The organism is Aureimonas sp. Leaf454 (genome assembly GCF_001424685.1).
In the GTDB taxonomy this organism is placed as follows: domain Bacteria; phylum Pseudomonadota; class Alphaproteobacteria; order Rhizobiales; family Rhizobiaceae; genus Plantimonas.
The window spans coordinates 1-55326 of record NZ_LMQT01000019.1 but is presented as its reverse complement, the minus strand read 5'-3'; the positions used below and the strand labels follow the sequence as shown (position 1 = coordinate 55326).

General features: G+C 64.8%; 63 protein-coding genes and 2 tRNA genes (1 of these 65 only partly in view). 14 read left to right on the top strand and 51 right to left on the bottom strand.

Features of this window, described 5'->3' with window-relative positions; translation table 11 throughout:
- From ASG43_RS11735 to hflX, 7 genes are all read left to right on the top strand, one after another.
- Positions 1–793, top strand: the 3' portion of a protein-coding gene (locus tag ASG43_RS11735) for a nitrogen regulation protein NR(II) (RefSeq protein ID WP_056504899.1). It extends 347 nt beyond the left edge of the window; the window shows 793 of its 1140 coding nt (coding positions 348–1140); its start codon lies beyond the left edge, outside the window; its stop codon occupies positions 791–793.
- Between the two features lie 12 nt (positions 794–805).
- A complete protein-coding gene (gene ntrC / locus ASG43_RS11730; protein ID WP_056504897.1) occupies positions 806–2251 on the top strand; it encodes a nitrogen regulation protein NR(I) in 1446 nt (481 codons plus the stop codon).
- A gap of 86 nt (positions 2252–2337) precedes the next feature.
- The gene (locus ASG43_RS11725) at positions 2338–4554 is read left to right on the top strand and encodes a PAS domain-containing sensor histidine kinase (RefSeq protein ID WP_056504895.1); all 2217 of its coding nucleotides are present in this window, start codon (positions 2338–2340) and stop codon (positions 4552–4554) included.
- On the top strand, positions 4554–5918 hold the full coding sequence (locus tag ASG43_RS11720; RefSeq protein ID WP_056504890.1) for a sigma-54 dependent transcriptional regulator: 1365 nt from the start codon (positions 4554–4556) through the stop codon (positions 5916–5918). Before ASG43_RS11725 ends, ASG43_RS11720 begins: the two co-directional genes overlap by 1 nt.
- Before the next feature lie 145 nt (positions 5919–6063).
- Positions 6064–7326: an arsenic transporter gene (locus tag ASG43_RS11715; protein WP_056504888.1), complete on the top strand. Its 1263-nt coding sequence runs from the start codon at positions 6064–6066 to the stop codon at positions 7324–7326.
- Positions 7327–7547: 221 nt separating this feature from the next.
- Positions 7548–7796 (top strand): RNA chaperone Hfq, encoded by a 249-nt coding sequence (gene hfq, locus ASG43_RS11710; RefSeq protein WP_056504883.1) that lies wholly within the window; start codon positions 7548–7550, stop codon positions 7794–7796.
- Positions 7797–9179 carry a GTPase HflX gene (gene hflX / locus ASG43_RS11705; protein ID WP_244488077.1) on the top strand — a complete coding sequence of 461 codons (1383 nt, stop codon included), beginning with the start codon at positions 7797–7799 and terminating at the stop codon, positions 9177–9179.
- A gap of 27 nt (positions 9180–9206) precedes the next feature.
- On the opposite strand, the gene mazG is transcribed toward hflX, so the two are convergent.
- The 8 genes from mazG to ASG43_RS23730 form a co-directional block, all read right to left on the bottom strand.
- A complete protein-coding gene (mazG, locus tag ASG43_RS11700; RefSeq protein ID WP_056505793.1) occupies positions 9207–10046 on the bottom strand; it encodes a nucleoside triphosphate pyrophosphohydrolase in 840 nt (279 codons plus the stop codon).
- 779 nt (positions 10047–10825) lie between these two features.
- Complete coding sequence (locus tag ASG43_RS11695; protein ID WP_056504878.1) at positions 10826–11635, bottom strand: MBL fold metallo-hydrolase; 810 nt, start codon at positions 11633–11635, stop codon at positions 10826–10828.
- The gene (locus ASG43_RS11690) at positions 11632–12447 is read right to left on the bottom strand and encodes a TatD family hydrolase (protein ID WP_244488076.1); all 816 of its coding nucleotides are present in this window, start codon (positions 12445–12447) and stop codon (positions 11632–11634) included. Before ASG43_RS11690 ends, ASG43_RS11695 begins: the two co-directional genes overlap by 4 nt.
- Positions 12444–13994 carry a methionine--tRNA ligase gene (metG, locus tag ASG43_RS11685; RefSeq protein ID WP_056504875.1) on the bottom strand — a complete coding sequence of 517 codons (1551 nt, stop codon included), beginning with the start codon at positions 13992–13994 and terminating at the stop codon, positions 12444–12446. Before metG ends, ASG43_RS11690 begins: the two co-directional genes overlap by 4 nt.
- Positions 13995–14091: 97 nt before the next feature.
- Positions 14092–15105, bottom strand: coding sequence for a DNA polymerase III subunit delta' (locus ASG43_RS11680; protein WP_056504872.1), 1014 nt, complete (start codon positions 15103–15105; stop codon positions 14092–14094).
- Entirely contained in the window at positions 15102–15794 is a 693-nt protein-coding gene (tmk, locus tag ASG43_RS11675) for a dTMP kinase (protein ID WP_056504869.1), read from the bottom strand. The genes ASG43_RS11680 and tmk overlap by 4 nt, the downstream gene beginning before the upstream one ends.
- A 25-nt stretch (positions 15795–15819) precedes the next feature.
- Positions 15820–17058, bottom strand: coding sequence for a D-alanyl-D-alanine carboxypeptidase family protein (locus tag ASG43_RS11670; RefSeq protein ID WP_244488075.1), 1239 nt, complete (start codon positions 17056–17058; stop codon positions 15820–15822).
- A 96-nt stretch (positions 17059–17154) separates the two neighbouring features.
- Positions 17155–18357 carry a septal ring lytic transglycosylase RlpA family protein gene (locus ASG43_RS23730; RefSeq protein ID WP_280137207.1) on the bottom strand — a complete coding sequence of 401 codons (1203 nt, stop codon included), beginning with the start codon at positions 18355–18357 and terminating at the stop codon, positions 17155–17157.
- Between the two features lie 482 nt (positions 18358–18839).
- Here ASG43_RS23730 and ASG43_RS11660 point away from each other — a divergent pair.
- Positions 18840–18929, top strand: a tRNA-Ser gene (locus tag ASG43_RS11660).
- A 168-nt stretch (positions 18930–19097) separates the two neighbouring features.
- Here ASG43_RS11660 and ASG43_RS11655 read toward each other — a convergent pair.
- The 3 genes from ASG43_RS11655 to ASG43_RS11645 all read right to left on the bottom strand — a co-directional run bounded on the left by ASG43_RS11655 (position 19098) and on the right by ASG43_RS11645 (position 21958).
- Entirely contained in the window at positions 19098–20513 is a 1416-nt protein-coding gene (locus tag ASG43_RS11655) for an APC family permease (protein WP_056504860.1), read from the bottom strand.
- A gap of 177 nt (positions 20514–20690) precedes the next feature.
- Positions 20691–21047 (bottom strand): MarR family transcriptional regulator, encoded by a 357-nt coding sequence (locus tag ASG43_RS23725; RefSeq protein ID WP_056504857.1) that lies wholly within the window; start codon positions 21045–21047, stop codon positions 20691–20693.
- Positions 21048–21873: 826 nt separating this feature from the next.
- Positions 21874–21958 (bottom strand) — tRNA-Leu (locus ASG43_RS11645).
- Positions 21959–22099: 141 nt separating this feature from the next.
- On the opposite strand from ASG43_RS11645, the gene lipB reads away from it, so the two are divergent.
- Entirely contained in the window at positions 22100–22837 is a 738-nt protein-coding gene (lipB, locus tag ASG43_RS11640; RefSeq protein ID WP_056504855.1) for a lipoyl(octanoyl) transferase LipB, read from the top strand.
- A 15-nt stretch (positions 22838–22852) separates the two neighbouring features.
- Here lipB and ASG43_RS11635 read toward each other — a convergent pair whose 3' ends face one another.
- The gene (locus tag ASG43_RS11635; protein ID WP_056504851.1) at positions 22853–24844 is read right to left on the bottom strand and encodes an acetyl/propionyl/methylcrotonyl-CoA carboxylase subunit alpha; all 1992 of its coding nucleotides are present in this window, start codon (positions 24842–24844) and stop codon (positions 22853–22855) included.
- 158 nt (positions 24845–25002) lie between these two features.
- Here ASG43_RS11635 and ASG43_RS11630 point away from each other — a divergent pair, with 158 nt between their 5' ends.
- On the top strand, positions 25003–26115 hold the full coding sequence (locus ASG43_RS11630; RefSeq protein ID WP_056504848.1) for an S-(hydroxymethyl)glutathione dehydrogenase/class III alcohol dehydrogenase: 1113 nt from the start codon (positions 25003–25005) through the stop codon (positions 26113–26115).
- 11 nt (positions 26116–26126) lie between these two features.
- Positions 26127–26960, top strand: a complete 834-nt coding sequence (fghA, locus tag ASG43_RS11625; RefSeq protein ID WP_056504845.1) for an S-formylglutathione hydrolase — start codon at positions 26127–26129, stop codon at positions 26958–26960.
- 22 nt (positions 26961–26982) lie between these two features.
- On the opposite strand, the gene ASG43_RS11620 is transcribed toward fghA, so the two are convergent.
- Entirely contained in the window at positions 26983–27873 is an 891-nt protein-coding gene (locus ASG43_RS11620) for a DMT family transporter (RefSeq protein WP_210168277.1), read from the bottom strand.
- Positions 27874–28058: 185 nt separating this feature from the next.
- Here ASG43_RS11620 and ASG43_RS11615 point away from each other — a divergent pair, with 185 nt between their 5' ends.
- The 3 genes from ASG43_RS11615 (at position 28059) to ASG43_RS11605 (ending at position 30255) form a co-directional block, all read left to right on the top strand.
- The gene (locus ASG43_RS11615; RefSeq protein WP_244488073.1) at positions 28059–28538 is read left to right on the top strand and encodes a YaiI/YqxD family protein; all 480 of its coding nucleotides are present in this window, start codon (positions 28059–28061) and stop codon (positions 28536–28538) included.
- Positions 28539–28651: 113 nt separating this feature from the next.
- Positions 28652–29470 (top strand): cytochrome b/b6 domain-containing protein, encoded by an 819-nt coding sequence (locus ASG43_RS11610; protein ID WP_082490883.1) that lies wholly within the window; start codon positions 28652–28654, stop codon positions 29468–29470.
- Positions 29470–30255 (top strand): molybdopterin-dependent oxidoreductase, encoded by a 786-nt coding sequence (locus ASG43_RS11605; protein WP_056504833.1) that lies wholly within the window; start codon positions 29470–29472, stop codon positions 30253–30255. The genes ASG43_RS11610 and ASG43_RS11605 overlap by 1 nt, the downstream gene beginning before the upstream one ends.
- Before the next feature lie 160 nt (positions 30256–30415).
- Here the strand turns inward: ASG43_RS11605 and ASG43_RS11600 are convergent, their stop codons facing one another.
- The 38 genes from ASG43_RS11600 to tuf form a co-directional block, all read right to left on the bottom strand.
- Positions 30416–31948 carry an acyl-CoA carboxylase subunit beta gene (locus ASG43_RS11600; RefSeq protein ID WP_056504831.1) on the bottom strand — a complete coding sequence of 511 codons (1533 nt, stop codon included), beginning with the start codon at positions 31946–31948 and terminating at the stop codon, positions 30416–30418.
- The gene (locus ASG43_RS11595; protein WP_056504829.1) at positions 31945–32685 is read right to left on the bottom strand and encodes an ATP12 family protein; all 741 of its coding nucleotides are present in this window, start codon (positions 32683–32685) and stop codon (positions 31945–31947) included. The genes ASG43_RS11600 and ASG43_RS11595 overlap by 4 nt, the downstream gene beginning before the upstream one ends.
- Positions 32682–33389 carry an HAD-IA family hydrolase gene (locus ASG43_RS11590; RefSeq protein ID WP_056504827.1) on the bottom strand — a complete coding sequence of 236 codons (708 nt, stop codon included), beginning with the start codon at positions 33387–33389 and terminating at the stop codon, positions 32682–32684. Before ASG43_RS11590 ends, ASG43_RS11595 begins: the two co-directional genes overlap by 4 nt.
- Complete coding sequence (locus ASG43_RS11585; RefSeq protein ID WP_056504824.1) at positions 33389–34375, bottom strand: RluA family pseudouridine synthase; 987 nt, start codon at positions 34373–34375, stop codon at positions 33389–33391. The genes ASG43_RS11590 and ASG43_RS11585 overlap by 1 nt, the downstream gene beginning before the upstream one ends.
- 82 nt (positions 34376–34457) lie before the next feature.
- Entirely contained in the window at positions 34458–34838 is a 381-nt protein-coding gene (gene crcB / locus ASG43_RS11580) for a fluoride efflux transporter CrcB (protein ID WP_348271077.1), read from the bottom strand.
- Entirely contained in the window at positions 34835–36154 is a 1320-nt protein-coding gene (locus tag ASG43_RS11575) for a replication-associated recombination protein A (protein WP_156386696.1), read from the bottom strand. Before ASG43_RS11575 ends, crcB begins: the two co-directional genes overlap by 4 nt.
- A 41-nt stretch (positions 36155–36195) precedes the next feature.
- A complete protein-coding gene (locus ASG43_RS11570) occupies positions 36196–37665 on the bottom strand; it encodes a DegQ family serine endoprotease (protein WP_056504818.1) in 1470 nt (489 codons plus the stop codon).
- A gap of 134 nt (positions 37666–37799) precedes the next feature.
- Positions 37800–37979, bottom strand: a complete 180-nt coding sequence (locus ASG43_RS11565) for a hypothetical protein (protein WP_056504816.1) — start codon at positions 37977–37979, stop codon at positions 37800–37802.
- 192 nt (positions 37980–38171) lie between these two features.
- A complete protein-coding gene (locus ASG43_RS11560) occupies positions 38172–39221 on the bottom strand; it encodes an NAD-dependent epimerase/dehydratase family protein (RefSeq protein ID WP_056504812.1) in 1050 nt (349 codons plus the stop codon).
- A gap of 135 nt (positions 39222–39356) precedes the next feature.
- Entirely contained in the window at positions 39357–39779 is a 423-nt protein-coding gene (gene rplQ / locus ASG43_RS11555; RefSeq protein ID WP_056504808.1) for a 50S ribosomal protein L17, read from the bottom strand.
- Between the two features lie 174 nt (positions 39780–39953).
- Complete coding sequence (locus ASG43_RS11550; RefSeq protein ID WP_056504806.1) at positions 39954–40973, bottom strand: DNA-directed RNA polymerase subunit alpha; 1020 nt, start codon at positions 40971–40973, stop codon at positions 39954–39956.
- Positions 40974–41115: 142 nt separating this feature from the next.
- Positions 41116–41502 carry a 30S ribosomal protein S11 gene (rpsK, locus tag ASG43_RS11545; protein ID WP_056504803.1) on the bottom strand — a complete coding sequence of 129 codons (387 nt, stop codon included), beginning with the start codon at positions 41500–41502 and terminating at the stop codon, positions 41116–41118.
- Positions 41503–41607: 105 nt separating this feature from the next.
- A complete protein-coding gene (rpsM, locus tag ASG43_RS11540; protein ID WP_056504800.1) occupies positions 41608–41976 on the bottom strand; it encodes a 30S ribosomal protein S13 in 369 nt (122 codons plus the stop codon).
- Positions 41977–42179: 203 nt separating this feature from the next.
- Positions 42180–42824, bottom strand: a complete 645-nt coding sequence (locus tag ASG43_RS11535; RefSeq protein WP_056504797.1) for an adenylate kinase — start codon at positions 42822–42824, stop codon at positions 42180–42182.
- Entirely contained in the window at positions 42821–44164 is a 1344-nt protein-coding gene (gene secY, locus ASG43_RS11530; RefSeq protein WP_056504795.1) for a preprotein translocase subunit SecY, read from the bottom strand. Before secY ends, ASG43_RS11535 begins: the two co-directional genes overlap by 4 nt.
- 195 nt (positions 44165–44359) lie before the next feature.
- Positions 44360–44848, bottom strand: coding sequence for a 50S ribosomal protein L15 (rplO, locus tag ASG43_RS11525; RefSeq protein ID WP_056504792.1), 489 nt, complete (start codon positions 44846–44848; stop codon positions 44360–44362).
- A 25-nt stretch (positions 44849–44873) separates the two neighbouring features.
- On the bottom strand, positions 44874–45077 hold the full coding sequence (rpmD, locus tag ASG43_RS11520) for a 50S ribosomal protein L30 (RefSeq protein ID WP_056504789.1): 204 nt from the start codon (positions 45075–45077) through the stop codon (positions 44874–44876).
- 57 nt (positions 45078–45134) lie between these two features.
- Positions 45135–45695, bottom strand: a complete 561-nt coding sequence (rpsE, locus tag ASG43_RS11515; protein ID WP_056504786.1) for a 30S ribosomal protein S5 — start codon at positions 45693–45695, stop codon at positions 45135–45137.
- Positions 45696–45758: 63 nt separating this feature from the next.
- Positions 45759–46121: a 50S ribosomal protein L18 gene (gene rplR / locus ASG43_RS11510; protein ID WP_056504783.1), complete on the bottom strand. Its 363-nt coding sequence runs from the start codon at positions 46119–46121 to the stop codon at positions 45759–45761.
- Positions 46122–46130: 9 nt separating this feature from the next.
- Entirely contained in the window at positions 46131–46664 is a 534-nt protein-coding gene (rplF, locus tag ASG43_RS11505) for a 50S ribosomal protein L6 (RefSeq protein ID WP_056504779.1), read from the bottom strand.
- A gap of 44 nt (positions 46665–46708) precedes the next feature.
- Positions 46709–47107, bottom strand: coding sequence for a 30S ribosomal protein S8 (rpsH, locus tag ASG43_RS11500; protein ID WP_056504778.1), 399 nt, complete (start codon positions 47105–47107; stop codon positions 46709–46711).
- Positions 47108–47119: 12 nt separating this feature from the next.
- The gene (rpsN, locus tag ASG43_RS11495; RefSeq protein ID WP_056504775.1) at positions 47120–47425 is read right to left on the bottom strand and encodes a 30S ribosomal protein S14; all 306 of its coding nucleotides are present in this window, start codon (positions 47423–47425) and stop codon (positions 47120–47122) included.
- A gap of 26 nt (positions 47426–47451) precedes the next feature.
- Positions 47452–48009, bottom strand: a complete 558-nt coding sequence (gene rplE, locus ASG43_RS11490) for a 50S ribosomal protein L5 (RefSeq protein WP_056504772.1) — start codon at positions 48007–48009, stop codon at positions 47452–47454.
- A complete protein-coding gene (gene rplX, locus ASG43_RS11485) occupies positions 48002–48325 on the bottom strand; it encodes a 50S ribosomal protein L24 (RefSeq protein WP_056504768.1) in 324 nt (107 codons plus the stop codon). The genes rplE and rplX overlap by 8 nt, the downstream gene beginning before the upstream one ends.
- 11 nt (positions 48326–48336) lie before the next feature.
- Positions 48337–48705 (bottom strand): 50S ribosomal protein L14, encoded by a 369-nt coding sequence (gene rplN / locus ASG43_RS11480; protein ID WP_056504767.1) that lies wholly within the window; start codon positions 48703–48705, stop codon positions 48337–48339.
- Positions 48706–48767: 62 nt separating this feature from the next.
- Positions 48768–49013: a 30S ribosomal protein S17 gene (gene rpsQ, locus ASG43_RS11475; protein WP_056504764.1), complete on the bottom strand. Its 246-nt coding sequence runs from the start codon at positions 49011–49013 to the stop codon at positions 48768–48770.
- An 11-nt stretch (positions 49014–49024) separates the two neighbouring features.
- On the bottom strand, positions 49025–49225 hold the full coding sequence (rpmC, locus tag ASG43_RS11470; RefSeq protein ID WP_056504761.1) for a 50S ribosomal protein L29: 201 nt from the start codon (positions 49223–49225) through the stop codon (positions 49025–49027).
- Between the two features lie 12 nt (positions 49226–49237).
- Entirely contained in the window at positions 49238–49651 is a 414-nt protein-coding gene (rplP, locus tag ASG43_RS11465; protein WP_056504758.1) for a 50S ribosomal protein L16, read from the bottom strand.
- Positions 49652–49676: 25 nt separating this feature from the next.
- Positions 49677–50384, bottom strand: coding sequence for a 30S ribosomal protein S3 (gene rpsC / locus ASG43_RS11460; RefSeq protein WP_056504754.1), 708 nt, complete (start codon positions 50382–50384; stop codon positions 49677–49679).
- Positions 50384–50773, bottom strand: a complete 390-nt coding sequence (rplV, locus tag ASG43_RS11455) for a 50S ribosomal protein L22 (RefSeq protein ID WP_056504751.1) — start codon at positions 50771–50773, stop codon at positions 50384–50386. Before rplV ends, rpsC begins: the two co-directional genes overlap by 1 nt.
- Before the next feature lie 2 nt (positions 50774–50775).
- Positions 50776–51054, bottom strand: a complete 279-nt coding sequence (rpsS, locus tag ASG43_RS11450; protein WP_056504748.1) for a 30S ribosomal protein S19 — start codon at positions 51052–51054, stop codon at positions 50776–50778.
- Between the two features lie 14 nt (positions 51055–51068).
- Positions 51069–51905, bottom strand: a complete 837-nt coding sequence (rplB, locus tag ASG43_RS11445) for a 50S ribosomal protein L2 (protein ID WP_056504745.1) — start codon at positions 51903–51905, stop codon at positions 51069–51071.
- 21 nt (positions 51906–51926) lie between these two features.
- On the bottom strand, positions 51927–52220 hold the full coding sequence (locus ASG43_RS11440; protein ID WP_056504742.1) for a 50S ribosomal protein L23: 294 nt from the start codon (positions 52218–52220) through the stop codon (positions 51927–51929).
- Positions 52217–52837, bottom strand: coding sequence for a 50S ribosomal protein L4 (gene rplD, locus ASG43_RS11435; protein ID WP_056504736.1), 621 nt, complete (start codon positions 52835–52837; stop codon positions 52217–52219). The genes ASG43_RS11440 and rplD overlap by 4 nt, the downstream gene beginning before the upstream one ends.
- The gene (rplC, locus tag ASG43_RS11430) at positions 52837–53553 is read right to left on the bottom strand and encodes a 50S ribosomal protein L3 (RefSeq protein ID WP_056504733.1); all 717 of its coding nucleotides are present in this window, start codon (positions 53551–53553) and stop codon (positions 52837–52839) included. Before rplC ends, rplD begins: the two co-directional genes overlap by 1 nt.
- Before the next feature lie 28 nt (positions 53554–53581).
- A complete protein-coding gene (gene rpsJ / locus ASG43_RS11425; protein ID WP_007066362.1) occupies positions 53582–53890 on the bottom strand; it encodes a 30S ribosomal protein S10 in 309 nt (102 codons plus the stop codon).
- A gap of 161 nt (positions 53891–54051) precedes the next feature.
- Complete coding sequence (locus ASG43_RS22195) at positions 54052–54147, bottom strand: hypothetical protein (RefSeq protein WP_348271081.1); 96 nt, start codon at positions 54145–54147, stop codon at positions 54052–54054.
- Positions 54148–54150: 3 nt separating this feature from the next.
- On the bottom strand, positions 54151–55326 hold a 1176-nt coding region (tuf, locus tag ASG43_RS11420), incomplete at its 5' end, for an elongation factor Tu (RefSeq protein ID WP_056504730.1).

Below are 55326 nucleotides of genomic sequence, written 5' to 3'. Positions count from 1 at the left end.
GATCCAGCTGAGGTCGATCGCCGACAAGATGGACCGGCAATTGACGCACCGTTCCGCGGCCCGGTCCGTGACCGGGCTGGCCGCGATGCTCGCGCACGAGATCCGCAATCCCTTGTCCGGCATCAAGGGCGCGGCGCAGCTGCTGGAGACGAATGCGACGGACGACGACCGCTCCTTGACGCGCCTCATCCAGGAGGAGAGCGACCGGATCGTGAAGCTCGTCGACCGGATGGAGATCTTCTCCGACCAGCGGCCGATCGAGCGCTCCGGGGTCAACATCCACTCGGTTCTCGAGCACGTGAAGACACTGGCGCGAAGCGGCTTTGCGCGGGGCGTCAGGATCAGTGAGATCTACGATCCCTCTCTTCCCCCGGTTTTCGCCAATCGCGATCAGCTGGTTCAGGTGTTCCTGAACCTCGTGAAGAACGCGAGCGAGGCGATCGCCGGGCAGGAAGACGGCGAGATCAAGCTCTCGACGGCGTTCCGTCCCGGCGTCCGCCTGTCCGTGCCGGGGACGAAGCAACGCATGACCCTGCCGCTCGAATTCATCGTCGAGGACAACGGGCCCGGCGTGCCGGAGGACATCCGTCAGCACATCTTCGATCCCTTCGTCACGACCAAGCCCAGCGGATCGGGCCTCGGTCTGGCCCTCGTCGCCAAGATCATCGGGGATCATGGCGGCGTCATCGAATGCGATTCGCAGCCGGGTCACACCGTCTTCCGCGTGCTCATGCCCGCTTGGCGCGAGGGAATGGAGCCGCGCGCCGGCTCCAATGCCTCGCTCGACCGGTAAAGGACTGAACCGATGGCCGCCGCACAAATTCTGGTCGCCGACGACGACGCCGCGATCCGCACCGTCATCTCGCAAGCTCTGATGCGCGCCGGCTACGAGGTCCGCGTGACGTCCAACGTCGCCACCCTCTGGCGCTGGATCTCGGCCGGCGAGGGCGATCTCGTCATCACCGACGTGCTGATGCCGGACGGCAATGCCTTCGACGTCCTTCCCAAGATCAAGAACAGCCGTCCGGAACTCCCGGTCGTCGTGATGAGCGCGCAGAACACGTTCATGACCGCGATCAAGGCGTCGGAGAAGGGGGCCTACGACTACATTCCAAAGCCCTTCGACCTCACGGAGCTCGTCTCGATCGTGCGTCGGGCGCTGGCCGAGCCGAAGGCCCAGGCGCAGAACGCGATCGACGACGGTCAGGACAACATGCCGCTCGTCGGGCGCTCACCCGCGATGCAGGATATCTACCGGGCGCTGGCCCGGATGATGCAAACCGATCTCACCGTCACGATCACCGGAGAATCCGGTACCGGCAAGGAGCTCGTGGCGCGCGCCTTGCACGATTACGGCCGCCGTCGAAAAGGGCCCTTCGTCGCGATCAACATGGCGGCCATCCCCCGCGACCTCATCGAGAGCGAGCTGTTCGGCCATGAGAAGGGCGCCTTCACCGGTGCCCAGAGCCGCTCCAGCGGCCGATTCGAACAGGCCGAGGGCGGCACGCTCTTCCTCGACGAGATCGGCGACATGCCGATGGAGGCCCAGACCCGGCTCCTGCGCGTGCTTCAACAGGGTGAGTACACCGTCGTCGGCGGTCGCACGCCGATCGCGACGGACGTCCGGATCGTGTCGGCGACGAACAAGGACCTCCGCCAGCTGATTGGACGCGGTCTTTTTCGGGAGGACCTCTTCTACCGCCTGAACGTCGTGCCGCTCCGGCTGCCGCCGCTGCGCGAACGGATCGAGGATCTACCCGATCTCGCCCGCCACTTCTTCGCCGAGGTTCAAAAGGAAGGGTTGCCCCGCAAGACGCTGAGCCAGGGCGCGCTCGACGTGATGCGCCGCTACTCTTGGCCGGGCAATGTCCGCGAGCTGGAGAATCTCGTCCGCCGCCTGTCCGCGCTCTACCCACAGGACGAAATTTCCGCCGAACTCGTCGAGCACGAGCTTTCCAACGAATATTCCCGCGTTCTCGACGGCGAACCCGATCACAACCGGCCGATCGATCTCAGCGCGGCCGTCGAGCGATATCTCTCCGAGTATTTCGCATCTTTTTCCGACGACCTGCCGCCGCCCGGGCTGCATGGCCGGATCCTTCGAGAGGTCGAATATCCCCTCATCGCTGCGGCTCTCGCGGCGACGCGGGGCAATCAGGTGAAGGCGGCCGATCTTCTCGGCGTCAACCGCAACACGTTGCGCAAGAAGATCCGTGATCTCGACATATCGGTCGTCCGGTCCATTCGCTAAACTTGGTTTTATTTTCTCATCTCGTTGCATTTTGAACACAAAGCGTTGCAATCTCGCAACGAAGCGATGCCGTTCGAAGTGACTCGATGAGCTTGAACCTGACCTCCTCCGACGCGATGCCGGACCAGATCCTGCGACCCGAACGTCGCAGGTTCATGCTCGTGCCCGGCGTCATCGCGGTCGTCAGTGCCCTGGTGACGGGTGCGGTCTCCTTCGTGGTTCTCATGGGGCTGACCCCGATCGACCCCACGGAGACCGTGGTGACGATCGCGACGGTGGTCAACGGCGCGCTGGTCCTCGTGCTGTGCGGCCTGATCTTCTTCGAGGTGGCGCGCATGGCGCGCGCGCGCCGGCAGGGCAAGGCCGCCTCCCGGCTTCACGTTCGCATCGTCGTCCTCTTCGCCATCGTCGCTGCGCTGCCGGCCCTCCTCGTCGCGGTGGTTGCCGGCATCACGCTCGATCTCGGACTCGATCGCTGGTTCGAGATTCGCACGCGCGCGATCGTCGATTCCTCGGTCAGCGTCGCCCGCGCCTACGTCAACGAGAACGCCCGGAACCTTCAGGGTTCGACCTCGTCCATGGCCTACGATCTCGACTCGCAGCGCCGTCTTTTCGATCTCGACCGCACCGGCTTCGAGCAGCTGGTGACCGAACAGGCGAGGGGGCGGTCTTTGCTGGGCGCGCAGCTCCTGCGGATGGACGGATCGCCGATCATGCGAGCGGACATCGCCGTCGACAAGCCGCTGCCCGCGCCTCCCGAGGATGCGCTGAAGCAGGCCAAAGCCGGCAATCTCGTTTTCATCCCGCCGGGCATCACCAATCTCGTCGGCGCGATCGTCAAGCTGCGGGCGCTCGGCGACATCTATCTCTACACCGTTCGCGTGGTCGATCCCGAAGTGATCTCCGCCCTTCGCCTGATGGAGGAGCGCACGGCGGAATATCGCAGCCTGCAGAACAACCGGATCGGCACGCAGATCGCGTTCGCACTGCTGTATCTCGGCATCACGCTCATCGTGCTCCTGTCGGCGATCTGGACTGGCATCGGCGTGGCCGATCGGCTCGTGCGTCCGATTCGCCTCCTGATCTCGGCTGCCGACGAGGTCAGCGCGGGAAATCTCGCGGTCTCCGTTCCGGTCCGCAACTCCGATGGAGACGTCGGCTCGCTCTCCAACACGTTCAACAACATGATCCGCCAGCTGGCCTCCCAGCGCGGCGAGCTCCTGAGCGCCAAGGACGTCATCGACGAGCGGCGGCGCTTCACCGAGGCGGTGCTTTCGGGGGTCACGGTCGGCGTGATAGGCGTCGAGGGCGACGGGACGATCTCGATGCTGAATCCCTCGGCCGAGCGTATCCTCGCCATCTCCGCGCAGACCGCGGTCGGTCACAATCTACACGATCTCTTCCCGCTGATCGCCGGCATCCACCGCGCCGCCGGCCAGTCGCGACGGGCCGAGTACCAGGAGGAAATCAAGCTGCGCACCCGTGAGCGGGAACGGGTTCTCGCGGTCCGCGTGACCTCGGAGGATGGCGACGACGGCCAGTCCAGCGTCGTCACGATCGACGACATCACCGACCTCGTCGACGCGCAGCGCTCCTCCGCCTGGGCTGACGTCGCCCGGCGCATCGCGCACGAAATCAAGAATCCGCTGACCCCGATCCAGTTGTCGGCCGAGCGCATCCGGCGGCGTTACGGAAAGATGATCGAGGGCGACCGGGAGGTCTTCGACCGCTGTGTCGACACGATCATCCGCCAGGTGTCCGACATCGGTCGGATGGTCGACGAGTTTTCGACCTTCGCGCGGATGCCCAAGCCGAAGATGGAGACGCGGGATCTGCGCGAGGCCCTCAAGGAAGCCGTGTTCATGCGGGAGATGGGCGACCACGGGATTGCCTTCACCGCCGATTTCGGCGACGTCCCGCTCTCCGGCGACTTCGACATCCGCCTCCTCAGCCAGGCCTTCGGCAATCTCGTCAAGAATGCCGTGGAGTCGCTGGAGACGTCCGATGTGGCCGCCCCACGCATCCAGCTGACGGCGCGTCAGGCGGGCACCCATCATCTGGTGGAAATTCTGGACAATGGCCGCGGTTTTCCGAGGGAAGATCGAGATCGGCTTCTGGAGCCCTACATGACGACGCGAGAGAAGGGCACCGGCCTCGGTCTCGCGATCGTCCGCAAGATCATCGAGGAGCATGGCGGTTCGATCGAACTCGACGACGCACCCGGGCAAGCCCAGGGTGCTCTCGTCCGCGTTCGTCTGCCGGCAGTCCCCGATCGCCCGACCCATGAAAGGACTGATGACTGATGGCGTCCGATATCCTGATCGTCGATGACGAAGCCGATATCCGCGAGCTGGTCGCTGGCATCCTGGAGGATGAGGGTCACGAAACGCGCATCGCCGCGAATTCGGACGCCGCGCTCCAGTCGATTGCCGATCGCGTACCCCGTCTCGTGTTCCTCGACATCTGGCTGCAGGGCAGCCGCCTCGACGGGCTCGATCTTCTCGAAGCGATCAAGACCCAGCATCCCGAAGTGCCGGTCGTCATGATCTCCGGTCACGGAAACATCGAGACCGCCGTCTCCGCAATCCGGCGGGGCGCCTACGACTACATCGAGAAACCGTTCAAGGCCGACCGGCTCATCCTCGTCGCCGAGCGGGCGCTGGAGACGTCCAAGCTGAAGCGGGAGGTCTCCGACCTTCGACGCCGTTCGGCCGACTTCGCCGAACTGATCGGTCGTTCGCATCCGATGAACCAGTTGCGCACGACGATCGAGCGCGTCGCTCCGACCAACAGCCGCGTCATGATTCTCGGGCCCTCCGGCTCGGGCAAGGAGATGGTGGCGCGGGCGATCCATGCCGGCTCGGCGCGCGCCAAGGGGCCGTTCGTCGCGCTGAACGCGGCCGCGATCACGCCCGAACGCATGGAGGTCGAGCTGTTCGGCACGGAGACGCCGCCAGGCGTCGAGCGCAAGGTCGGCGCCTTCGAGGAGGCACATGGCGGCGTTCTCTTCCTCGACGAGGTCGGGGACATGCCGCGGGAGACGCAGAACAAGATTCTGCGGGTCCTCACCGAGCAGACCTTCGAGCGGGTGGGCGGCACGAAGCGCGTCAAGGTCGACGTGCGCATCCTGTCCTCGACGGCTCAGAACCTCGAATCCATGATCGTCGATGGCCTGTTCCGCGAGGACCTGTTTCACCGTCTGTCCGTGGTGCCGATCTCGGTGCCGCCCCTGTCGGAGCGCCGCAGCGACATTCCGCTGCTGATCGAAGCCTTCATGAACCAGATCGGCGAGCAGACCGGCATCAAGCCCCGCGAGATCAGCCCCGAGGCCATGGCGGTGCTCCAGTCGAGCGACTGGCCGGGCAACATCCGCCAGCTGCGCAACAATGTCGAACGGCTGATGATCCTGTCGCGCGAGGGGGACGCAGGCGCGCCCATCTCCGCCGACATGTTGCCCCATGAGGTCGGCGACATGTTGCCGAGGACGCCGAGCCAGTCCGACGGACGCATTCTGGCGCTGCCGCTGCGCGACGCCCGCGAGGTGTTCGAGAAGGAATATCTCATGGCGCAGATCAACCGGTTCGGCGGCAACATCTCGCGCACCGCCGAGTTCGTCGGAATGGAACGCTCCGCGCTCCACCGTAAGCTGAAGTCGCTCGGCATCTGACGCGGACGAGCTTTGCCCTAAACGCTCACGGAACATCTGAGGGCCTGTTTCGTTATCGGCGGCCTGCCTCTCCGCTCGGTCGGTAAAAAGACGGAATCAGCGCGGATGAACGGACGCGGAGTGGTGCCGGAATGACGGTTCGTTGATGCAGTTCGGCGCTTCCATGGGCATCTGGCTCGTGTCCGGTGCCGCCGTTTCCGGCGTCATTTTCCGTCCGTTTGGTCTTCCCGAATGGATCTTCGCCGTCACCGGAGCCCTGGCTTTGGTCTTGATCGGCCTCTTGCCGCTGCCCGAGGTCTGGGCGGGCATTGCGTCTGGCACGGATGTGTACCTCTTTCTCGCCGGCATGATGGTTCTGGCGGAGATCGCGAGGCGGGAAGGGCTCTTCACCTATCTCGCCGCTTTCGCCGCGCGCTCCGCCCGGGGATCGCCAACCCGGCTCTTTACCCTCGTCTATCTCGTGGGAACGCTGGTGACGGTGTTCCTGTCCAACGACGCCACAGCCGTCGTCCTGACGCCGGCCGTCGCGGCGATCGCGCGGGCTGCGGACGTGCGCAACCCCATTCCCTACCTCCTGATCTGTGCCTTCGTGGCCAACGCCGCGTCTTTCGTTCTCCCCATTTCCAACCCCGCCAATCTCGTGGTGTTCGGATCGGACCTGCCGCCGCTCCTGGAGTGGCTGCAGCGGTTCGCTCTCGCGTCGGTCCTGTCGATCCTCGCCACCTATTTCGTCCTGCGCTGGACGCAGAGAGACGATCTCCGGGGATCGACGCGCCTGGATATCGCCATTCCCGTCTTGTCGCGGGGCGGACGGATCGCCGCGGCCGGCGTGGTGATCGCGGCGCTCGTCCTCCTCGTCGCTTCGGCATCGGGTCGTGAACTCGGCTGGCCGACGGCGATCGCGGGTTTTGCGACGCTGGCCGCGGTGCTCCTCGTCGAGCGGTCGAACCCGTTCGCCGCGATCAAGGCCGTTTCGTGGGATACGCTCGTCCTCGTCGCGGGCCTGTTCGTCATCGTGCGCGCGCTGGAACTGAGCGGCCTCGAACGCCTGCTCGTCGCTGCACTGGAAACCTTCGCCGCCGCCGCGCCGGATCTCGCGACCCTCGGCACGGGAGCACTCGCCGCCTTCGGCACGAACGTCACGAACAACCTGCCCCTCGGCCTCATCGCAGGTTCGGTCGTCGCAGGCGCAACCGTGCCGCAGACGGTCGTCGACGCGATCCTCGTCGGCATCGACATCGGACCCAACCTTTCCGTCACCGGGTCACTCGCGACGATCCTCTGGCTGACCGCCCTTCGACGTGAAGGTCTGACCTTCGGCGCCATCCGATTCCTGAAGCTGGGATGTCTGGTGATGCCGCCGGCGCTTCTTCTGGCGCTCGGCGCCATTCTGCTGCAGCCCTGGTAGCCCGGCGGAAGATCGATCCGTCGCCCCGATATTGCCGCTGGGGAGGAGAAAGTGGTATTCGACGCCACCGGGCGGGATTGACCTTCGACAGATCTTGAAGACCGCGCCGTCCGGCACCTCGGCGCAGGCCCATATCGGCTTGCGAAGGCTGCAACACATGCGAAATGACCGTCGGGCGACGGTCGATTTCGCCAAGAACGCGAAAAGACGAAGGACCGGATATGGCCGAGCGCGCACAGAACCTGCAGGATCTCTTTCTCAACACCGTCCGCAAGCAAAAGATCTCGTTGACCATCTTCCTCGTCAACGGCGTGAAGCTGACCGGCGTCGTCACATCGTTCGACAATTTTTGCGTCTTGCTCCGTCGCGACGGACATTCGCAGCTTGTCTACAAGCATGCCATCTCTACCATTATGCCCTCGCAGCCCGTGCACATGTACGAAGGCGTCGACGAGACCGGGACCAACTGATTGACTGAATTCGACGAGACGAGACCGCGCGGGCCGATCGAGCACAAACCGGTCGCCACGCGGGCAGGGGTCTTCGTACCGGTGCTGCGCGAACACGAATCGCGGGACGAGGCCGGCACGGCGGTCGTGCGCCGGGGCGACGAACAACGGCTCGAAGAAGCGCTCGGCCTCGCCGCCGCGATCGACCTCGAGATCGTCGCGAGCGGCGTCATCCAGGTGTCCAAGGCCAAGCCCGCCACCTTGATCGGCTCGGGCAAGGTCGAAGAGATGAAAGGCGTGGTCGCGGCCGAGGAGATCGGCCTCGTGATCTTCGATCATCCTCTGACCCCCGTGCAGCAGCGCAATCTCGAAAAGGAACTCGGCGCGAAGGTGCTCGATCGCACGGGTCTCATCCTCGAGATCTTCGGTCGACGCGCCCGCACGAAGGAGGGCCGACTCCAGGTCGATCTCGCCCACCTGAACTATCAGAAGGGGCGGCTCGTCCGCTCCTGGACCCACCTGGAACGCCAGCGCGGCGGCGCAGGCTTCCTCGGCGGTCCCGGCGAGACGCAGATCGAATCCGACCGGCGGCAGCTGCAGGAAAAGATCAAGCGCCTGGAGAAGGAGCTGGAGGCGGTTCGCCGCACCCGAACGCTCCACCGCGCCAAGCGCAAGAAGGCGCCGCATCCGGTCATCGCACTCGTCGGCTACACCAATGCCGGAAAGTCGACGCTCTTCAACACGATCACCGGCGCGGGGGTCCTCGCGCAGGATCTTCTCTTCGCGACGCTTGATCCGACATTGCGGCGCATCTCTCTGCCGCATGGCACGGACGTCATCCTGTCGGACACGGTCGGCTTCATTTCGGACCTGCCGACCCATCTCGTCGCGGCGTTTCGTGCCACGCTCGAAGAGGTGATCGAGGCCGAACTGATCCTCCATGTCCGCGACATGTCCGATCCCGACGCCTCCGCACAGGCTGCCGACGTCAACAAGATCCTGCGCGATCTCGATATCGACACAGGCGATGCAGACCATGTCGTCGAGGTGTGGAACAAGGTCGATCGCCTGGACGAAGCGGGCCGCGAGGTCCTCAAGACGGCGGCGGACACCCATGGCGCGGGGCAGGGCGTGTTCCTCGTTTCCGCGCTGACGGGCGAGGGAATTCCGGCGCTTCTCACCGACATCGAATCCCGCATCGCCGGACAGCTCGGCTCCATCACGATGACGGTGCCGTCCGACGGCCTCGGACTGCTGCCCTGGCTCTACGACAATGCCAATGTCCGATCGCGGACCGACCTCGAGGATGGCGGCGTCGAACTCGTCGCCGACATGACGAGCCAGGCAAGAGACGAGCTCAGGCGATTGGCCGAGCAGCGATATCCGGGACTGCAGCTCGGCTGAACACCGGTTCGACGAACGGCGGGCCCTTCAAGGTCCCGCCGTCTTCGCCTCGATCCAGAGAGCTTCCATCTCGTCGAGGCCCGCCAGACCCAGAGTCGAGCCGCGCTCCACCAGACGAGACTCGATATAGACGAAGCGCGAGCGGAATTTCACGATCGTGCGGCGCAAGGCTGCTTCGGCATCGATCTCGTGAAAGCGTGCGATGTTCACCAGCGTGAAAAGCACGTCACCGAACTCGTCCTCCATCTCGTCTGCGTTCGATCGTGCCAGAGCCTCGTCGAACTCGGTGAGCTCCTCCAGGAGTTTCTCGCGGATGGGTCCGGCGTCCGCCCAATCGAAGCCGACGGCGGCGGCCTTCTGCTGGACCTTCAAGGCGAGGGTCAACGCAGGAAAGCCGCCCGGAATGGACGAGAGTAGACCCGTCGCCGAGGCCTCGCCACTCCACGGATGAGCGGAGTTGCGCGACGCCCGGCGCATCGAACGCTCTTGCTTTTCCTCTGCCTTGATCCGGTCCCACTGGCCCTTGGCCGAGCGCGCGGACCGCGCGTCTTGATCGCCGAACACATGCGGATGCCGGCGGATCATCTTCGTCGTGATCCGCTCGACGACATCCTCGAAGCTGAAAAGTCCTTCTTCCGTCGCCAGTTGCGCGTGATAGACGACCTGCAGAAGGAGATCGCCGAGCTCTTCGCAGAGGTCCTCGGCATCGCGGCGCTCGATGGCGTCCGCCACTTCGTAGGCTTCCTCGATCGTATAGGGGGCGATGGTCTGGAACGACTGCTCGATATCCCAGGGACAGCCCGTTTGTGGATCGCGCAGCGCCGCCATGATCTCGATCAGGCGTCCGACGTCTCGCGAGGCTTCCATCGATCCGACTCCGACCCGAATGAACATTCCAGACGATCTCGCATAGTCCGCACTGCGTCGACCGGCAATGGCGGTCCGGATCGAAATGCGGGTTGGCACTCGGACCGTGACGTGATCCGAGATGCGGAATCAGCCTTCGCAACGCTCTTCACATCAGAAGCGCCGCATCGACGATGATGCGCATCGCAAAAGCCCCGGATTTGCGGGCTTGGGCCGGCTGATCTCCTGACGCCGATCCTCGAGGTCTCCGCAAGGAGGGTGCCGAAGGGTCGACCAGCCGATCGACGACCGAGCTTGGACAGCCTCCGAGCTCGACGAGAGGGCACCGTTTCGAGCCGTTTCGCGGCCGAAACCGAGAAGAGGGACGACTGCCAGAGACCATCTGTTGCATAAGATGGATTATGGAACGTATTTGATGGATGGCATCAGCGGACGGTCGTGGCGTTCGTCGAGCGGCATTCGATATGTCCCCTGACGGTGACCTCGACGGCAAAGGCCCTGCAGCTCGATGTGGGAGATTTTCGATGAGGAAGATTGGGGATCTGTCAACGGTGCGGCGCGGATCGCCGGCCATCACTGCTTTTCAACAGAAATCGATCTCGCCGACGTCCTTGCATTCTGCATGCGAGGCGCTGCGGGATCCGGCTCGAACGCGCGTGGGTCGCCGAGTGTGAGGAACCGACGTCGGATGGCAGCCGCGCTGCCGCCACGTCGCGGCGTGACCGCCGGCGGCATCCATCTCGTGCGATCGCGAGACCCATGCGGACGCGCGGGAACGATCAGTCGATCGGGAATTCGATCCGAAGTCCGTCGTGAGCCGGCCGTACATGCGACGGCAGTTCGCGACAGAGCGTCGCGTAATCCATCGGCGTGTGCATGTGGGTCAGTGTGGCCGTCGGCACGCCGAGTCGTTCGATCCAGCCGAGGGCCTGTTCCAGCGAGAGATGACTTGGATGCGTCCGGTACTGAAGCGCGTCGATGACGATGTGGCGCGCGCCGGCGATGGCGTCGATGGCGGGATCGGGAAAGTCGCTGACGTCGCTGGCGTAGACGATCGGCCCGCAACGCAGCCCGAGCGACGTGATCGAGCCATGCACCTGCCGGAACGGCGTGATGTCGAGCGGCCCGCCCGGCCCCTCGATCCGCAACGTCTCGCCCGCCTCCATTGGAACGTGGCGCGCGATCGGCGGATAATCGCTGTTTTCAGGTCGATGAAAGCAGTAGCGGAAGGCCTCGACGACGCGCCGATGCGTTTCGGCGTCCGCATGGACCGGAATGCGCGTTTTCTGGTCGAGCATGAAGCCGCGGAGGTCGTCGAGCCCATGGATGTGATCGGCATGCGGATGCGTCAGCAAGACGGCATCCAGACGCACGACGCGGGCGCTCAGCATCTGCTCGCGAAAATCCGGACCGCAGTCGAAGACGACCGTCGTCGTGCCTTCGGTGGAAATCCGCTGGAGGAGCGCCGAAGCCCTCAGTCGGCGATTGCGCGGTTCGTCGGGGTCGCAGGCCCCCCAGTCGCCGGTGATCCGAGGCACGCCCGGCGACGATCCGCAGCCGAGAATGGTCAGCCGCAGGAGGTCGCTCACGCCGCGTCTTTCCGCCGACGCGGATCGGGCACCTTGGAGAACAGCCTGAAGAAATTGTCGGAGGTGACCGTCGCCAGGGCCGCGAGGTCGACGCCCTTCACGCCCGCGAGGACCTCCGCTGTGTGCCGGACATAGGCCGGCTCGTTGCGCTTGCCGCGGAAGGGCATCGGCGCGAGATAGGGCGCGTCCGTCTCGACGAGAAGTCGGTCGAGCGGAACCGCGGCCGCGATCTCGCGCAGCGCGTCGGACTTCTTGAACGTCAGGATGCCGGAAAACGAGACGAATCCGCCGAGCGCCAGACCGGTCTCTGCGAGCGCGGGACCGGAGGAAAAGCAATGAAGGACGAACGGAAAGGCACCCTTCCCCGTTTCCTCCTCCAGGATCTGGCGCATGTCGTCGTCGGCGTCGCGCGCATGAATGACCAGCGGCAGGCCGGTCTCTCGGGCGGCCGCGATGTGGCGGCGAAAGACCGCCGCCTGGGTGTCGCGCGGCGCCTTGTCGTAGAAGTAATCGAGGCCGGCTTCTCCGATGCCGACGATCTTCTCCGCTGCGCTCCAGCGCACGAGATCGCTCGTCGGCACGTCCGGCTCCTCGCCGGCATTCTGCGGATGCGTGCCGACGGTCGCATAGACCTGAGGATAGGTCTCGGCGAGTGCGATCAGGCTTTCGATGCGCTCCACCCGCGTCGAGATCGTCACCATCGTTCCGACGCCGGTTTCAGCGGCTCGGGCGACGATGGCATCGCGCTCCTCGGCGAAGTCGGGAAAGTCGAGATGGCAATGGCTGTCGACGAGGAAGATGTCCTGGGTCACGGCGTGGCGTCGTCCGCTTCGACGATCCGCGGGAAGATCGCCGAGGGTGCCGGCATCGCGCGGTCCGGAACCAGGGCGACGTCGGGCGTGAGTTCGGTGAAGCTGCGCTCGCCCGTCGGCACGCCGAGACTGTCGAGGAGTCTCGCCATGCTGGCCGGCATGACCGGCTGCAGGAGAATCGCCACCCGGCGCAGCGTTTCCGCCGTGACGTAGAGGACGGTCGCCATGCGAGCGGGATCGTTCTTGCGCAAGGCCCAGGGCTCCTGCGCGGCGAAATAGCGGTTGGCGTCGGCGACCGACGCCATGATCGGCGCGAGCATGGCGTGAAGTTCCTGTCGATCGATCGCTTCGCGCGCGCGTCGCAGGAGGTCGGCCGTCGTCGACAACATCGTCTCGTCCGCCTCGGAGAATGCGCCGGGTCGTGGAACGACACCGCCGAGGTGCTTGGAGATCATCGACAGCGAGCGCTGGGCGAGATTGCCGAGATCGTTGGCGAGTTCGGAGTTCGCCCGGTTGACGATCGCCTCGTGCGAATAGTTGCCGTCCTGGCCGAAGGGCACTTCGCGCAGGAGGAAGTAGCGCAAGGGATCGAGTCCGTAGGTCTCGACCAGCGCGAATGGATCGATCACGTTGCCGACCGACTTCGACATCTTCTCCCCGCGATTGAACAGGAAGCCGTGCGCGAAGACCCGCTTGGGCAGCGGCAGGCCGGCCGAAAGCAGGAAGGCCGGCCAATAGACCGCGTGGAAGCGCACGATGTCCTTGCCGATGACGTGGAGATCGGCCGGCCAGAACGCCTGTCGATCGCCCTCCCCGCCGGGATAGCCGGTGGCGGTCAGGTAGTTCGTCAGCGCGTCGACCCAGACATACATCACGTGTCGCTCGTCGCCGGGCACCGGGATACCCCAGTCGAAGGTCGTGCGCGACACCGAGAGATCGCGAAGACCGGATCTCACGAAGGAGATGATCTCGTTGCGACGCTCGCTGGGGCCGACGAAATCGGGCTGCGTCTCGTAGAGGGAGAGAAGCCGATCCTGGAAGGCGGAGAGCTTGAAGAAATAGCTCTCCTCCTCCATCCAGGTCACCGGGGCGCCCTGGGGTCCGTAGCGCACGCCGTCCGGACGAACCTCGGTCTCGTCCTCGGCGAAATAGGCCTCGTCCCGCACCGAATACCAGCCGGCGTAGCTGTCCTTGTAGATGTCGCCGGCCTCGACCATCCGCGACCAGATCGCCTGGCTCGCCTCGTGGTGCCGCGCTTCGGTCGTGCGGATGAAGTCGTCGTTCGAGCTGCCGAGGACCCGCCCCATCTCCCGGAAGACATCCGCGTTCCGATCGGCGAGATCACGGACCTCCAGTCCTTGATCGCGCGCGGTCTGCAGCATCTTGATGCCGTGCTCGTCCGTGCCGGTGAGGAAGAAGACGTCGTAACCGTCCAGCCGCTTGAAGCGCGCGATGGCGTCGGTCGCGATCAGTTCGTAGGCATGACCGATATGCGGCCGTCCATTCGGATAGGAGATCGCGGTGGTGATGTAGAAGCGTTCGGCCATGCGGGCTTTCGGGGACGTTTCGCGTTCGGGATCGTGACCGCTCCCGCCAGATAGAACATCCCGCGCCGGGGCTCAATCGTTTCGGCGGTGGTGCAGATCAGGGGGCGGAGCGACGTTCGTAGAGACGGGCGAAGAAGGTCAGGAGCATCTGCTTCCGGTCGAGATTGAAGGCGGTTCCCTCACGCAGCCGGGCGTTCTCCTCGGCCCAGAGAGCGGCCATGCGCTCCGCGCCGTGCCGGTCGCCCGTGTCGAGCCTCGCTTCCGATTCGGCCGCGAGTCGCCGGAAGAGGCTGGCCAGCGCGAGATCCAGGGCCGTCTCGCGACCCTTCTGGGTCAGGGCGTCGCCAAGGGCGTGCAGTCCGGGCCAGTCCGCCTCCGGCTGGCTCCAGAGGGCGTCGATGCGCCGCTCGACATCAAGCCCGCCGCTCGCCAGAAGCGAGGCTGCGGTGCGCACGCCGCCACCGGCCAGCGGCAGCACCGAGCGGATCTCCGTTTCCGTGACGTCGAGCCCGAGGCCGCCGAGAATCGTCTCGAGATCGCGAGCAGCCAGAGGCTCGAAACGCAGCACCCGGCATCGCGAACGGATCGTCGGGAGAAGCCGGCCCGGCAGATGGTTGGTGATCAGGAACAGGGCCCGTGCCGGCGGCTCCTCCAGAATCTTCAACAGCGCGTTGGCCGCGTTGCGGTTCATGTCGTCGGCGGGGTCGACAATGGCGATCCGCCATTGACCGCCCGACGTCGTCGCTTGGAAGAACCGATTGAGCCGACGTATTTCCTCGACGGTGATCTGCGTCTTGAAACCGGGCGTCCGCTCGTTGGAAGGTCGGGTGATGTGGATCAGGTTGGGATGCGCGCCCTGTGCGATCTGGCGATCGACGGCGTCGCCGGGCTCCGTCGATCCGAGTAGCCGCCGCGCGAAAGCGAAGGCGGCCGTCGCCTTGCCGACGCCGCGCGGCCCCTGCAGCAGCCAGCCATGATGCATGCGATCGCTGGCCTGCGCTTTCAAAAGCTCGGCATAGGCGGCATCCTGTCCGACGACGATGCGAGCCATCGCGGGCGGCACGACACCTTCGATCGCGTCATGCTCGTCGACGACGTCTAGGGCGCTCAAAGGGGAGACGGACCGGCGGCGACCGATGCCGCCGTGCCCCGCCCCGCCGTTTCCAGCCGCCGGCTCTCCAACCGATCCTCGACGATGAAACGGATTTCCCGTGCGATCTCGTCCGCGGACCGTGTCGCATCGACCACGATGAACCGTTCCGGCTCCGCCGCGGCGATGCTGAGAAACGCACGGCGGCGATCGGCGTGGAGAGTGATGTCCTCCCCTTCGAAACGATCGGCCACCGCCGTGCCCCGGCGCTCGGCGGCTCGCGCCAGGCCCGTTTCGGCATCGATATCGAGAAGGATCGTCACATCGGGATAGAGTTCGCCGATCGTTGCCGCCTCCAGGACCTCGATCAACGCGGTCTCGCTTCCGCCAAGCCCTTGGTAGACGCGGGTCGAATCGTGAAACCGGTCGCAGAGGACGATCTGCCCGCCCTCGAGAGCCGGCCGGATCACGGTGTCGACATGATCGGCCCGCGCTGCCGCGAAGAGGATCGCCTCCATGTCGGGTCCGAGCGCCTTGGCCGCTCCGGACAAAATCACATGGCGCAGCGCATCGGCCCCGGGTGTTCCGCCGGGCTCGCGCGTCGTCGTGACCTTGAGCCCGCGCGCGCGCAAGCTGGCTGCCAGGCGTGCGATCTGGGTCGTCTTGCCGCTGCCTTCGCCGCCTTCGAAGGTGATAAAGAAGCCCGTCATCTCGATGTTCCTCGCAGGCACCCCATCAGAGCGCGCGAATCCAGCCGAAGGCCAGTTCCTGAGCCGCCCCCATGGCTCGCGATGCGAACGTGCCCTCGTCGACCTGGCCCGTGGCGAAGAGATCGGACGACAGGCTGGTCCGACCATCGATGCGGATCGTCAATGTCCCGACCTTCTGACCGGCTTCGACCGGCGCGCGCAGGGGACCCTCGTATTCGATGTCCGCTTTCACGCCCTCGGCCCGTCCCTTGGGCACATAGACGACGACGGGGGCCTTCGTCTGGACGTCGATCGACGACGCCACGCCGCCATAGACCGAGACGCGCCCGACCGGGACGTCCCCCGCAAACAGTTCAACCCTCTCGAACTGATCGTTCGACCAGTCGAGGAGACGACGTGCTTCCTCGGTTCGCTCCTTGATGGAGGCAAGTCCGCCGAGAGCCATGAAGGTCTTGCGGCCGTCCCGGTGCGTCACACCGACCAGCGAATAGCCGGATGCCTCGGTATAGCCGGTCGCCATGCCCGTCGCACCGATCGACATCGGCAGCAAAGGGTTTCGATTGCGCTGGAAGATCTTGTTCCATTCGAAGGATGGCTCCGAATAGATCGCGTAGAAGGCCGCGTGGTCCTGCTCGATGTGACGGGCGAGGACGACGAGATCACGCGCCGTCACCGATTGCCCGTCGGTCGGCAGACCCGATGGATTGACGAAGGTCGATTGGGAGAGGCCCAAGCGGCTCGCGGCTTCGTTCATGAGACGAGCGAAACCGGCTTCCGATCCGGCCATGCCCTCCGCGATCACGATCGTCGCGTCGTTGGCGGCCTGGATGATCGTCCCCTTGATCAGCGCATCGAGGGGAATGGACGACTTCAGCGCCGCGAACATGGTCGACGTGCCCGAGGGCGCGCCGCCGGTGCGCCACGCATGCTCGCTGACGGGAAAGACTTGGTCGAGCGCGACCTGACCCGCCGCCAATGCCTCGAAGACGACCTCCATCGTCATCAGCTTGGCGAGCGACGCCGGTGGAAACGGTGTATCGGCCTCTTTCTCGAACAACACCGCCCCGGTTTCACCGTCCACGATCAGGGCTTGGCGGGCTTTGGTGTCGGCCACAGGCGCCGCGGGCTCGGCGGCGAAGGCCGGCCAGAGGGCGAGACAGGCCAGGGTCACGACCGAAAGGCGGCAGAGCCGCCTTCGTGTGCCCGCAGGCTGAACCGCTTCAAAGGGTGAACTTGCCATCATATCGAGGAGATAGCGGTCCAACTCCCGCCTCGCAACATCGCTCTGTTCGCGACGCACGACTCTTTCGATGGGGAATCTGCGGCCGGAGCGGCGGGCCGGCGCCATCGCCGCGCGGGATCAGTCGCGCAGAACGAAGGCGTCGGTGGCGCCGGCTTTCCAGAGACCGGACAGGATCGCGTCGGCATCTTCACCCGCCGCGAGTTCGAGAGCGAGCGTCGCGGCACCCGAAGGCCCCTCTCCGTCGACGATGAGCTTGCCATGGCCCGTGACGAGCGCGCGGATCGAGGATACGGCGACCGGACTGTCGAAGCTGCCGATTTCGATGCGCTCGGGCGCCCGTAGAGCGGCCGTGGCACGAGAACCGAGCGTCTCCAGGGCGGCTGCGGCACCGTTCTGTCCGGACGCGGGCGCGAAAGACGTGACGATCAGCGGCTGGATGCGCTGGCGCGTGGTGGGCTTCGGGACGATGGCTCCGACGCCGGGCTCCGCGCGGGACGCCTGCCCGATGATCGAGCCGATGCTCGTGTCGTCGATCGCCGCAGGCGTGGTCTGCAGCACGGCATCGGGCCGGACGCCGGGAAGCTCCGGCGTCGCGCTCTTGCGCGCCAGTGTGGGGAAGCGCGGCGCCCGCTCCTCGTTCATGGCGATCATAACGCCGGAGGCCAGTCCGTCGTCGATGGCGCGGACGTTGCCGGGCCGATAACTCGCCATCAGCATCTTGGTGTCGTCGCCTTCGAGCGGTGCGCGGCCGGCATACTCGACCTTGATCCGGCCGACGCCGTCCTGCTTGTATCCGAGGAGTTCGGCCGCCCGCGACGACAGATCCATCACGCGGCCGTCGTGGTACGGGCCACGATCGTTGACGCGCACCATGACCTCGGCGCCGGTCTTCAGGTTCGTGACCTTGGCATAGGACGGCAGCGGGAATGTCGGATGCGCGGCGGACAGACCGAACATGTCGTAGACTTCGCCGTTGGCGGTCAGTCGGCCGTGGAAGCTCGCGCCATACCAGGATGCATTTCCCGACTTCACATAACCGGGCTCATCCTTGGGATAGTACCACTTGCCGCGAACCTTGTAAGGCTTTCCGACCTGCTCCCGGCCTCCGCCCTTGCGGACGATCCGCTTGTTCGTGACACGCGGGCTGGCGGCGACGCCGAATTCCTTGGAGGAAAACGACTCGTTCGGGTCGGAATGAACGATCTCGTCCGCGCCGCCATGCGTGGACGAACCTGACTGGCACCCTGCGATCGACAGGCTCGCGAGCACGGTCATGGAAAGCGCGACGCGGCGGCCGATGGTCCCTCCGGCAGTCATCATGCGCTCGTTCCCCAATTCCTGAACCAGCCCCTTCGGCGGGTTCGTCCCCATCCCTGTCGCCTCTGGAAGTAAACAGTCTGTTAACGCCCGCGCAACCGAGGCTTCGACCAGCAAAATCAAGCCGCAATTCAGCCACGGATTGACCGATGCATTTCTGCAACTTTTCGGACGAAGACGCTCCTGGATGTGGGGAGACTTTTGCGGGCCAAATTATTGCAGCGCCAGAGAATCTGCCAAGTTACTGATCACGATCATGGTTGATGATCAGGTTCTCCTCGGAGGGGCGTTCAAAAATGCCCGACCATGGGATCATCCTACTGTGCTCGCGCCCCGATCCCGCCATATTCTCGACAGGTTTCGGCCCAAACAAAATTTTCATCACAATTTGTTACAAAGCGGGCTTGTGGATCGTCTCAACAACGCAGCCGGGGCAACATCCCGCCTTGCCTCTGGCCGCGTTTCGAGGTTAAGGCTTCGATCCCGGATGGGTGGCCGAGCGGTTGAAGGCACCGGTCTTGAAAACCGGCGGGCGGGAAACCGTCTCGTGGGTTCGAATCCCACCCCATCCGCCATGGCGCTTGCCTTCGTTCGAAGGCGCCCGCGAGCGGCGATCGCCCCATTTGCCGTTTTTCGTTTCGCGTCGTCGAGTTCAGACGTCGGCAATCAGCCGGATGAACTCGGCCGCGGTCGGACAGGTCCGCCGCGGCTCGACCCGGAAAGTTTAGCGCCGTCCCCGATCTTTAGTTGCCGTCAGCTGGCAGCGGAGCGTTATCGATGTCGCCGCTGCCGGTCTGGGAGCGCATGATCGCGATCGTGGCGAACCAGAGCACGACGCCGATGGCGAGGAGGACGGCGGCGATCGTGTATTGGACGGGGTCGCGCCCCGTCCACGGACCGACGAGGAAACCGCAGGAGAGAACACCCAGAACCGGCAAAAGCGTCGGGGTGCGGAAATGTTTGTGATCGACCGTGTCCTTGCGGAGCACCAGAACGGCCACGTTGACGACGGTGAAGACGCCGAGCAACAACAGCGCCGTGGTGCCACCGAGTGCCGGGACTTCGCCGACGAAGGTGATGAGACCGACGGCGAGAAGGGTCGTGAAGAGAATCGCGACATGCGGTGTGCGGCGGCTCCGGTGCACGCGGCCGAGAAGCGATGGCAACACCTGCTCGCGGCTCATTCCGTAGACGAGGCGGCTCGCCATGAGCATGTTGATCAGCGCCGAATTGGCGACCGCGAACATCGTGATCAGGCCGAAGATGCCGATCGGGAAGCCCGGTGCGCCGGCTTCGACGACCTTCAGGAGAGGCGTATCGCCTTGTCCGAGGTCGGCAGGCGAGACGAGCGTGATCGCGGAGACGGACACCAGCACGTAAATGACGCCGGTGATGAGGAGGCCCCCCAGGAGCACCTTCGGAAAGATGCGGACGGGGTCCTTGGTCTCCTCGGCCATGTTCACCGAATCCTCGAAACCGACCATGGCGAAGAAGGCGAGCGTCGTCGCCGAGATCACGCTCCAGAAGACGCCCTTATCGCCGGCCGGCTCGAAGGTCCAGACGCGTGACACGTCGCCTTGCCCGCCGAGGATCGCCCAGAGCCCGATCGAGATGATGATCAGGAGACCCGTCAGCTCGACCAGCGTCAGCACGACATTGGCCTTCACGCTTTCGCCGACGCCGCGAACGTTGATGATCGCAACGACCGCCATGAAGCCGAGCGCGACGAGGGTCACGCTCCATCCGGCGAGGCCGAGATCGAAGGCGGCGGACAGGTTGGCGGCGAAGGCCCGGCTCGCCGTCGACGCCGATGTAATTCCGGATGCCATCACGGCGAACGCGATGATGAAGGTGACGAAGTGGATGCCGAAGGCCTTGTGCGTGTAGAGCGCCGCGCCGGCTGCTTTCGGATATTTCGTAACCAGCTCGAGATAGGAGAAGGCGGTCACCAGCGCGACGGCGAAGGCCACGAGAAACGGCAGCCAGACGACGCCACCGACCTCGGCCGCCACCTGCCCCGTCAGCGCGTAGACGCCGGTTCCCAGAATGTCGCCGACGATGAAGAGAAGCAGGAGCTTCGGTCCCATCACACGATGAAGATCGTCCTGTGTCTCGGTCCCGGCAGAACGATCGCCGCCCTCACCTCTCGTCGTCGACATCCCGCCCCTCCCCGTTCCGTTGGTCAGAGGGACACATGTCGTCAGGAACGGGTAAGGAAAGTGCTCCGGCTCGCGCGTCGCTCAGCGCCACTTCACTCGAGCGGCGTCACTTCGTTCCGGCCCGAACGGTAACGGCTCGGCGGCGCCACTGGACCGCAGAGCGCGCTGACCTCGACGTCACCGCAGGCGTCGAAGCCGGGCGACGAGAAGGACGGCCAGTTCCTGCAGGGATTGGATGATCTCGACCTTGCGATCCGCGTCGAGGCACTTCGTGAGATCGTTTTCGAGCTGATCCCGGACTGTCAGCAGCTCCTTCTGCGCCTGAATGCCCATCGTCGTGATCCGGATCATCGTGCGACGACCATCGTCAGCGTCCCCCACGCGTTCCACGAGGCCTCTCTGCACCAGCCGATCCGACATTTTCGAAACGGTGGACGCCCGGATGGACAAGAGGTCAGCGACGGCGCTGACGGTCGTTCCATGTTCGTCCGCGATCAGCAGCAGTTCATCCTGTCCATTGTGAAATCCGTGCATCGCCAATCCGTGTCCATGAAGAGCTCGGATGGACTTGGAGACTGCGATCAGCACGGGCACCAGCTTGGCGTCAATCGAAGGGTCGGACGTCGGTATTCGAGACACGAGACAACCTCTCCAGAAGACCTTCTTCAGGCAGAAAGAAGATACAAGAGCTTAGAAGTCAGCATTGCATATGAGGATGTGCACTGAACACCTTCCGCGATCTTGAACGGCTCAGAAATCGTATTTTTACTTATGTGAAACGCGAAAGGATCACGCCCAGCCATTCGCATCCGACGAAGGTGTGCCGTCTTGCTGGGCAGTCCGCCTCGAAATGGTACAGATGAGCAACCCCAGCTGGCGGGAACCTGCGCGTCGACGGGTGCATCGATCCATCGAGACGATCGAACGTGGCCAGAATGCCGCCGGACAGAGAGGATCGTGCCGGCCGCAGGTTACGGGCGTTGCACGCGGCGAAAGGGGCGGGTCGTGCGACCAGGTCGGATAAGACGCGCAGTTCACGTCACCGGCGTTCGACGCGAACCTCGACGATGCGGCTGGCGACAGCTTTGCGCCGGCAGGCAATAGACATCCGCTCATGATGCGCGGACATGTGCCGGCTCGTTTGGCGAGCGAATGCTGCGGCGGCTGATCGGAGGTTCAACGGACAGCAAGCCGATCCGTCATGGATCACCACGCGCACCGACGATCGACGGATGCCGTCGAACAGGCGATGACGATGAATGACAAATTGCTATTGGAAAATTTTGATCCCGCACCCTGGTAGCAGGTACGGTGTTCGAAAGAGAAAGGAACTCGTCGGACCCATCTCTTCGAACAAGGCTGGTGCGGTCGAGAAGACTCGAACTTCCACGGGTTGCCCCACAGCGACCTCAACGCTGCGCGTCTACCAATTCCGCCACGACCGCACGCCGTGTCTGCCGGCCTCTTCTTGGCCGGCACCGGGCATGTAACAAAGCTTCTCCGGGCGCACAAGCCCTTCGCCTGTGCAAAACGAACGCCCATGCAAAACACTTTCGTGGCGGACCGCCCGGGCCTACATCAGGTTCATGACGTTTCCTGCAGCCCCCCCCACCCGCCTGTCGGTTTCGGCGTCGGCATTCCGGCCGCTCGAAGCCACAGCGCCTGTCGTTTGGACCATCCGCCCCGGCCTCACCGCCTATGACGATGCCGTCGCCCTCATGGAACGGACCGTCGGCGAGATCGCGGGGGGGCATGCGCCCGAAGAGGTGATCCTCCTGGAGCATCCGCCGCTCTACACGGCGGGAACGAGCGCGCGGTCGGAGGATCTCCTCGACCGTGGCCGCTTCCCGGTCCATGCGAGCGGGCGCGGCGGCGAATACACCTATCACGGGCCGGGACAGCGGGTGGCTTACGTGATGCTCGATCTGAAGCGTCGGCGCCCGGACGTGCGCGCCTTCGTCGCCGCGCTGGAGAGCTGGATCATCGCGACGCTCGGCGACATGCAGGTGCGCGGCGAGCGGCGGGAGGATCGCGTCGGCGTCTGGGTGCGGCGGCCGGAACGCCCTCCGCTTCCGGACGGTACGCAAGCCGAGGACAAGATCGCCGCCATCGGCATACGGCTGCGCCGCTGGGTGACGTTCCACGGCATCAGCCTCAACGTCGATCCCGATCTCCGTCATTTCACCGGAATCGTGCCCTGCGGCATTCAGGGCTACGGCGTCACGAGCCTCGTCGATCTCGGTCTTCCGATCTCCATGCCGGAGGTGGACGGACTGCTGCGGCAGCGATTCGACGAGATCTTCGGGCCGACGAACCCGCGGTGACCGCGTCGTCGCCCTTCACTGGAAGCGCATGATCACGGCATCGACGGCGAGGCTCTGTCCCACCGCCACCTCGATGCTCTCGATCACAAGGTCCCGCTCGGCGCGCAGAACGTTCTCCATCTTCATCGCTTCGATCACGACGAGCGTTTCCCCCGCCTTGACCTCGGCGCCGGCCGAAACCGACATGGAAACGACGAGGCCCGGCATCGGGCAGAGAAGAAGCTTCGAGGTATCCGGCGGAACCTTCACCGGCATCAGGCGACCCAAAGCGGAGAGGGCCGGCGAGAGCGTGCGGGTGGCGATCTCCTGTCCGGCGATGGAAAGGGTCACCGTCGGTCCGGAGACCCTGACGCGTGCGAAGACCGCGCGTCCGTCGATGTCGCCCTCCCAGGCCCCCTGCCCCCAGCGATAGTTCGTCCCCACCGAAGCGGCCCTCTCGTCGATCGAGACGGTCTGACGGGCGTCGTCGGATATCGCGAGGACCGAGTGGCCCGCCACGTCGATCTCGAGGGTTCGCGAACGCGGCGTCGAGGGCGGCCGCAACCGGTCGCCGTGCCCTTCGAGCCATCGTTGCCGCGCCGCCTCGATCGTCGCGGCGACGATGGCGGCATCGCGCCGCAGCTCCGCATCGGGGACCGGTTTCTCGAAACCCCCGGGAAACTCCTCCGCGATGAAACCGGTGGAGAGGCGCCCCTCGCGCCACCGCGGATGAGCCATCAGCGCCGACAGGAACGGGATGTTGTGCTGGATGCCGGCGATCTCGAACCGGTCGAGGGCGCTCGTCATCGCCTCGATCGCCGCGCCGCGTGTTTTCGCATGCGTGCAGAGCTTTGCGATCATCGGATCGTAGAAGATCGAGATCTCCGATCCCTCCGCGACGCCGGTGTCGTTGCGCACCGTCGCATCGGCGATCATGCCCTCGACCGGCGGACGGTAGCGCGTCAGCCTGCCCGTCGAGGGCAGGAAACCGCGGAACGGATCTTCCGCGTAGATCCGGCTTTCGACGGCCCAGCCGTCGAGCTTGACCTCATCCTGCCGCAGGCGCAGCGGCTCGCCCGCGGCGATCCGGATCATTTCCTCCACGATGTCGATCCCCGTCACCAGTTCGGTCACGGGATGCTCGACCTGCAGGCGCGTGTTCATCTCGAGAAAGAAGAAGTTCCGGTCGCGGTCGACGATGAACTCGACGGTTCCCGCGCTTTCGTAGTCGACCGCTTTGGCAAGAGCGATCGCCTCAGCCCCCATGGCCGCCCTCGTCGCCGCGTCGAGGAAGGGCGACGGCGCCTCCTCGACGACCTTCTGGTTGCGGCGTTGGATCGAACATTCGCGCTCGCCGAGGTGCACCGCGTTGCCATGCGAGTCGGCCAGCACCTGAATCTCGATGTGCCGGGGATCGACGATGAAGCGTTCGATGAAGACCCGATCGTCGCCGAAGGACGAGCGGGCCTCCGAGCGCGCCCGTTCGAAGCCGTCCCGGCACTCGTCGGGACCGGCCGCGATGCGCATGCCCTTGCCCCCGCCCCCGGCGGATGCCTTGATCATCACGGGATAACCCACGATCTCCGCGATCCGCACGGCCTCGTCCGCATCCTCGACGATCCCGAGATGGCCCGGCACGATGCTGACGCCGGCGGCCTTTGCGAACAGCTTGGATTCGATCTTGTCGCCCATGGCGCGGATCGCTTTCGGCTTCGGGCCGATGAAGGTGATGCCGTTGGCTTCGAGGAGTTCGCAGAAGGCGGCGCGCTCGGACAGGAAGCCGTATCCGGGATGAACCGCCTCAGCGCCCGTCGCGCGGCAGGCTTCGAGGATGGCTTCGGGTCGAAGATAGCTTTCGGAAGCGGGGGACGGTCCGATCCGAAGCGCTTCGTCCGCCTGGCGGACATGCTCCGCGCCCCGGTCCGCGTCCGAATAGACGGCGACGGTCCGAATGCCCATGCGGCGGGCCGTACGGATGACCCGGCAGGCGATCTCGCCGCGGTTGGCGATCAGGATCTTCTGAAACATCGGGCTCTCCGCTAGGGTCGAGCCTCGTTTTGCCGCGTACGCCCTCCCGCATCAAGCGCTTCGAAAGGCGAAGGCTTCACGCCGTTGCGGCTTGCGGCTTGCGCCGAACGATGAAAAGGACGGGCGAGGCACCTCAACGTTCGTCGGAGCATTTCGCCATGAAAACCAGAGCAGCTGTCGTCTTCGAAGCCGGCAAGCCTCTCGAAATCGTCGAAGTCGATCTCGAAGGTCCGAAGGAAGGCGAGGTTCTCGTCGAGATCAAGGCGACAGGCGTCTGCCACACCGACGAGTTCACCCGGTCGGGCGCCGATCCGGAGGGTCTCTTCCCCGCCATTCTCGGCCATGAAGGCGCGGGCATCGTCGTCGATGTCGGACCCGGCGTGAAGCACTTGAAGAAGGGCGACCACGTCATTCCGCTCTACACGCCGGAATGCCGCGAATGCGAGTATTGCCTCAACCCGAAGACCAATCTCTGCCAGGCGATCCGATCCACGCAGGGTCGCGGGATGATGCCGGACGGCACGAGCCGGTTCTCCTACAAGGGCCAGGCGATCCATCATTACATGGGCTGCTCGACCTTCTCGAACCACACGGTTCTGCCGGAGATCGCGCTCGCCAAGATCCGGCCCGACGCGCCCTTCGACAAGGTCTGCTACATCGGCTGCGGCGTGACGACAGGCATCGGCGCCGTCATCAACACCGCCAAGGCCGAGCCCGGCTGCAAGGGCGTCGTCTTCGGTCTCGGCGGCATCGGCCTCAACGTCATTCAGGGTCTCAAGATGATCGGGGCCGAGATGATCGTCGGCGTCGACCTCAACGACGACAAGAAGGAATGGGGCGAGCGCTTCGGGATGACGCATTTCGTCAATCCCGCAACGGTCGGCATGGACAACCTTACCAACCACCTCGTGGAACTGACGGGGGGCGGGGCCGACTATTCCTTCGAATGCATCGGCAACACGAAGGTGATGCGACAGGCCTTGGAGTGCTGCCACAAGGGTTGGGGCGAATCGATCATCATCGGCGTCGCCGGCGCGGGTCAGGAAATCTCCACGCGCCCGTTCCAGCTGGTCACCGGCCGCGTCTGGCGCGGTTCGGCCTTCGGCGGCGCCCGCGGCCGCACGGACGTCCCCAAGATCGTCGACTGGTACATGCAGGGCCACATCCAGATCGACCCGATGATCACGCACACGATGCCGCTGGAGGACATCAACAAGGCGTTCGACCTCATGCATTCCGGCGAGTCGATCCGCTCGGTCGTCCTGTTCTGAGGATCTCGGCAATGAAGACGATCTCGGAAACGAAGTCCCATGGCGGCATCCAGGGCGTCTACGCCCACGAGTCCGCAGCAACCGGCACGGAGATGACCTTCGCGGTCTTCGTGCCGCCGCACGCGTTGTCGGCGCCCTGCCCGGTCGTGACCTATCTGTCGGGCCTGACCTGCACCCACGCCAACGTGATGGACAAGGGCGAGTATCGCCGGATGGCCGCCGAGCTCGGTCTCGTCGTGGTCTGTCCCGACACGAGCCCCCGGGGCGAGGGCGTCGCCAATGACGAAGGCTGGGACATGGGCCAGGGCGCGGGCTTCTATCTCGATGCCACGCAGGACCCCTGGTCCACCCACTTCCGGATGGAAACGTACATCCGGGATGAACTTCCTCGACTGGTGTCTGATAAGTTTCCCGTAGTCCGCGAGAAACATTCGATTTTCGGACATTCCATGGGTGGGCATGGCGCGCTGACCTTGGCGCTGAAGAACCCGGACCTCTACCGATCTGCGTCGGCGTTCGCACCGATCGTCGCGCCGATCGCGGTGCCCTGGGGCCAGAAGGCGCTGCCAAGCTATCTCGGCGAGGACGAAGCGGCGTGGCGTCGCTACGACGCCTGCGCGCTCATCGAGGACGGCGCACGCTTTCCCGAATTCCTGGTCGACCAAGGCATGGCGGACAGCTTCCTCGAAGCCCAGCTTCAGCCCGAGCGGCTCGAAGCAGCCTGTGCCAAGGCCGGCATCGGGCTGACCTTGAATCGGCGGGAGGGCTACGACCACTCCTACTTCTTCATCCAGACCTTCATGGACGACCATCTGCGCTATCACGCGGCGAAGCTCGCGGCCTGATCGCCGCGGCCTCGCCACGCCATCAGATCGGTTCGGGCGGCTGCGACCCTGAGGATGTCGCCGCCCGGTCCACCCAGACGAGACCGAGGCCGGACGCGGTGATCACGGCGATGCCGAGCCACTTCACCGCGTCCGGAACATCGCCGAAGAAGAGAATGCTGAACAGCGTCGCGGAGACGATCTCCATGTAGCCGAAGGGCGCGAGCAGGGTTGCCGGCGTCAGGCGGTAAGCCTGAATGAACATCAGATGGGCGACCGTCGCAACGAAGCCGAGCATCAGGAGGAGCCCCCAGACCGGCCAGCCCGATGGTGCGACGGTCTGGAACTCCGCAAGCGCCGTTCCCGCCCCCGCGATCATGACGACCGAGATCGTGGCGAGACCGCCGATGCCGGCGTAGAAATGCATCGTGATCGACGAGGTCGCCGCGGAGAGATGGCGGCCGAGCACGGCATAGATCGAGACGAAGACCGCGCAGAGGAGCGGCAGCAGCGCCACCGCGCCGAGGGCTGTGAAATTCGGACGAATCACCAGCAGCGCGCCGCCGAAGCCGACGACGACGGCGACAATCCGCCGGATGTCGATCGCCTCGCGCAGGAACACCACCGACAGAAGCGTCACGATCATCGGCTCCACGAAGAAGATCGCGACGGCGTCGGCCAGCGGCATGGCCTTCAGAGCGATGAAGAAACAGATGGTTCCGCCGGCGAGCAGAACGCCGCGCAGGAGATTGAGGCCGGGATGACGGCACTTGAGACCCGCGAATCCTTCGACGAGAATCACCAGCGGCAGCACCATCAGCGTCTGCAGGGCGAAGCGCGCGAAGGCGATCTGCCCCGCGGGCATGGCGTGGTCTTCGCCCAGGAGCTTCGCCGCCGTATCGAGCAGCGGCACGAGAAGCGAGCCGAGAACCATCAGCCAGATGCCTTGGGTCGCGGACCGCGAATCGGATGGGTTCGAAAGCGAGGCGCTGCTCATCGCCGACCATGGCAGACGGACCGAGGCCGGGCTATGTCCAGCCGATCGATTGTGACGTGGGCGGCAAAGGATCGCCGCCGACGAGGCGATCGAGCATTATGAGGATCTGGAGGCAGGGAACCTTGACCACGCTCTACATCGATGCCGATGCCTGTCCCGTGAAGGACGAGGCGCTGGAGATCGCGGCGCGCCACGAGACCGCCTGCGTCCTCGTCTCGAACGGCGGCATGCGCCCGTCGCGCTATCCCGGCGCGCGCATCGTCACGGTCTCGGACGGCGCCGATGCGGCGGACGACTGGATCGTCGAAGCGCTGGAAGCCGGCGACGTCGTCGTCACCGCGGACATCCCGCTCGCTGCGCGCGCGCTCGAGAAGGACGCGCTCGTCCTCAATTCCGATGGTCGCGACTTCACGCCGGCCTCCATCGGCACGGCCCTGTCCATGCGCGCGTTCAAGCAGCACTTGAGGGAAACGGGCGAGAGCAAGGGCTACAACCGGAGCTATACGCCCGCGGATCGCTCCCGGTTTCGCCAGCGCCTCGACATCGCGCTGCGCAAGGCTTCGAGGCCGGCGGACGAGCAAGCGTCGAGCACGAAGCCTTGATGAAGACCTGATCGCGCGCCCACCATCCGGTCCGGCGGCGTGCTAAAAGGAGATCCGGCGCGTCAGGAGCGTGGCCAGCCCGTTCACCGGGTCGCTGGAGAGGGATGAAGGGCATGACGACGCATGAGGATCGCGGCGGCGCGCTGATCTACAAGCAGCGCCTCGCGACGCGCGCGACGCACTGGCTCTGGGCGGTCTGCCTGTTCTTTCTGCTCCTGTCGGGGCTCCAGATCTTCATGGCGCGGCCGGATCTTTATATCGGGCAGCAGTCCGGCTTCACCTTCGACAATGCCGTCCTGTCGATCGGGTCCGAGATCGTCGACGGAACGAGACGCGGCTTCGTCGATCTGTTCGGCGCCCGCTTCGACACTACGGGATGGCTGGGGGCGATCTGGTCGAACGGCGCGCTTCAATCCAGAACCTTCCCGACCTGGATGACCATCCCGAGCTATCGCGACCTTGGATCGGGACGCGTCGTGCATTTCTTCTTCGCCTGGCTCCTCGTCGCGACGCTTCTCGTGTGGCTCGTCGCCAGCCTCGCCAACGGGCATCTGAAGCGCGACATCGTGCCGACCCGTCGGGACCTTCGAGAGATCGGACCGGACATCGCCGCTCACGCACGCCTCGAATTCGATCGAAGGCGCGAGTACAACGTCTTGCAAAAGCTGAGCTACGGCTCTGTCCTCTTCATCGCTTTTCCGTTGATCGTCGCAACCGGCCTCGCCATGTCGCCAGGCACGAACGCGATCGTTCCGTGGATCACGGACATCTTCGGCGGTCGGCAGACGGCCCGCACGATCCACTTCATCGCCATGCTCGCGCTCGTCGCCTTCTTCGTCGTGCACGTCGTCATGGTCGTCGCCGCCGGACCGATGAACGAGCTGCGCTCGATCGTCACCGGTTGGTATCGAACGGACCCGGAGTCGGAATGATGGACGCGTTCAAGATCTCGCGCCGCCGCTTCCTCACGGGCTCGGCCGTCACCGCCGCCGGCCTGTCGCTGACCGGCTGCTTCGATGCGGCGGGCGACCCGAAAGGCAGCGTCCGCGGCGTTTTGGAAACCGCCAATTCGCTGACCTACCGCGTGCAGCGCCTGCTTCTTTCGTCCGACAGCCTTGCCAAGGAATTCTCGGAATCCGAAATCCGGCAGGATGCGCGAGCGAACGGCACCGTCGATCCGCAGGATGCCGACTATCGCCGTCTCGCCGCCAACGGGTTCGCCGACTGGCGGCTGGCGGTGACCGGCCTCGTCGAACAGCCGCTGTCACTGTCGCTGGCCGAACTCCGGGCGATGCCGTCGCGCACGCAGATCACACGGCACGACTGCGTGGAAGGCTGGAGCTGCATCGCCAAATGGACGGGCGTTCCCCTCGCCTTCGTTCTCGATCAGGCACGGGTTCGCTCGAACGCGCGCTTCGCGGTCTTCACCTGCATGGACAGCTATGGCGGAGGCTTCACGGCCCCGGTGAAGTACTACGAGTCGATCGATCTCGTGGATGCCCGGCATGCGCAGACCATCCTCGCCCATGGCTGCAACGGCGAGACCCTGGCGGTTGCGAACGGGGCCCCGTTGCGCGTGCGCGTCGAACGGCAACTCGGCTACAAGATGGCGAAATACATCGCCGGAATCGAACTGACCGACAGTCTCGATCGCTTCGGCGGCGGCAAGGGCGGCTATTGGGAAGACAACGGCTACGACTGGTTCGCGGGCATCTGACGACGCGAAGGACACCGACGCGGAACGCCGGGACGACTTCGATCTGCAACCCCGCTTCACGCGGCTCGAAGCAGCGTGAGGTTTTCCGCCGCGCCGCGGCGACCCGAAGGGGTCGCCGCGCTCGTCGCTTCTGGGTCAAGTCCCGATCGGTGGCAGGTCGTCAGAGGGGAATGTTGTCGTGCTTCTTCCAGGGATTTTCGAGGTCCTTGGTCCGAAGCATGGCAAGCGCCCGCGAGACGCGCCGCCGCGTGGCGTGCGGCATGATGACCTCGTCCACATAGCCGCGCTCGGCCGCGACGAAGGGCGACAGGAAGCGTTTCTCATAGGCTTCGGCCAGTTCGGCGATTCGGACGGGGTCGCCGGCCTCGCGCCGATGGATGATCTCGACGGCGCCCTTGGCGCCCATGACCGCGATCTGCGCCGTCGGCCAGGCATAGTTGACGTCGCCCCGCAGGTGTTTGGAGGCCATGACGTCATAGGCCCCGCCGAAGGCCTTGCGCGTGATCACGGTGACCTTGGGCACGGTCGCCTCGGCATAGGCGAAGAGGAGCTTCGCCCCGTGCTTGATGAGGCCGCCATATTCCTGCGACGTTCCCGGCAGGAAGCCCGGCACGTCGACGAAGGTGACGACGGGAATGGAGAAGCAGTCGCAGAACCGCACAAAGCGCGCGGCCTTTCGGCTGGCGTCCGAATCGAGCACGCCGGCCAGCACCATCGGCTGATTCGCCACGATGCCGACCGTCCGCCCCTCGATCCGGCCGAAGCCGGTCACGATGTTCCTGGCGAAGGCGGCCTGAATCTCGAAGAAATCGCCGGCGTCGACGACCTTCAGGATCAGTTCCTTGATGTCGTAAGGCTTGTTCGCATTGTCCGGAATCAGCGTGTCGAGCGAATCGTCGTTCTCGGTCAGCGATTGCTCGAAGCCGAGCTCCGGAACGGGCGCGGTGTTCGAGGCCGGCAGGAAGTCGATCAGCCGCCGCATGTCGAGAAGCGCCTGGAGGTCGTCGTCATAGGCGCCGTCGGCGATCGAGGAGCGCGTCGTGTGGATGCTCGCCCCGCCGAGCTCCTCCGCGGTGACCGTCTCGTTGGTCACCGTCTTCACCACGTCCGGACCCGTCACGAACATGTAGGACGTGTCGCGGACCATGAAGATGAAGTCCGTCATGGCCGGCGAATAGACGTCGCCCCCGGCGCACGGGCCCATGATCACCGAAACCTGCGGGATGACGCCCGAGGCGAGGACGTTGCGCTGGAAGATCTCGGCATAGCCGCCCAGCGCCGCGACACCCTCCTGGATCCGCGCGCCGCCCGCGTCGTAGAAGCCGATGATCGGGGCGCGGTTGCGCAGGGCCATGTCCTGCACCTTCTGCACCTTCTCGGCATGTGCCTCTGAAAGAGACCCGCCGAAGACCGTGAAATCCTTGGCGAAGACGAAGACGACGCGGCCGTTGACCGTGCCCCAGCCCGTCACGACGCCGTCGCCCGGGATCTTCTGGCTCTCCATGCCGAAATCAATCGACCGGTGCTCGACGAACATGTCGAACTCCTCGAAGGAGTCCGGATCGAGAAAAGCCGACAGGCGCTCGCGCGCGGTCAGCTTGCCCTTGGCGTGCTGCGCCGCGATTCGCTGTGCGCCTCCGCCCGCCCGGGCGACCTCTCGGCGACGCTCGAGTTCAGCAAGGACATCTCTCATGGCAGGCGCGCTCCCGGAACGGCGTGGAGAAGGTCGACGGCGGTGCGCATGTCGACGAAGCGGGCGCGGCGCCGCCGATCCGCCTCCTCGTCTTCGCCCCAGAGTTCGATGTTCCAGTCCTCGTCGACATGTGCGGCCGCCCAAGCCGATTCGGCGGTCAGGCGGCGTTCGAGGATCTCGTGCGCGATGATGGCCGATCCCGTCAGCGTGGTGATCTGGTGGAGCGCGGCGATGACGAACGGATCCTCGATTGCATCGATGCGGGACCGGAATGCGGCAAGCGATTCCGGCGGCTGCGCGACATGCATCACGCCCTCCGCCAGAAGGAACCTTCGCCCGAGCGACGCCTCCGCGCCCTTCAGGATGGGATCCCAGATGGTCTGCTGCCGCGCCACGAGACGCGCGGGTTCGCCCACGCGATAGAAGAGGAGATCGGTTTCGACATAGCGCGCCAGATCGGTCCGCGTCTCGATCGCCGTGTCGGCGATGCCGTCGATGACCGTGTTGACGAGCCGCGTCATCGGCATGGTCGCGGGATCGATCCGTTCGCCCTGAACTCGCCATTCCGAAGCCATGACCTCGGCCACGGCCTCGGCCGGCACCAGGAGCGCGCGTCGCGCCGGCGTCTTCACGCCGCGTCCATCGAGACGCACCGTGTGTCCGCCGTCGACGGCGACCACGTCGACGGTCTCGTAGAAGCGCTTGGGCAGTTCGGGGCGCGAAGGAGCTCCGCTCACGGTACCAACTCCGCCGTGCGGACGAACCGCGTCTCCAATTCGCCCGCGAGCCATCGATCGATCCGGAGACCGAGATCGTCCACGCTGTCCGCCACGGCCTCGGCGCCAGCCCGGCGAAGCTCCGGCGCCGTTCCGGCACCCCAGGTGACGCCGAGCGCGCAGGCGCCGGCTGCCCGTGCCATTGCCATGTCGAAAATCGCGTCGCCGACGACGAGGGTCCGTTCCGGCGCAATGGACAAAGCGGCGCAGCATTCCAGAACCATGGCCGGATCGGGCTTTGAAGGGCAATCGTCGGCCGTACGAACCGCCGAAAAGAAGCCGCCGAGATCGTGGCTGGCGACGATCGCGTCGACACCGCGCCGCGTCTTTCCCGTGACCATGCCGAGACGCACGCCCTCTGCGACGCGGAGCCGCGACAGAAGCTCCTGGATGCCCGGAAACAGGGCCTCGCGAAAACTTGCCTCATCGCGAACCGCACGGAAGGCGGTGCGATAGGCTTCGACGAGAACCGGCAACTCGGATGGCGGCACGCTCGGGCGCAGCCTGTGAATGGCTCGATCGAGCGAGAGCCCGATGATCGCATGCACGGCCGCATCGGCCGGCGGCTCGAAACCGTTTGCCACGAAGGTGCGCCGCATCGTCTCGCAGATCAGGCCGAAACTATCGGCGATCGTGCCGTCGCAGTCGAAGAGGATGAGGTTCATCAGTCGCCCGTCTCGGACTCGTCGAAGCCGAAGAGATTCCATGTCTGGACCATGTGCGGCGGCAAGGGAGCGGTCTGGTCGATGACGCCACCGGCGGGATTGGGAATGATGATCCGCCGGGCGTGGAGATGCAGCCGCTTTTGGACGCCGCCCGGGAAATCCCAATTGGTGTCGTGCTCGAAATATTTGGGATCGCCGAGGATGGGATGGCCGATATGGGCGGCGTGGACGCGGAGCTGGTGTGTGCGGCCCGTATAGGGCTCCATCTCGATCCAGGCGAACTGCTGCCCGACCTGGTCGACCAGCCGATAGTTCGAGATCGCGTGGTCGGCACCGTCGTCGCCATGTTTTGCGATCCGCATGCGGTCGCCGTCCTCGGTCTGCTCCTTCACAAGATAGGTCGAGATCCGCCCCTCCTTGGGCGACGGAACGCCCTTCACCAGCGCCCAATAGGTTTTCTTGGTGTCGCGTTCCCGGAAGGCCTTGGTCAAGGACACCGCCGCACTGCGCGTGCGCGCGACCACGAGAACGCCGGACGTGTCGCGGTCGAGCCGGTGGACGAGGCGCGGCTTCTCGCCCTTCTTGTTGCGCCAGGCCTCCAGCATGTCGTCGACATGCCGTGCGACGCCGGAGCCGCCCTGGACGGCCAAGCCCGCCGGCTTGTTGAAGACGAGAACCTTCTCGTCCTCGTACAGGAGCATCTGCCGCAGGACGTCGCCGTCCTCGCGGTTGCGGATCGTCCCCATGGTGAGAGGCCCGGTCTTGCCGCGCGCGGGATCGGCGTCGATCGGCGGAACGCGGATCATCTGACCCGGCGCGATGCGCGTGTCGGACTTCGCCCGCCCGCCGTCCACGCGCACCTGCCCGGAGCGCAGGAGCTTCTGCAGGTGACCGAAGCCGAGGCCCGGATAATGAAGCTTGAACCACCGATCGAGACGCAAGCCCGCTTCGTCGGCCTCCACCTTCACCTGTTCGACCACCGCCATCGTCAATCCCTTCGTCCGAAAGCACGGCAAGGCGGGAACAAACCCCGTCCCGCCTCGCCGGGCCTTGAGGCAGGCCATAGCATCAGGCGAGGTGGCGTGCGAGGGCAAGTCCCGAGAACAGGGCTCCGAGGCCGAGAAGGAGCGTCGCGGCCAGATAGAGGAAAGCCAGAAGACCGTCGCCGCGTTCGGAAAGCGTCGCGACGTCCAGCGTCAGCGAGGAAAAGGTCGTGAAGCCGCCGAGAACGCCCGTCGCCAAGAGGAGGCGGAGTTCGGGCGAACCGCCGAACCGCCGCGCCAGAACCTCCACGACGATCCCCATCGCGAAGGAGCCGAGCACGTTCACCGCAAGGGTTCCGACCGGAAAGCTCGGTCCGAAGACGCGAACGGCGCCGAGATTGACGAGGTGACGCAACGCGGAACCGAAGGCGCCGCCGAGGGCCACGATCAGAAGCTGGCGCATCATTCCTCGCCTCGCTCGTCCCGCAAGGTCTGCCAGTGCCGCATCCGTTTGGCGAGCGTCGCCTCCAGCCCCCGCTCCACCGGACGATAGAAGCTCTGGCGACCGATTTCCGTCGGAAAATAGTTCTGTCCGGAAAAGGCGTCGGGTTCGTCGTGATCGTAGCGGTAACCCGTGCCGTAGCCCTCGCCCTTCATCAGCTTGGTCGGCGCGTTGAGAATGTGCTTGGGCGGCAGGAGAGAACCGTTCTCCTTGGCGGCGCGCATGGCGGCCTTGTAGGCCGTGTAGAGCGCGTTCGATTTCGGCGCGGTCGCGAGATAGACGGTCGCCTGGGCCAAAGCGAGCTCCCCTTCGGGAGAGCCGAGATAATCGTAGGCGTCCTTGGCCGCGGAGGCCACGAGGAGTGCCTGCGGATCGGCGAGGCCGATATCCTCCGATGCCATGCGAACCAGCCGACGGCCGAGATAGAGCGGGTCCTCTCCGGCATCGAGCATGCGGCAGAGGTAGTAGAGCGCCGCATCGGGATCGGATCCCCGAACCGATTTGTGCAGCGCTGAGATCAGGTTGTAGTGGCCGTCTTGACCCTTGTCGTAAACCGGCGCCCGCCTCTGGACGATGGTCTGCAGTTCCGTCGCATCGAAGATCTCCCCCGGCCGCGCCGCCCGCCAGACCTCCTCCGCAAGGGTGAGGATCGCGCGGCCGTCGCCATCGGCCAGACGCAGGAGCACCGAACGCGCCTGCGCATCGAGCGGCAGAATCCGCCCCTCCGCCGCCTCGGCGCGCTCGATGAGGCGCGCGAGGCTGTCCTGTCCATGGGGATGGAATGTCAGGACGCGCGCGCGCGACAACAGAGCGGCGTTGAGTTCGAAGGAGGGATTCTCCGTCGTCGCTCCGACGAGCACGACGGTGCCGTCTTCCATGACGGGCAGAAAACTGTCCTGCTGCGCGCGATTGAAGCGGTGAATCTCGTCGACGAAGAGCAGCGTCTGACGACCATTCGCACGTCGCATCCGCGCGGTCTCGAAGACCTTCTTCAGATCGGCCACACCCGAGAAGATGGCGGAAATCTGCTCAAAGGCGAAATCGACCTCGCTCGCCAGAAGCCTGGCGACCGTGGTCTTCCCGGTGCCGGGTGGGCCCCAGAAGATCATCGATCCGAGTGTCCCGCTGGACAGCATGCGGGACAGGATGCCGGTCGGTCCCGTCAGGTGCTCCTGCCCAACGACGTCGGCCAGTATGCGCGGACGCAGCCGGTCGGCCAAAGGGCGTGTCGCATCCGGCCGAGCCTGCTGATCCTCGCGCTCGCTCGGCTCGGGCGGCATGGCATCGCCGAAGAGGTCCGCCATCGCCGCGCTCCCGCCGCTCAGCGCACGCGCTGCGTCAGGCGTTTGCCATCGCGCTCGACCTCGATCACCCATCCGCGCCGACCGTCGGCGGCGAGGCGTTCGAGATCGGCCGTCGTTCGAACAGCGCGTCCGTTGACCGTCACGACGATGTCCTTCGGCTGGAGTCCGAATCGTCCGGCGAAGGAACGTGGCCCGACACCCGTCACGACGACGCCGGTCAGCGTCTGGGTCATGTCCAGCTCGTCGGCCATGCGCGGGGAGAGATTGGCGACCGTGGCGCCGGAGAACGGCGTCTCGCCCGCGATCCGGCGAACGTCGCGGGCCGGCGTCTCCGGCGGCGCGGCGAGCGCCAATTGCAGCGACTTTGTCTCGCCGTTCCGGTTCACGTCGAGAGCGACGCTCTTGCCGATGCCGGCGGTCGCCAACCGATAGCCGAGCGTATCGGGATTGCCGATCGCAAAGCCGTCGATCGCGAGAACGACGTCGCCCGCTTCCAGGCCCGCCGCATCCGCCGGTCCGCCCGAATAGAGCGATTCCACGAGCGAGCCCGCCGGGCGATCGAGACCGACGGCCTCCGCGATATCGGGCGTGACCTGCGCGAAGGTCGCGCCGATGAAGGGCCGCTCGAAACGTCCGCCATTGCGCGCGGCATCAACGAAGACCCGGACCATGTTGGAAGGAATGGCGAAGCCGATGCCGTTCGAGCCGCCGGAGCGCGAGTAGATCGCGGTGTTCACGCCGACGAGTTCGCCCCGCATGTCGATGAGCGCGCCGCCGGAATTGCCGGGATTGATGGGTGCGTCGGTTTGAATGAAGTAGCCGAAGTCGTTGACGCCGATATGCGTGCGCGCCAGCGCGGAAACGATGCCGTTGGTCACCGTCTGCCCGATGCCGAACGGATTTCCGATGGCGAGCACGAGATCGCCGATCTCGATCTCGTCGGAATCGGCCAGAGGCAGCGCCGGGAACGCCTCGGTCGAATCGATCTTCAGAACGGCGAGGTCGGCGCGTTCGTCCTTCATCAGGATACGCGAGGGGAATTCCCGCCCGTCGGCCAGCGCGACCTTGACCTCGTCAGCATCCTTGATGACGTGATTGTTGGTGACGATGAGGCCGGTTGCATCGACGATCACCCCGGAGCCGAGCGAGGATTCAATCCGCGGACGCTGCTGCAGCCGCTGACCGAAGAATTGCTCGAAGAAAGGATCGCCCTGGAACGGCGAGCGCGCCACGAGCTTGCGCGCGGCATAGACGTTCACGACGGCCGGAGCACTGGTCTTGACCAAGGGCGCGAAAGACAGCTTGATTTCCGAAGCGCTGGCGGGGACGCCGTCGGGATAAGCTGCGGGAGCCACGGGAATCGGTGCGGTGGCGGCCGTCTGAGCCGAAGAGGCACCGGCTGTCACGAACGCCAGAGGCACGGCGAGGGGGACGGCGACGAGCAGGCAGGCACCCGCGGCGCCGATCAGCTTCCTTGTGCGCAGCATTCCAAAGCCTCATCTTTTGTGTCGCGGCACCGACATAGGCCCGCTTCCGCCTTCGCGCCAGCACGGGAACGGAAAAAGGGGCCGCCCCGGCGACCCCTTTTTTCATGTCGAGATGCTGCAGAGACCGCAGACGATCAGCCGGCTTCGGCCGATGCGGACACCGTCGTCAGAGGCTCGATCGAACCGTTGGGGAGCTCGGCGGTGGCATAGCTTGCGGTCAGCACACCGAAGGCGCCGAGGGCTCCGAGTAATGTCAGGAGAGTGCGGCGCATGGAGAGTTTGCTCGTGTTGTTGTCGGTGGCAGCATTATTCATTTGATTCATTTCATCCGCGTAAATCGTGCCACATTTGCAGGGCGACGCGTCCCTTCGTCGCCATAGAAATGCCATGTGTCGTAGAAGGTTGCGTCACCGATACGGGAAACCGAAGGTCCGCTGACGAGCGTATGACACGTGTGGCCTTCCTGCCGCTATCGCGCCCCGGCAACACTCCCGGCTTATGCGCGATCAGCTTCGCGCAAGCCTCCCGTCGCGCACGAGATCGAGACGCAGGAGATCGCCAGCCGTCGCCCGGATGGCGTCCTCCGGCGTCCGAAACGCGATCTGCAGAAGATCCCGAGCCGGTTCCGTGTCGACGCTTCTGACCACGCCGAGTTCGGGGACGGCACTCGCCGCGGTCGCACTGAAACGGCCGGCAAACCGCACCAATCCATCCGGCAGGACCGCTCGCGGCATCTGCCGCCGATACGCGGGAAAGGCTCGCGAGATCTCGGCTCCGATCTCTCGAAGACTGCGAGATCCCGCCGACAGGAGAAACCGCCGTCCCGCGGTACTCGGCGCGACGAGGGCGCGCACATGCGCAAGAGCCACGTCCCGGACATCGACGATCCCCACGGAAACATCGGGAACGAACGGCATGCGACCGTGCAACATCATCCGGAGCACGTCGACGGACGAGCCGAACCGACGATCCAGAAGCGGGCCGAGAACCAACGCGGGATTGATCGAGACCATCTGGAGCCCGGACCCCTCCACCGCGTGCCACGCCGCCTGTTCGGCGAGTGTCTTCGACACCGCATAAGCCGAGACGGTGGGACGTCCAACCTCGGTGACATCGGCCTCGGTGAAGTGCCGATCCGTGCGGCCCTCATGTCCGTAATACACCGCCGCAACCGACGACGTGAGGACCAGCCGTTCGACCCCCGCCCGTTTCGCGGCCTCGACGACGCGAAGAGCCCCTCCCCGAGCGGTTGCGACCAGGGCTTGCCGGTCGCGGGGAATCTGCAGCGGAAAGGGCGATGCCGTGTGCAGCACGTAGCGCACGCCCTGCATCGCTTCGTCCCATCCCTCGTCTCGGTCGAGATCCGCACGACACACCTCGATCGCGGACGCCTCGCGATTCGCACCGCCGATCGCCGCTCGCAGTTCGACCGCGCGAGACGCTTCGCGGACCGTTCCCCGAACCACGTAACCGGCATCGAGGAGCGCGACCACGAGATGCTTCGCGATGAAGCCGGACGCCCCCGTGACGAGAACCCGATCGCGCCCGTTCGACATTCCCACGCTCCTTGCACCGCGATCGCCATCGGATCTCGACCGCCCACCGAGCGAATCCGAGGAGCCTCAAGCCGACCAATCATGAAAAAGGGCCCCGCAGGGCCCTTCAAATGCTGGAACACTATCGAGACGAGCTTACGCCGCTTCGTCTGAACCTTCGGCCGCGACACGGTCGCGATCGATCTGGCCACGCGCGTTCGGATCGCGATCGACGAACTCGATGACCGCCATCGGAGCATTGTCGCCGCGCCGGAAGCCGGCCTTCAACACGCGACAGTAGCCGCCATGACGCTCGGCATAGCGCGGCGCAAGCGTGTCGAAGAGCTTCTTGATGCAGGTCTCGTCGCGCACCTGGCTGATGGCCTGGCGACGGGCATGGAGATCGCCACGCTTGCCGAGCGTGATCATCTTTTCCATGATCGGACGAAGATCCTTCGCCTTGGGAAGCGTTGTGACGATCTGCTCGTGCTCGATCAGAGATGCCACCATGTTGGCGAACATCGCCTTGCGGTGTTCGTGGGTGCGGTTCAGCTTGCGGCCGCGATTGCCGTGACGCATGGGTTCGTTCCTCTAAGAAATCGCCGGACTTTGCCGGAGGTCGGCATCCTCGCTATCCCGATCGACGATCGGGCGCATGTGCCTTTGAATGATTGGTCGTTTCCGAGAGAACGACGCTCCCGGACCATCGGCATGCCAAGGCCGCCGCCCGAAGGCGACGGCCCCGTTTCCAGTTTAGTACTGGTCTTCGTAGCGCTTGGCCAGATCGTCGATGTTCTCCGGCGGCCAGGCACTGACTTCCATTCCGAGATGCAGGCCCATCGACGCGAGGACCTCCTTGATCTCGTTCAGCGACTTGCGTCCGAAGTTCGGGGTCCGGAGCATCTCCGCCTCGGTCTTCTGGATAAGGTCGCCGATATAGACGATGTTGTCGTTCTTCAGGCAGTTCGCCGAGCGGACCGAAAGCTCCAGCTCGTCCACCTTCTTCAGGAGAGCCGGGTTGAACGCGAGCTCCGCGATGTGCTCCTCGGCGCCACGCGTCTCGCGCTGCGGCTCCTCGAAGTTGACGAAGATCGAAAGCTGGTCCTGCAGGATGCGCGCGGCGTAGGCGACCGCGTCCTCACCCGTGATCGAGCCGTCCGTCTCGATCTGCATGGTCAGCTTGTCCTTGTTCAGGTCCTGACCCTCGCGGGTGTTCTCGACCTTGTAGGACACCTTCTTGACCGGCGAGAACAGCGAGTCGACGGGGATCAGCCCGATCGGCGCGTCCTCGGCACGGTTCTGGTCGGCCGGCACGTAGCCCTTGCCGGTGTTGACCGTGAACTCCATGCGGATCTCGGCGCCCTCGTCGAGCGTGCAGATCTCATGCTCCGGGTTCAAAATCTCGATGTCGCCGACCGTCTGGATGTCGCCCGCCTTGACGACGCCCGGACCGGACTTGCGGAGCACCATGCGCTTGGGGCCTTCGCCCTGCATGCCGATGGCGATTTCCTTCACGTTCAGAACGATGTCGGTGACGTCCTCACGAACGCCCGCGATCGAGGAGAACTCGTGGAGGACGCCGTCGATCTGGATCGCCGTGACGGCCGCGCCCTGCAGCGACGACAGGAGAACGCGACGCAGCGCGTTGCCGAGCGTGAGGCCGAAGCCACGCTCCAAAGGCTCCGCGGTGAGCGACGCCTTCGTGCGGCTTCCGCCGCTCTTGAAGACGACCTGGTTCGGCTTGGTCAGGTCCTGCCAATTGCTGGAAATCATGGCACTTGCCCTTCAGTTACCTCGCCACCATCCAATCGTGGCGATAGGTCTGATCGAAGAGGAGGAAGCCTCCTCCGGAAATAGCGGATGCGCCGTGGCCGCTCCCCAGGGGAGAACGGCCACGGCGCATCGAAGACCGGCCTTAGACGCGGCGACGCTTGCGCGGACGAACACCATTGTGCGGGATCGGCGTGACGTCACGGATCGAGGTGATCACGAAGCCCTCAGCCTGCAGGGCGCGAAGCGCCGACTCGCGGCCCGAGCCGGGTCCGGAGACCTCGACTTCCAGGGTCCGCATGCCATGCTCCTGCGCCTTCTTGGCGCAATCCTCGGCGGCGATCTGCGCGGCGAACGGGGTCGACTTACGCGAACCCTTGAAGCCCTGCGCGCCAGCCGAAGACCAGGCGATCGTGTTGCCCTGGGCGTCCGTGATGGTGATCAGCGTGTTGTTGAACGACGACTGGACGTGCGCGACGCCCGACGAGATGTTCTTGCGCTCGCGACGGCGAATGCGCTGTTCCTTGGCCATGTCTCAGTCTTTCTCGAGATATCCACACCGCCGTAATTCCAGCGGCTCCACCCCTGCCGCACACCGTGCGACAGGTCCTGTCCCGACGCCTCGCGGCGCGGGGGCTTACTTCTTCTTGCCGGCGATCGCCTTGGCCGGACCCTTGCGGGTGCGAGCGTTGGTGTGCGTGCGCTGGCCGCGGACCGGAAGGCCGCGACGATGGCGCAGGCCGCGATAGCAGCCGAGATCCATCAGACGCTTGATGTTCATCGCGGTCTCGCGACGAAGATCGCCTTCGACCTGATAGTCGCGGTCGATGATCTCACGGATCTGCAGGATCTCGGAATCCGTGAGGTCGTTCACGCGACGCTCGGGGCCGAGGTGAACCTTCTCCACGATCTCCTGCGCGAAGGACGCGCCGATGCCGTGAATATACTGAAGCGCGATGATCACGCGCTTGTTGGTCGGGATGTTGACGCCAGCGATACGGGCCAAAGCCGTGCTCCTGTAAGGTGGGGCCCATGGCCCCTTCTGGTAGGAAGAGCCGGACCGATATGTCAAAGCGACCGGTCCGCGCCCCGTTGAGGGAGCCCGCGCCGATCGCTGAGGATTCGCGAAGTGGTGCGAGGTATAAAGTTGGTGCCGTCCGGAGTCAACGGGCGGCTTGACAAGCACGATTCGCGCCTATCGCGCGGCAATCAGGAGATGATCCGCTCAATGTCGCCGGAGACCTCGTCCATCGAGTTCATGCCGTCGACGAAGGACAGGATCCCCTTGCAATGGTAGTAGCCGACCAGGGGCGACGTCTCTTTGTAGTAGGCTCGCAGTCGCGTGCGCATCGTCTCGGCGTTGTCATCGGCGCGACGTTTGAAGTTCGAATGGCCGCAGCTGTCGCAAACGCCCTCCACCTTCGGCTTCATGTCCTCGTCGTGATAGACGGCGCCGCAGTTCCCGCAGGTGTAGCGGCCCGAGACGCGGTGGACGAGGACATCGTCGTCCACGCGCATTTCGATGACGTGATCGAGCTTCAGGCCCTTGTCGGCCAGCATCGCCTCGACCGAATCCGCCTGGACCAGCGTCCGCGGATATCCGTCGAGGATGAAGCCGTCCGCACAGTCCGGCTGCTCGATTCGCTCCGACACGATGCGGTTGACGATCTCGTCCGACACGAGCCCGCCCGAGGCCATCACAGCCTTGGCCTGGAGACCGACCTCGGTTTCTGCGGCGACCGCTGCGCGGAGCATGTCGCCGGTGGAAAGCTGCGGAATGCCATGCCGATCGATAAGGCGTTTCGCCTGCGTGCCCTTACCCGCCCCTGGCGGCCCCAGCAGTATCAGCCTCATCGAGTTCCTCGTTTCCCCCCACGGAGCTTCGCCTTTTTGACGAGCCCTTCGTATTGATGCGCCAGGAGATGACCCTGAACCTGTGCAACCGTGTCCATGGTCACGCTGACGACGATCAACAGCGATGTACCGCCCAGATAGAACGGCACGCCAGCCCAGGATATGAGAAATTCGGGCAATAGACAGATGATCACGAGATAGATAGCGCCGATCACCGTGATGCGGGTCAGCACGTAGTCGATGTATTCCGCCGTGCGGTCGCCGGGGCGAATGCCCGGAACGAACCCGCCGTGTTTCTTCAGATTGTCGGCCGTGTCCTTCGGATTGAAGACGACCGCGGTGTAGAAGAACGCGAAGAAGGCGATCATCGCGGCATAGAGGAGCATGTAAAGCGGACGCCCGTGGCCGAGCGAGGCGACGACCGCGGTCGCCCAGCCCGGAAGTTCGGACGTGTTGGCGAAGTTGGCGACCGTCACCGGCAGAAGCAGGAGCGAGGAAGCGAAGATCGGCGGAATGACGCCAGCGGTGTTCAGCTTCAGCGGCAGATGCGACGTGTCGCCCTGGAACATGCGGTTGCCGACCTGGCGCTTCGGATACTGGATCAGAAGACGACGCTGGGCCCGCTCGAAGAACACGATGCCGGCGATGCAGGCGATCGCGACGACGATCACGAGCAGGATGATCGAAGCCGAGAGCGCACCCGTGCGGCCGAGCTCGAGAAGATTGGCGATGGCGGCCGGGAGATTGGCGACGATGCCCGCGAAGATGATCAGCGAGATGCCGTTGCCGATGCCGCGCGAGGTGATCTGCTCGCCGAGCCACATCAGGAACATCGTGCCGCCTGTCAGCGTCAGGATCGTCGAGACCCGGAAGAAGACGCCGGGATCGGACACGATGTTGCCCGACGATTCGAGACCGACGGCAATTCCGTAGGCTTGGATCAGCGCCAGGAGCACCGTGCCGTAGCGCGTGTATTGGTTGATGACCTTGCGGCCCTGCTCGCCCTCCTTCTTCAGCGCCTCGAGCGAGGGCACCACGGAGGTCATCAGCTGGATGATGATCGAGGCCGAGATATACGGCATGATGCCAAGGGCGAAGATCGCCATGCGCCCGACGGCGCCGCCTGCGAACATGTTGAAGAGGCCGAGGATGCCGCTCGACTGCTGCGCGAAAGCCTGCGCGAGCGCCTCCGGGTTGATGCCCGGCATCGGAATGTATGTTCCGAGTCGATAGACGAGGAGAGCGCCCAGGGTGAACCAGATGCGCTTCTTGAGGTCTTCGGCCTTGGCGAAGGACGCGAAGTTCAGATTAGCGGCGAGTTGTTCCGCAGCCGATGCCATAGATCAGAAATCTCCGGGTTGCCCCAAGGGTCATGGAGGTCAGCCCCCTCCCCCGAAGGAGCCCGAGAGATAAGCGGCCCGGCCTCGGCGATCAAGCGATGCTTGGATCCGGCGCTCGCCCGACCCGCAATCGGTTGGAGAAAGGGGCGCCATTACGCCGAAGGGCCGCAAAGCGGCCCTTCGAGTTCGAATGGTTCAGGCCTCGGCGCTGGCGGGCGCCTCGGCCTTCGCCGGCAGCGCTACCGAGCCACCGGCCTTCTCGACCTTGTCGACGGCGGACTTCGACGCGCCATCCACAGAAATCGAGAGCTTCGAGGTCAGTTCGCCATCGCCCAGGAGACGAACGCCGTCCTTGGACCGGCGGATGATCCCGGCGGCCTTCAGAGCCGCCGAGTCGATCGTGCCGGCGGCGTCGAGCTTGCCGGCATCGATCGCGGCCTGGATGCGACCGACGGAGACGACGTTGAAGTCCTTGGCGAAGATGTTGGTGAAGCCGCGCTTCGGCAGACGGCGGTAGAGCGGCATCTGGCCACCCTCGAAGCCGTTGATGGCCACGCCGGAGCGCGACTTCTGGCCCTTGACGCCGCGACCAGCGGTCTTGCCGGAGCCCGAACCGATGCCGCGACCGAGCCGCTTCTTCGAATGCTTCGCGCCCGGCCGATCGGAGAGTTCGTTCAGTTTCATGAGATTGACTCCTCGACGACCCGGATCAGACCTCGTCCACGACGCGGACGAGATGGCCGACCTTGGCGATCATGCCGCGCACGGACGGGGTGTCCAGAAGCGTGCTGCGACGGTGCATCTTGTTGAGGCCAAGACCGATCAGGGTCTGGCGCTGCTCGACGGGACGGCGGATCGGGCTACCGATCTGCTCGACCGTGACGTACTTGCCCGTGGAAGGGGTAGCGGACATGGGAAAACTCCTCAATCAGCAGGCAGGCGAACCCAACTGGCCGCCCGCCCTGCCCCATCAATCTTCGGCGCCGACGAGATCGCGGCGACGGGCCTGGAGCGTCGAGTACTTGATGCCCCGGCGCGAAGCGACGTCCTTGGGATGCATCGAACCCTTAAGCGCATCGAAGGTCGCGCGCACCATGTTGTAGGGGTTCGAAGAGCCGAGCGACTTCGCGACCACGTCGTGCATGCCGACGGCCTCGAACACAGCGCGCATCGGACCACCCGCGATGATGCCCGTACCAGCCTCGGCCGAACGGAGCAGGACCTTGCCGGCGCCGTGACGGCCTTCGACGTCGTGGTGGAGCGTGCGGGCTTCGCGCAGCGGCACGAAGATCAGGTCGCGCTTGGCGGCTTCCGTCGCCTTGCGAATGGCTTCCGGCACTTCGCGCGCCTTGCCGTGACCGAAGCCGACGCGGCCCTTGAGGTCACCGACGACGACGAGAGCGGCGAAGCCGAAACGACGTCCACCCTTCACGACCTTGGCGACGCGGTTGATGTGGACGAGCTTGTCGACGAAACCGTCGTCCCGCTCTTCGCGGTTGTTGCGATCGTTGCGATCGTTTCTTGGCGCCATGATCCTATCCTTATTCTTTTCCGGAGGCGTCCGAGAGGGGGACCCGCGTGAAGCGGGACCAGTTTAGAAGTTCAGGCCGCCTTCGCGGGCGGACTCGGCCAGCGCCTTGACGCGGCCGTGATAGATGAACGAGCCGCGATCGAACACGACGTCCTTCACGCCGGCCGCGAGCGCACGCTCGGCAACCAGCTTGCCGACAGCCGCCGCAGCGTCCTTGTCGGCACCCGTCTTCAGATCGCCGCGCAGACCGACGTCGAGCGTCGAGGCGGCCGCGAGCGTGCGGCCCTCAACGTCGTCGATGACCTGAGCGTAGATGTTCTTCGACGAGCGATGCACCGAAAGCCGCGGACGGCCATTGGCGATCTTCTTCAGCGAACGACGGACGCGCGAAGCGCGGCGCCGCAGAGTCTCTTTCTGGGTAGCCATGGTCCGTCCTTACTTCTTCTTGCCTTCCTTACGGACGATCGCTTCGCCCGCGTACTTCACGCCCTTGCCCTTATAGGGTTCGGGGCCGCGGTATTCGCGGATCTCCGCGGCGACCTGGCCGACGCGCTGCTTGTCAATGCCCGAAATTACGATCTCGGTCGGCTTGGGAACGACGATCGAAATGCCGTCCGGGATCGGATAAAGCACCTCGTGGCTGTAGCCAAGGGCGAGCTGCAGGTTCTTGCCCTGAAGTGAGGCGCGGTAGCCGACGCCGGAGATCTCGAGCTTCTTCTCGAAGCCGCCCTTCACACCCGTGAGGATGTTGAGGATCATCGTGCGGGACATGCCCCACTTCGAGCGTGCGGTCTTGGTCTCGTCGCGCGGATCGACGGCGATCGCGCCGTTCTCCATCTTGACGAGAACCTCATCGTTAACGACGAACTTAAGTTCGCCCTTCGGACCCTTCGCGGTGACGGTCTGCCCGTCGACGGAAGCGGTCACGCCGTCCGGCAGCGACACCGGCTTCTTACCAATACGAGACATCGTGCAACCTGTCCGTTTCTATTCGGATGAGAACCCTGCCAGCGTCAGACGACGCGGCAGAGGATCTCGCCACCGACGTTCTGTTCGCGGGCGTTGTGATCGGCCATGACGCCCTTCGGCGTCGACAGAACCGAAATGCCGAGGCCGTTCGCGATGTGCGGAATGGTCTTGGCGGACACGTAGACGCGGCGACCGGGCTTCGACACGCGGGCGATCTCGCGGATGACCGGAGCGCCCTCGTAGTACTTCAGCTCGATCTCGAATTCGGACTTGCCGTTCTCGAACGCGGTCTCGGTATAGCCGCGGATGTAGCCCTCGTCCTTGAGGACGTCCAAAACACGTCCACGCAGCTTCGAGGCCGGTGTCATGACCGACGACTTGTTGCGCATGATCGCGTTGCGGATGCGGGTCAGCATATCGCCGAGCGGATCTGAAAGTGCCATCTCGGTCTCTCCTTACCAGCTCGACTTCACGATACCGGGGATCTGGCCATTGTTGCCGAGGTCCCGGAGCGCGATACGCGACATCTTCAGCTTGCGGTAATAGGCGCGCGGGCGGCCCGTCACTTCGCAGCGATTGCGGATGCGCACCTTGGAGCTGTTGCGCGGCAGTTCGGCCAGTTCCAGCTGAGCGCGGAAACGCTCTTCCATGCTGGCGTCCTGGTCCTTCGTCACGACCTTGAGAGCGGCACGCTTGGCGGCGAACTTCTCCACCATCTTCACGCGACGATTGTTCTTCTCGATCGAGCTTTTCTTGGCCATCGAATTTGTCCTTTGCTCGCCTGTCGTTACTGGCGGAACGGGAAGTTGAACGCCTTCAGCAGCGCCCGAGCCTCGTCGTCCGTCTTCGCCGTCGTGCAGACGATGATGTCCATGCCCCACATCTGATCGACCTTGTCGTAGTTGATCTCGGGGAAAACGATATGTTCCTTGATGCCCATGGCGAAATTGCCATTGCCATCGAAGCTCTTGGGGTTCAGGCCGCGAAAATCGCGGACGCGCGGCAGAGCGATCTGGATCAGGCGATCCAGAAAGTCGTACATCTTGTCCTTGCGCAGCGTGACCTTCGCGCCGATCGGCATGTTCTCGCGAACCTTGAAGCCGGCGATCGACGTCCGAGCCTTGGTGATGACCGGCTTCTGGCCGGCGATCTTGGCAAGGTCCTCGGCTGCGACGGTCGGCTTCTTGGAATCGCCGGTGGCCTCGCCGACGCCCATGTTGATGACGACCTTCTCGATGCGAGGCACCATCATCACGTTGTCGTAGGAGAACTGCTCCTGCATGGCCTTGCGGATGTCGGTCTCGTAGACCGACTTCAGCCGCGGTGTGTATGTCGTCTCAGACATCGATCTGTTCTCCCGAACGCTTGGCGACGCGCACCTTGCGGGCGGTCTCGCCGTCTCCGATCACCTTGAACCCGACACGGGTCGGCTTGCCGTCCTTGGGATCGGCGACCGAGAGGTTCGACAGGTGGATCGGGGCTTCCTTGGAAATGATGCCCGCTTCCTGGCTCGCCGTCTGGCGGGTGTGGCGCTTGACCATGTTCACGCCCCGCACGACAGCCTTGTCGTCCTTCGGCATGACCTGGAGCACTTCGCCGGAAAGACCCTTGTCCTTACCGGCCAAAACGACGACCTTGTCGCCCTTCTTGATCTTCTGCATCGTCCGGTTCCTTACAGCACTTCAGGCGCCAGCGAGATGATCTTCATGTGGTTTCGGCCACGAAGCTCGCGCGGGACCGGTCCGAAGATGCGCGTGCCGACCGGCTCTTTCTTGTTGTCGATGAGGACGGCGGCATTCCGGTCGAACCGGATCACCGAACCGTCGGCGCGGCGGATGTCCTTCGCGGTGCGCACCACCACGGCTTTCATCACGTCGCCCTTCTTCACGCGGCCGCGCGGAATCGCCTCCTTGATCGAGACGACGATGATGTCGCCGACCGAGGCATACTTCCGCTTCGAGCCGCCGAGCACTTTGATGCACATGACACGACGAGCGCCCGAATTGTCGGCCACGTCGAGGTTTGTTTGCATCTGAATCATGTCAGGCCGCCTTCAAACTCTAACCCGGAAGACGCGGGGATTAGCGCCAACCGGAACCTATATCAATGGGCTGCTGCGCCGTCCTGAAGGACGATCCAGGTCTTATCCTTGGAAATCGGCTTTGTCTCCTCGATGGAGACGACATCGCCGACCTTGCAAAGGTTGCCCTCATCATGCGCCTTGTACTTCTTCGAGCGCCGCACGGTCTTCTTGAAAAGAGGATGCGTGAAGCGCCGCTCGACGAGCACGACGACGGTCTTGTCGTTCTTGTCGGAGACCACGGTCCCCTGCAAAACGCGTTTCGGCATGGTGTTCTACCTCAGGCCTTGGCCGTATCCGCCTTCTGGGCGGCGATTGTCTTGATGCGCGCGATGTCCCGGCGAACCTGACGGATGCGAGCGGTGTTCTCGATCTGACCCGTGGCACCCTGGAAGCGCAGGTTGAACTGCTCTTTCTTCAGCTTGCCGAGCTCGTCGGTCAGCTGATCGGACGTCATGGTCTTCATGTCGGAGGCTTTCACGTGAACCTCTCCTTATTCGGCGATGCGCTGGACGAAGCGCGTGCGGATCGGAAGCTTGGCCGCACCGAGGCGAAGCGCCTCGCGAGCCAGCTCCTCCGACACGCCGTCGATCTCGAACATGATGCGGCCGGGATGGACGCGGGCCGCCCAATATTCGACCGAACCCTTGCCCTTGCCCATGCGGACTTCGGTCGGCTTCGCGGTGACCGGAACGTCCGGGAAAATGCGGATCCAGACACGACCCTGGCGCTTCATCTGGCGGGTGATCGCGCGGCGAGCCGCCTCGATCTGCCGCGCCGTGACGCGCTCGGGCTCCACGGCCTTCAGGCCGAAGGTCCCGTAGTCGAGATTGGTACCGCCCTTGGCGGTTCCGTGAATGCGTCCCTTGAACGCCTTCCGGAACTTCGTGCGCTTTGGCTGCAGCATTGAACCTTACTCCGAAACCGTTGGATCAGGCGTGTTCGCGACGGCGCTGATTGCCGCCCGAAGCATCACCCTCGATCGCGCGACGCTCGGACGCCATCGGATCGTGCTCGAGGATCTCGCCCTTGAAGATCCACACCTTCACACCGCAGACGCCGTAGGCCGTATGGGCCTCCGCGACGCCGTAGTCGATGTCCGCGCGCAGCGTGTGCAGCGGAACGCGACCTTCGCGGTACCATTCCATCCGCGCGATCTCAGCGCCGCCGAGACGACCGCCGCAGTTGATGCGGATGCCTTCCGCGCCGAGGCGCATGGCGGACTGAACGGCGCGCTTCATGGCGCGACGGAAGGCGATGCGGCGCTCCAGCTGCTGAGCGATCGACTGCGCGACGAGCGTGGCGTCGGTCTCGGGCTTGCGCACTTCGACGATGTTGATGTGCGTCTCGGCGGCGGTCATCGAGGTCAGCTTCTTGCGAAGCTTCTCGATGTCTGCACCCTTCTTGCCGATGACGATGCCCGGACGCGCCGAGTGGATCGTGATGCGGCACTTCTTGTGCGGACGCTCGATGACGACCTTGGAGATCGCCGCCTGCTTCAGCTCGTCCATCAGGTACTTGCGGATCGCAAGATCCTCATGGAGCAGCTTGCCGTATTCGCCGGTGTTCGCGTACCAGCGCGAGTCCCAGGTCTGATTGATGCCGAGCCGGAAGCCGGTCGGATTGATTTTCTGACCCATCAGGCGGCCTCCTCGGCTTCCGCGACTTCACGCACGACGATGGTGAGGTGCGCGAACGGCTTCTCGATGCGGCTCGCACGGCCACGGCCGCGAGCGTGGAAGCGCTTCATGGTGATCGACTTGCCAACATAGGCCTCGGCGACGACGAGCGCGTCGACATCGAGATCATGGTTGTTCTCGGCATTGGCGATGGCGCTCTGCAGCGTCTTCAGCACCGTTTCCGAGATGCGCTTGCGAGAGAAGGTCAGATCCGCGACGGCCGCGTCCACCTTCTTGCCGCGGATCATCGCGGCTACGAGATTCAGCTTCTGGGGGCTGACGCGGATCGTGCGGGCGACCGCACGAGCCTCGTTCTCCTTGAGCTGACGTTCGAGCTTCGGCTTGCCCATCGTTACTTCCTCTTCGACTTCTTATCGGCGCCATGGCCGTAATAGGTCCGGGTCGGAGAGAACTCACCGAACTTGTGACCGATCATGTCCTCGTTGACGGAGACCGGGACGTGCTTCGAGCCGTTGTAGACGCCGAAGGTGAGGCCGACGAACTGCGGCAGGATCGTGGAGCGACGGCTCCAGATCTTGATCACTTCGTTGCGGCCGCCTTCGCGAACCTTGTCGGCCTTCTTCAGCAGGTAGCCATCGACGAACGGACCCTTCCAGACGGAACGTGTCATGAAGAAACCCTCTCTTACTTCTTACGCTGATGGCGCGAGCGCATGATGAACTTGTCCGTGGACTTGTTCTGACGCGTGCGCTTGCCCTTCGTCGGCTGACCCCACGGCGAAACCGGGTGACGACCGCCGGAGGTGCGGCCTTCGCCGCCGCCGTGCGGGTGATCGACCGGGTTCATCGCGACGCCGCGAACGTGCGGGCGCTTGCCGAGCCAGCGAGAACGACCCGCCTTGCCGAGATTGATGTTGCCGTGGTCGGCATTGGACACCGCGCCGACCGTGGCGAAGCACTGGCCGGACACCAGCCGCTGCTCACCCGAGTTGAGACGCAGGATCGCCATGCCGGCATCGCGGCCGACGAGCTGGGCGTAGGTGCCGGCGGAGCGGGCGATCTGACCACCCTTCTCCGGCTTCATCTCCACATTGTGGATGATGGTGCCGACCGGCATGGACGCGAGCGGCATCGCATTGCCGGGCTTCACGTCGATCCCGGTCAGGCCCGAAACGACCTTGTCACCGGCGGCGAGACGCTGCGGCGCGAGGATGTAGGCGAGTTCGCCGTCCTCGTACTTGATGAGCGCGATGAACGCGGTGCGGTTCGGGTCGTATTCCAGGCGTTCGACCGTACCGACGGCATCAAGCTTGCGGCGCTTGAAATCGATGATGCGGTAGGAGCGCTTGTGACCGCCGCCCTGATAGCGAGCCGTCACGCGGCCCGTGTTGTTGCGTCCGCCCTTCTGGCTGAGGCCCTCGGTCAACATCTTGACCGGCTTGCCGTTCCAGAGGCCCGAACGATCGACGATCACCAGCTGGCGCTGGCTCGGCGTGTTCGGCTTAAAGTTCTTCAATGCCATGACAGTATCCTCCGCGCGCTATCAGAGACCGGTCGACACGTCGATCGACTGGCCTTCGGCGAGCGTCACGATGGCCTTCTTCTGGTCGCTCTGGCGTCCGATGCGGCCACGGAAGCGCTTGACCTTGCCCTTGCGGTTCAGGGTGTTCACCGCGGTGACCTTGACGCCGAAGAGCGACTCGACGGCCGCCTTGATCTGCGGCTTGGTCGCCTTGTTCGGAACGTTGAAGACGACCTGGTTGTACTCGGACACGAGGGTCGACTTCTCGGTGATCACCGGAGAGGTGATGACGTCGTAGTGGCGAAGGTCGCTCATTTGAACCGCTCCTCCAGAGCCTCGACCGCGGCCTTCGAGAGAACGAGGGTGTGACGGCGAAGAATGTCGTAGACGTTGATGCCCTGGATCGGCAGCACGTCGATGTTGGGGATGTTGCGGGCCGAGCGCGAGAAATTCGCATCCAGCTCCGAACCGCCGATGAACAGCGCGTTGGTGAGGCCGAGACCCTCCAGCGTCGAAGCCATCGCCTTGGTCTTGCCCTCGGACGCGGTGAGGTCGTCGATCACGATGATCGAGGACGTCTTGGCCTTGGCCGAGAGAGCATGGCGGAGCGCGAGCGCCCTCACCTTCTTGGGCAGATCATGCGCATGGCTGCGCGAGACCGGGCCGTGGGCCTTGCCGCCGCCGCGAAACTGCGGAGCGCGGGCGGAGCCGTGACGAGCGCGACCGGTGCCCTTCTGCTTGTAGAGCTTAGCGCCGGTGCGGGCGATCTCGGCTCGGCCGAGCGACTGGTGCGTGCCCTGCTGGCGCTTGGCGAGCTGCCAACGGACCATGCGCTGGAGGATGTCCTCGCGCGGCTCCAGGCCGAAGATGTCGTCGGCGAGCGTCAGGCTGCCGGCATCCTTGCCGTCGAGGGATTTGATCGTGACGTCCATTACTCCGCTCCCTCGGAAGCTGCAGCGGCCTCGGCACCGCCCTTGGCGCGCAGACCGGCGGGCATCGGGGCATCCTTGTGGACCGCGACCTTGACGGCGTCGCGGATCATGATCCAGCCGCCCTTCGATCCCGGAACGGCGCCGCGGACGAGGATCAGGCCCTTGTCGGCGTCGGTGCGCACGATCTCGAGGTTCTGGGTCGTCACGCGGACGGCACCCATATGCCCGGCCATCTTCTTGCCCTTGAACACCTTGCCGGGGTCCTGGCGCTGACCGGTCGAACCGTGCGAGCGGTGCGACACGGAGTTACCGTGCGTCGCGCGGCCACCACCGAAATTGTGGCGCTTCATGACGCCCTGGAAGCCCTTGCCGACCGACGTTCCCGTCACATCGACCTTCTGGCCGGGGACGAAATGCTCGGCCGTAAGCTCGGCACCGACATCGATCATCTGATCGGCGGACACGCGAAACTCGACGAGCTTCTTCTTGGGCTCGACGGAGACCTGAGCGAACACGCCGCGCATGGACTTCGACGTATTCTTGACCTTCGCAAGACCGGCGCCGAGCTGAACGGCGGTGTAGCCGTGCTGATCCTCGGTCCGCTGAGCGATGACCTGGCAGTTCTCAACGCGGAGAACGGTGACCGGAACATGCTCGCCGGCGTCGTTGTAGACGCGGGTCATGCCGATCTTCTGTGCAATCACACCTGAACGCATGGGGCGTTATCCTTCCCGAGCTCGTCGATCAGAGCTTGATCTCGACATCGACGCCGGCGGCGAGGTCGAGCTTCATGAGCGCATCGACCGTCTGCGGGGTCGGGTCGACGATGTCGAGGAGCCGCTTATGGGTGCGCATTTCGAACTGCTCGCGCGACTTCTTGTCGATGTGCGGCGAGCGGTTGACGGTAAACTTCTCGATGCGAGTCGGAAGCGGAATGGGACCGCGTACATTCGCACCCGTCCGCTTGGCGGTCGACACGATCTCACGCGTCGAAGCGTCGAGAACCCGATGATCGAACGCCTTCAGGCGGATACGGATATTCTGGCCGTTCATGGAAATCGTCCTCTCGTCGGAATCGCGGGTTGGGGCCGCCGGAGTTCCGAGCGCCTAAGCAGTCTTCAGCCAATTCAGAAAGCACGCCCCCGAAAGGGCACGCCGCCCTTCCGGGCAACACACCGCCTGCCCATACAGGCAGGCGGTGTAGACGTCACGTCTTACTCGACGATCGACGACACGATACCGGCGCCGACGGTGCGGCCGCCTTCGCGGATGGCGAAGCGCAGCTTCTCTTCCATGGCGATCGGCACGATCNCTTACTCGACGATCGACGACACGATACCGGCGCCGACGGTGCGGCCGCCTTCGCGGATGGCGAAGCGCAGCTTCTCTTCCATGGCGATCGGCACGATCAGCTTGACGTCCATCGTGACGTTGTCGCCGGGCATGACCATCTCCGTGCCCTCGGGCAGCGTGACGACGCCCGTCACGTCCGTCGTGCGGAAGTAGAACTGCGGGCGGTAGTTCGTGAAGAACGGCGTGTGGCGGCCACCCTCTTCCTTCGTCAGGATGTACGCCTCGGCCATGAAGCGCGTGTGCGGCTTCACCGAACCCGGCTTGCACAGGACCTGACCGCGCTCCACGCCCTCGCGGTCCACGCCGCGAACCAGCGCGCCGATGTTGTCGCCGGCCTGACCCTGGTCGAGCAGCTTGCGGAACATCTCGACGCCCGTCACCGTCGTCTTCTTGGTGTCGCGGATGCCGACGATCTCGACYTCCTCGCCGACCTTCACGATGCCGCGCTCGACGCGGCCSGTCACGACCGTGCCGCGGCCCGAGATCGAGAACACGTCCTCGATCGGCATCAGGAAGGGCTGGTCGATCGGACGCTCCGGCGTCGGGATGTAGGCGTCGACCGCCGCCATCAGYTCGCGCACCGCGTCCTCGCCGATCTTCTTGTCGCTATCCTCGAGAGCGGCAAGCGCCGAACCCTTGACGATCGGAATGTCGTCGCCCGGATATTCGTACATCGACAGAAGCTCGCGAACCTCCARCTCGACCAGYTCCAGAAGCTCGGCGTCGTCGACCTGATCGACCTTGTTCAGGAAGACCACGATCGCGGGAACGCCGACCTGRCGGGCCAGAAGRATGTGCTCGCGCGTCTGCGGCATCGGGCCRTCCGCCGCCGAGCASACCAGGATCGCGCCGTCCATCTGCGCCGCGCCCGTGATCATGTTCTTCACGTAGTCGGCRTGGCCGGGGCAGTCGACATGCGCATAGTGCCGCGCGACCGTCTCGTATTCCACGTGCGCCGTCGAGATCGTGATGCCGCGGGCCTTCTCCTCCGGCGCCGCGTCGATCTGGTCGTACGCCTTGTACTCGCCGAAGTACTTCGTGATCGCAGCCGTCAGGCTCGTCTTCCCATGGTCAACGTGACCAATCGTGCCGATGTTCACATGCGGCTTGTTGCGCTCGAATTTGCTCTTGGCCAT

Bases quoted from the DNA above. Each gene is read 5' to 3' on its own strand.
- rplP (WP_056504758.1), bottom strand. From the start codon at position 49,651: ATGCTGCAGCCAAAGCGCACGAAGTTCCGGAAGGCGTTCAAGGGACGC.
- rplV (WP_056504751.1), bottom strand. From the start codon at position 50,773: ATGGGCAAGCCGAAGCTCGAACGTCAGCTCAAGGAGAACGAGGCTCGT.
- ntrC (WP_056504897.1), top strand. From the start codon at position 806: ATGGCCGCCGCACAAATTCTGGTCGCCGACGACGACGCCGCGATCCGC.
- rpsN (WP_056504775.1), bottom strand. From the start codon at position 47,425: ATGGCCAAGAAAAGCTCGATCGAGAAGAACAATCGTCGCGTGAAGATG.
- ASG43_RS11720 (WP_056504890.1), top strand. From the start codon at position 4,554: ATGGCGTCCGATATCCTGATCGTCGATGACGAAGCCGATATCCGCGAG.
- rpsS (WP_056504748.1), bottom strand. From the start codon at position 51,054: ATGACACGTTCCGTCTGGAAGGGTCCGTTCGTCGATGGCTACCTGCTG.
- rpsQ (WP_056504764.1), bottom strand. From the start codon at position 49,013: ATGCCGAAACGCGTTTTGCAGGGGACCGTGGTCTCCGACAAGAACGAC.
- ASG43_RS11560 (WP_056504812.1), bottom strand. From the start codon at position 39,221: ATGTCGAACGGGCGCGATCGGGTTCTCGTCACGGGGGCGTCCGGCTTC.
- ASG43_RS11575 (WP_156386696.1), bottom strand. From the start codon at position 36,154: ATGCCGCCCGAGCCGAGCGAGCGCGAGGATCAGCAGGCTCGGCCGGAT.
- ASG43_RS23725 (WP_056504857.1), bottom strand. From the start codon at position 21,047: ATGCACGGATTTCACAATGGACAGGATGAACTGCTGCTGATCGCGGAC.
- ASG43_RS11565 (WP_056504816.1), bottom strand. From the start codon at position 37,979: ATGAATAATGCTGCCACCGACAACAACACGAGCAAACTCTCCATGCGC.
- ASG43_RS11535 (WP_056504797.1), bottom strand. From the start codon at position 42,824: ATGAGGCTGATACTGCTGGGGCCGCCAGGGGCGGGTAAGGGCACGCAG.
- rplN (WP_056504767.1), bottom strand. From the start codon at position 48,705: ATGATTCAGATGCAAACAAACCTCGACGTGGCCGACAATTCGGGCGCT.
- ASG43_RS23730 (WP_280137207.1), bottom strand. From the start codon at position 18,357: ATGATGACTGCCGGAGGGACCATCGGCCGCCGCGTCGCGCTTTCCATG.
- rpsJ (WP_007066362.1), bottom strand. From the start codon at position 53,890: ATGAACGGCCAGAATATCCGTATCCGCCTGAAGGCGTTCGATCATCGG.
- hfq (WP_056504883.1), top strand. From the start codon at position 7,548: ATGGCCGAGCGCGCACAGAACCTGCAGGATCTCTTTCTCAACACCGTC.
- rplE (WP_056504772.1), bottom strand. From the start codon at position 48,009: ATGTCTGAGACGACATACACACCGCGGCTGAAGTCGGTCTACGAGACC.
- ASG43_RS11590 (WP_056504827.1), bottom strand. From the start codon at position 33,389: ATGAACCTCATCCTCTTCGACTGCGACGGCACGATCGCCGATAGTTTC.
- rplF (WP_056504779.1), bottom strand. From the start codon at position 46,664: ATGTCTCGTATTGGTAAGAAGCCGGTGTCGCTGCCGGACGGCGTGACC.
- ASG43_RS11725 (WP_056504895.1), top strand. From the start codon at position 2,338: ATGAGCTTGAACCTGACCTCCTCCGACGCGATGCCGGACCAGATCCTG.
- lipB (WP_056504855.1), top strand. From the start codon at position 22,100: ATGACGTTTCCTGCAGCCCCCCCCACCCGCCTGTCGGTTTCGGCGTCG.
- mazG (WP_056505793.1), bottom strand. From the start codon at position 10,046: ATGGAAGCCTCGCGAGACGTCGGACGCCTGATCGAGATCATGGCGGCG.
- rpsC (WP_056504754.1), bottom strand. From the start codon at position 50,384: ATGGGTCAGAAAATCAATCCGACCGGCTTCCGGCTCGGCATCAATCAG.
- ASG43_RS11715 (WP_056504888.1), top strand. From the start codon at position 6,064: ATGCAGTTCGGCGCTTCCATGGGCATCTGGCTCGTGTCCGGTGCCGCC.
- ASG43_RS11635 (WP_056504851.1), bottom strand. From the start codon at position 24,844: ATGTTTCAGAAGATCCTGATCGCCAACCGCGGCGAGATCGCCTGCCGG.
- rplD (WP_056504736.1), bottom strand. From the start codon at position 52,837: ATGGACGTCACGATCAAATCCCTCGACGGCAAGGATGCCGGCAGCCTG.
- rplO (WP_056504792.1), bottom strand. From the start codon at position 44,848: ATGAAACTGAACGAACTCTCCGATCGGCCGGGCGCGAAGCATTCGAAG.
- rpsK (WP_056504803.1), bottom strand. From the start codon at position 41,502: ATGGCCAAGGAACAGCGCATTCGCCGTCGCGAGCGCAAGAACATCTCG.
- metG (WP_056504875.1), bottom strand. From the start codon at position 13,994: ATGGCCGAACGCTTCTACATCACCACCGCGATCTCCTATCCGAATGGA.
- rplQ (WP_056504808.1), bottom strand. From the start codon at position 39,779: ATGCGTCACGGCAATCGCGGCCGCAAGCTGAACCGCACCCACGAACAC.
- rplB (WP_056504745.1), bottom strand. From the start codon at position 51,905: ATGGCATTGAAGAACTTTAAGCCGAACACGCCGAGCCAGCGCCAGCTG.
- crcB (WP_348271077.1), bottom strand. From the start codon at position 34,838: ATGATGCGCCAGCTTCTGATCGTGGCCCTCGGCGGCGCCTTCGGTTCC.
- ASG43_RS11630 (WP_056504848.1), top strand. From the start codon at position 25,003: ATGAAAACCAGAGCAGCTGTCGTCTTCGAAGCCGGCAAGCCTCTCGAA.
- rplR (WP_056504783.1), bottom strand. From the start codon at position 46,121: ATGGCTACCCAGAAAGAGACTCTGCGGCGCCGCGCTTCGCGCGTCCGT.
- rpsH (WP_056504778.1), bottom strand. From the start codon at position 47,107: ATGGCACTTTCAGATCCGCTCGGCGATATGCTGACCCGCATCCGCAAC.
- ASG43_RS11610 (WP_082490883.1), top strand. From the start codon at position 28,652: ATGACGACGCATGAGGATCGCGGCGGCGCGCTGATCTACAAGCAGCGC.
- rpmD (WP_056504789.1), bottom strand. From the start codon at position 45,077: ATGTCCGCTACCCCTTCCACGGGCAAGTACGTCACGGTCGAGCAGATC.
- ASG43_RS11620 (WP_210168277.1), bottom strand. From the start codon at position 27,873: ATGGTTCTCGGCTCGCTTCTCGTGCCGCTGCTCGATACGGCGGCGAAG.
- rpsE (WP_056504786.1), bottom strand. From the start codon at position 45,695: ATGGCGCCAAGAAACGATCGCAACGATCGCAACAACCGCGAAGAGCGG.
- secY (WP_056504795.1), bottom strand. From the start codon at position 44,164: ATGGCATCGGCTGCGGAACAACTCGCCGCTAATCTGAACTTCGCGTCC.
- ASG43_RS11440 (WP_056504742.1), bottom strand. From the start codon at position 52,220: ATGAGCGACCTTCGCCACTACGACGTCATCACCTCTCCGGTGATCACC.
- ASG43_RS11550 (WP_056504806.1), bottom strand. From the start codon at position 40,973: ATGATTTCCAGCAATTGGCAGGACCTGACCAAGCCGAACCAGGTCGTC.
- ASG43_RS11655 (WP_056504860.1), bottom strand. From the start codon at position 20,513: ATGTCGACGACGAGAGGTGAGGGCGGCGATCGTTCTGCCGGGACCGAG.
- fghA (WP_056504845.1), top strand. From the start codon at position 26,127: ATGAAGACGATCTCGGAAACGAAGTCCCATGGCGGCATCCAGGGCGTC.
- tmk (WP_056504869.1), bottom strand. From the start codon at position 15,794: ATGACGGGCTTCTTTATCACCTTCGAAGGCGGCGAAGGCAGCGGCAAG.
- rplX (WP_056504768.1), bottom strand. From the start codon at position 48,325: ATGCAGAAGATCAAGAAGGGCGACAAGGTCGTCGTTTTGGCCGGTAAG.
- ASG43_RS11570 (WP_056504818.1), bottom strand. From the start codon at position 37,665: ATGCTGCGCACAAGGAAGCTGATCGGCGCCGCGGGTGCCTGCCTGCTC.
- rplC (WP_056504733.1), bottom strand. From the start codon at position 53,553: ATGCGTTCAGGTGTGATTGCACAGAAGATCGGCATGACCCGCGTCTAC.
- ASG43_RS11605 (WP_056504833.1), top strand. From the start codon at position 29,470: ATGGACGCGTTCAAGATCTCGCGCCGCCGCTTCCTCACGGGCTCGGCC.
- ASG43_RS11585 (WP_056504824.1), bottom strand. From the start codon at position 34,375: ATGGCGGTGGTCGAACAGGTGAAGGTGGAGGCCGACGAAGCGGGCTTG.
- ASG43_RS11600 (WP_056504831.1), bottom strand. From the start codon at position 31,948: ATGAGAGATGTCCTTGCTGAACTCGAGCGTCGCCGAGAGGTCGCCCGG.